This is a genomic window from Frankia sp. CpI1-P, assembly GCF_001421075.1.
GTDB classification, from domain to species: domain Bacteria; phylum Actinomycetota; class Actinomycetes; order Frankiales; family Frankiaceae; genus Frankia; species Frankia torreyi.
Genome location: NZ_LJJX01000013.1, coordinates 57672 through 115342 on the forward strand (window position 1 = coordinate 57672; position 57671 = coordinate 115342).

The window sequence follows — 57671 nt, forward strand, 5'->3', positions numbered from 1 at the left end:
TCTGCCACAACGGCTGCCCGCTGGGGAACATCATCCCCGAGTGGAACGACCTGACCCGGCGCGGGGACTGGCCTGACGCCATCGAGCGGCTGCACGCGACGAACAACTTCCCCGAGTTCACCGGCCGGCTGTGTCCCGCGCCGTGCGAGGCGGCCTGCGTGTTGGGCATCGGGGACGACCCGGTGACCATCAAGCAGGTCGAGGTCAGCATCATCGACCGGGCCTGGGCGGACGGCACCGTCGTGCCGGTGCCGCCGACGGTGCGCACCGGGAAGCGGGTCGCGGTCGTCGGCTCCGGGCCGGCCGGGCTCGCCGCCGCCCAGCAGCTCACCCGCGCCGGGCACGACGTCGTCGTGTACGAGCGGGCGGACCGGGTCGGCGGGCTGCTGCGCTACGGCATTCCCGAGTTCAAGATGGAGAAGAAGGTCGTCGACCAGCGGCTCGCCCAGATGGAGGCCGAGGGCACCTCGTTCGTGACCTCCTGCAACGTCGGGGTCGACATCTCCGCCGACGAGCTGCGTTCCTCCTACGAGGCGGTCGTGCTGGCGGGTGGCTCGACGGTCGGTCGCGACCTGCCGGTCCCCGGCCGGGAGCTCGGCGGCATCCACCTCGCCATGGAGTTCCTGGTGCCGGCGAACCGGGTCGCCCAGGGTGACCTGGCGACCTCGCCGATCTCGGCGAAGGGCAAGCGGGTCGTCATCATCGGCGGCGGCGACACCGGCGCGGACTGCCTGGGCACCTCACATCGCCAGGGCGCGGCGTCGGTGCACCAGCTCGAGATCATGCCGCGACCGCCGGAGCTACGGGCGCCGGCCAACCCGTGGCCGTCCTACCCGATCGTCTACCGGGTCTCCAGCGCGCACGAGGAGGGCGGCGAGCGGGTGTTCGCCGTCAACACCGAGCGGTTCCTCGGCGACGACGAGGGNAACGTGCGGGCGCTGCGCATGCACGAGGTCCGCTTCGTCGCCGGGAAGTTCGAGAAGGTCGAGGGCACTGACGTCGAGCTGCCCTGCGAGCTGGTGCTGCTGGCCATGGGCTTCACCGGCCCGGAGAAGCCCGGCCTGCTGACCGATCTCGGCGTCGAGCTCGACCCCCGGGNCAACGTCGCCCGCGACGCCGGCTGGTCGTCGTCGGTGCCCGGCGTGTTCGTCGCCGGGGACATGGGCCGAGGCCAGTCGCTGATCGTCTGGGCGATCTCGGAGGGGCGCGCGGCGGCCGCCGCGGTCGACCGCTACCTCATGGGCCGCACCGACCTGCCCGAGCCGATCACCCCGACCCGTCGCTGACGGTGACGGCTGCCTCCCGCGGGGGGCGGCCGTCGCGGCCGGTCCCGGCCGACATCATCGGTGCGGCCGCGTAGGCCGGAGGTTCGCAGCGGGTGACATTTCGCTGTGATGTGCCTTGCTCCGTGCCGGATCTGCCCTGATTGACCGAGATCTGCTGGGGGCATCGGCGCTGGTGGCGGTACCGTCCTGTCATATGAGGCTCGTGCTGCTCGGCCCCCCGGGCTCCGGCAAGGGAACGCAGGGCGCGCGCATCAGCGCCCGCCACGGCATCCCCGCGATCTCCACCGGCCAGCTCTTCGACCGGCAGATCGCCGCGGGCACGCAGCTGGGCCGCCGCGCCGAGCGGTATGTCCGCGCCGGCGAGCTCGTGCCTGACGAGATCGTCCTGGACATGGTCGCCGAACGGCTCGACGGCAGCGTGGACTGCGCCGTCGGCTTCCTGCTCGACGGCTTCCCCCGCACCTACCCGCAGGCGGAGGCGCTGGACCGGATGCTCGCCGCGAGCTGCGGCCCCCTCGACGCGGTCGTCGACCTCGACGTCGACATCGACGAGGTGCTCGACCGCATCCGTCGCCGCGCGCACACCGAGGATCGCGTCGACGACGCCGACGACACCGCTCGCCGCCGGCTGAAGGTCTTCGCGGAGGAGACCGCGCCGCTGCGCCGCTACTACGGTCGCAGCGGCCTGCTACGCACCGTCGACGGCGCGGGCACTCCCGACGAGGTTGCCGCCCGCATCGAGCGCGTGCTGGAGGACACCGCCCACCCCGAGCTGCACCACCCCGGCTGACCGCTCCGGCGGGGGAGCTCCGATGAGCCCCCGGTTGCTGCCGCCCGCGATGACCGCGTCGGCGCGCGATATCTTGAACGCGGTGAGCCAGGGCGCGGATGAGCGGGAGCCGTCGGTACGGGCCGGGCGGGGCACGGGCGTCGCCGGGCCCTCGAACACGGGCCGCCGTCGCGCCGCGCACGTCGGTCTCGTCGCCCTCGTCGTGTTCTGCGGGCTGCCGCTGGTGGTCATCCTCACCGCGGCGCGGACCGTGCTGAACCCGGCCTTCTACTCCCAGTCGCTGGCCCGGGCGCACGCCTACGACCGCATCTACACCGAGGTCCTGCCCGACCCGGCGGTCGACACCCTGCTCGCCGGGCTGCCGATCGACAGCTCACTGGTCACCGCGAACCTGCGCACGGTGCTGCCGCCGGCGACGGTGCAGGAGATGACCGACGAGCAGATCACCCGGATCGTCGACTACCTGCGCGCCCGTACCGGCGACGTCGAGCTCGCGGTCGACCTGCGGCCGATCTTCGGGAACATCTCCGGCCTTGCCAACCGCTACATCGCCGGCGAGCTCGGCACCGGCACCAGCTACCGGGCCGCCTCCGTGCAGGACTTCACCCACGGCGTGCTGACCGCGCTGGACGACATCGCGGCGGGCCGCCCCCCGGCATCGCTGCCCAGCATCGAGCTGACCCCGCAGGACACCGACCGGATCCTGCCGCTCGTGCTCGACCGGGTGGACCCGGCGACCCGCGCGCGCGTCGGCCCCGAGCTGCGGGCGATGCTGCGCTCCGGTGACGTCGCCGGAGCGCTGGCGCTGATCGGACCGCAGGTCTTCCAGGGCGACGAGCGGGCCACCGCCCGGCTGCAGGCGTCGCTGCACGGCTCCACCCTCGACCTCGGCCTGCGCCTGTCGGACCTGCGCGACTCCCCGGCGATCACCGCGATCGACCGCCTGCACGACGTCGCCGCCACCCTGACCTGGGCGACCGCGCTACTCAGCCTGATCATGGCGGGCGCGCTGGCCGGCATCGTCGTGCTGGCCGGGCGGCGGGGGGTGTCGCGGGTCCGCGCGGCGGCCGGGGCGATGATCGCGGCCGGGCTCGGCGCGGCCCTGCTCGGGGCGGTGCTGCGCCTGACCCTGCCCAATCCGCTGACCTCGCTCGCCGGGCCGCGCTCGCCGCTGCCCCCCGGGGCGAGCAGGGTGCTCGTCGACTTCTCCCGGTACGCCTACGGGACGGTGGAGGGCGACTACCTGCGGGTCGTGGCCTGGACGCTCGTCGTCGGCCTCGCCGCCGCCGGACTGTCGTTGCTGGTCGCGGTGTCGGCCCGGTGGAGCCGGACCGGTCGCCGCCGCCGGGTCGCCACCGCGTTCGTCCTGGCCGTGCCCGTGATGGTCACCGTGACCTGGACCGCGTTCCCCGGCGCCGCCGCCGAGCCGCGCGAGCTGTGCGAGAGCAGCCCGTCGCTGTGCGACCGGCGTTACGACCAGGTGACCTACCTCGCGACCCACAACGCGATGGCGAACAGCGAGGACCGGTTCCTCGGTCCGTCCCAGGACCCGACGATCGTCCATCAGCTCGACTCCGGGGTGCGGACGTTGCTGCTCGACGTCCATCACTGGACGCCACCCGCGCAGGTCGAGACGTACCTGGCCACCCTGCCGCCGGCGACCCGCGCGGCGCTGGCACCGCTGAGCCGGGGCGCCGTGTCGACGCGGCCCGGCGTCTGGCTGTGCCACAACCTGTGTCAGCTCGGTTCGCTGGACTTCGTCGCGGAGCTCGGCCGGGTGCGGGACTGGATGGCCCGCAACCCGACCGAGGTGGTGACGTTGATCATCCAGGACGACGACGTCCCGGCCAGCGAGATCGCCGGCGGGGTCGCGGCGGCGGGGCTCGCCGGAATGGTCGCGACGCCGCCCGACGATCCCCACGGACGCTGGCCGACCCTGCGCACCATGATCGATTCGGGTCGGCGGCTGGTGGTCTTCACCGAGCGCCAGGACCTGCCGGGCACCTTCCTGCGCGGCTTCTACCGGTACGCCGCCGACACGCCGTTCGACGCGAAGCGGCCCGAGGACCTGCGCGACTGTGTGCGCAACCGGGGCGCGGCCGGCGCGGGGCTGCTGCTGATGAACCACTGGCTCACCGATGCCGCGCCCAGCCGGCGGGCCGCGCTGACCTCCAACGCCGCCGACACCATCGTCGGCAGAGCCGAGCGCTGCCGCGCGCAGCAGGGGCGGACGCCGACGTTCGTCGCGGTCGACTTCTCGACGATCGGCACGGCGCAGACCGCGGTGGACCGCCTCAATCGTCTCCCCGCTTCGGCCGCCTCCGCCGCCGGGGGCTGATACGGCGGCGGCGGTGATGGTGGGAGCATGGATCGGCCATCGTGCGTTGCAACCAGCGAGAAGACGCCTTCGTCGACCCACACCCGCGCAAGGGAGCTCAGGTGCCCATCTGGAACCAGCTTCGGCAGTCCGCCCAGACGATGCAGGGCCAGCTCGCCGCGAAGAAGAACGACCTGAAGAGCGGAGCCTTCCGCGATGCCAGTATGGCGATCTGCGCGCTGGTCGCGGCGGCGGACGGGACGATCGATCCGGCCGAGCGTCAGCGGGTCGCGTCGTTGATCATTTCCAACGACGTGCTCAACAACTTTCCGGCCGACGACCTCCAGCGACGCTTCAACGACTACGTCGGCAAGCTCCAGGCGGACTTCGAGTTCGGCAAGGTGTCCGTCCTGCAGGACATCGGCAAGACGAAGAAGAAGCCCGCCGAGGCGCGCGCCGTCATCCAGATCGGGATCGTCATCGGCGGGGCGGACGGCACGTTCGACAAGAGCGAGCAGGCCGTCGTGCGCGAGGCGTGCTACGCGGTCGGGATCAGCCCCGAGGAGTTCGATCTGTAGATCCGCTCCGGGGTGCGGCGGTCGCCGCGCGCCTATCTCGTCACACTTCCTCCCCTGCTCGCCGGCGGAGTTGGATGCTCGGGCACATCGCCCGAACGCGCTGACCTGCAAGTCAGCGGGTTGCCCGGGGAGCCGGCAGGCGGGCGCGGATGGCGGCGCCCACGTCCGCCCGGGTGCATCCCTGACGTGACGGCGCGTGACGAGGAGGATGCGTGGGTCCAGCCGATGCCCTGCTGGCGGCCGGGGCGGGTCTGCTGGCGGGAGCGGTCAACGCCGTCGCCGGCGGGGGTACGCTGATCGCCTTTCCGGCCCTGCTCACCACCGGGCTGCCGGCGCTGACCGCGAACATCACCTCCTCGGTGGGCCTGCTCACCGGCTATGCCGGCGGTGCGCTGGGCTATCGCCGCGAGCTCGCCGACCAGGTTGACCGGCTGCGGGCGCTCGGACCGCCCGCGATGCTCGGCGGGATCGTCGGCGCGGTCGTGCTGCTGGCCACCCCGTCGGACAGCTTTCGGGCCCTGGTCCCGTACCTCGTTCTGGTGTCCTGTCTGCTGCTGGCGGCGCAGACCCGGCTGGCCGCTGTCGTGGCGCGGCGGCGGGCCGCGGCCGCCCCGGCCACGACCGCCCCGCCGGTCCCGGCTGCCTCGGCGGCGGGAATCGGCGGGTCAGGGAACACGGTCACCTGGCCCACCCGGATCGGGATCTTCGTGGCCGGCGTGTACGGCTCCTATTTCGGCGCCGGGCTCGGGGTGCTGCTGCTCGGCGTGCTGGGGATCCTGCTCGTCGACGACCTCCAACGCACCAACGCGCTCAAGACGCTGCTCGCCTTCGGCGTGAACGCCGTGGGAGTCGCGGTCTTCCTCATCACCGCGAAGGTCGCCTGGGGATTCGCGGGCATCCTCGTCGTCGCCTCGCTGCTTGGCGGCCTGCTCGGCGCCCGGATCGCCCGGCGGCTGCGCCCGGCTCTCCTGCGTGCGGCGGTGATCACGCTGGGGGTCGGCGTGGCGATCGTGCTTATCATCCGGAACTGATCAGCGCCACGCNGGCCATCTCACCGCGGGCCATCTCACGGCCGGCCATCTCATCACGGGGCAACCGGCCGGACAACGTCCCGACCCGCGTCGGATAATCTTGCCGGTCCGCTCCTCGAATGACTCTCACGTCACTGTCACAATGGCAGCCCGACGAGCCGGGCCCGGCGGAGCCGTATTCGGCGCCCCCGCATAATCTGTGTACGCAGTGTTCCCGAGGAACGCTCACGTAACGGCAATCCTGTGCGGATGGCGCAACATTATCGCGCCGCTGAGCGTCTATCAGCGGGGCTGCTGCCAGGCGTGATCCGCGCGGGGTCGGTGGGTCCTGTCGCGCCAGGGGGTGGCGCGGTTTTGCGGTACGCCAGCGCGGTCGGTCTGAGTGCCGACGCGACGCGCGTGGCTGGTCCGCTGGGAGGGGTCTTGTGTTCGACGATGAACCGATTGCAGTCGGGCGGGCCGGCGCGGCGCGGCCGGGGGCGCCACGGGTGAGCGGCCGAGGCCCGAGCGGCCCGTCGGCCGGGGTCGCGCGCTGGTCGGACCGGGCGCTGGCGCTGTGCGCCCTCGCCGGGCTGATCGCCGCGGCTTCCGTGCCGCGCACCTGGGCGCGCGCGACCCTGTCGGACCGCGGCTCGGCGCTGCTCGTGGTCTCCAGATCGGGCTGGCAGTTGCGTCCGGCCGGGCCGCTGGTGGTCGCGTTCGGCCTGCTCACGGCCCTGGTCTGCGTGCTGGCGCACCGCCGCGGCCGGGCCGCGCTCGGTGCGCTGCTGGCCCTGCTCGGCGCCGCCGTCACGGGTCTCGCGCTGAGCCGGCTGCACGCCGCCGACCCGCTCGTGCACACGATCGGCCGACTGCGCATCGGTACGTTCCAGACCGACGAGCCGGTCGCGGCGGGCACCGCCGGCGCGGGTCTGTGGGTCGCGGCCGTCGCTGGCATCGTGGTGGTGCTGGCGGCCGCGGGCTGGCTGCAGCTCACCCGCCGGGCCGCGGCGGCGGCTCAGGCGTCGACGGCCGGCGGATGGGCAGGCTCCGTCGGAGCGACGCAGGCCGGCTTCGCCCCTGTCTCCGGGCCCGCGTCCGCAGAGGTGTCCGCCGAGGTGTCCGGTGTGGGTCCGGCGGCTCCCGGTGGGATCCCGGGCGGCAACGGTGCCGCGGAACGCGGGGTCGACCATGGCCTATGACTATGCGTCGTTCTCGACGCTCGCCGGACCGCTCCTGGAGCCCCCCGCCAGCGGGGAGTACCACGTCGCCTACCGCAAGATCATGGTGGGGCGCGCGCTCTACCAGGTGTTGCCGCAGCTCATCGCTACTGTGGGCCTGTCGTCGCTGTTCTTCGTCTGGCTGATCCAGCCGGAGCACTATCCGCACGCGAAGTACCTGCCGACCGCCGTGCAGGTCGGCAATGCCGTGATGTTCTGGCTGATCGTGGTCACGGAGGGTATTCGACTGCTGAACTCGATCACCCTGTGCTGGTCGGCGTACATCATGNGCAATCCGGTGCCCGTGCGACCGCCGCGGGGTCTGCGCGTCGCCTTCACGACGACGATCGTGNCGGNGAAGGAGCCCCTCGACGTCGTCCGGGACACCCTCATCGCGGCCCGCAACATCCGCCATGACTCGACGATCGACGTCTGGCTGCTCGATGAAGGCGACGACCCGGCCGTGCGCGCGATGTGCGCCGAGATCGGGGTCAACCACTTTTCCCGCAAGGGTGNGGAGCGCTGGAACACCGCTCGCGGCCGGTTCCGGGCGAAGACCAAGCACGGTAACCACAACTCCTGGCTCGACGCGCACGGCGACACCTACGACGTGGTGCTCTCCGTCGACCCGGACCATATTCCGTTGCCGAACTTCGCGGAACGCATGCTCGGCTATTTCCGGGATCCGAACGTCGCGTTCGTCGTCGGCCCGCAGGTCTACGGAAACTTCCGTCATTACCTGACCCGCGGGGCCGAGGCGCAGAACTACATGTTCCATTCCGTCGTCCAGCGGGCGGCAAACCGGTTCGCCGCCGGGATGTTCGTGGGCACGAACCATGCCTACCGGGTCGAGACCTGGCGGCAGATCGGCGGCTTTCAGGACTCGATCACCGAGGATCTCGCGACGTCCTTCGCCGTCCACGGCGCCCGCAACCCGCAGACGAACCACCGCTGGACCTCGGTCTACACCCCGGACGTCATCGCCGTGGGCGAGGGCCCGGCCACCTGGACGGACTTCTTCAGCCAGCAGCTGCGCTGGGCGCGCGGTGCCAACGAGGTCCTCGTCACCGAGGCCGCCGGTCGGATGCGCAAGCTTGCCTGGGGCCCGCGGCTGCACTACGCCACGCTCATGCTGCACTACCCGACGGTCGCTCTGACCTGGATCCTCGGCATGATCCTCACCACGACGTACATGGCGCTCGGCTCCACCGGGGTGGTCCTGCACGTCTCGGCGTGGCTGGCGCTCTACATCGACGTGTTCGCCGCCCGACTGCTGCTCTACTTCTGGCTGCGCCGGTTCAACACCAGCCCGCACGAGGAGGCGGGCAGCGCCGGGATGTCCGGCATCTTCGTGTCGGTGCTGTGCACGCCGTTCTACTCGACCGCGCTGGTCGGGGCCGTCTTCCGGCGCAAGCTCGGCTTCGTCGTGACGCCGAAGGGCGACCAGGCGAGCCCGGACCGGCTGCTGACCTTCCGCAAGCACCTGTTCTGGGCGGCCTGGTCGGCCGGGTCGATCGCGGCCGCCGCCTCGCTCGGCCACCTGTACCCGGCGAACATGGTCTGGGTCTCGCTGTCGCTGGTGATCTGCCTGCTGCCGATCGGGTTGTGGAGCCTCGAACCGATCCTCGCACCGCGCCGTGCGGCGGCGCCGAACCCGCTGCCCGCCGCGCACGTGCCGGCGCCGCGCCGCGCGCCGCAGACCGTCGGGTCGGCCCGGTCCGCGCCCGTCCGCGCGGCCGCGGCCGGGTACCCGTCGGCCCTCGATCCGATCACCGAGGAGGTGCCGGCCGCCGTCGTCGCGGCGTTCGCCGACCCGGCGACGGAGCACGTGCCGATCCCCGCGGGGCTGGCCGGCGCCGGCGCGGCGGGCATCGGCAACGAGACCCTGACGATCGTCGGGTCGAAGGCCGCGGCCGCCGCGCCGGCGAGGGCGGCCGGCCGGGCGGGCGATTCCACGGGCGTGGACGGTCCCACCATCCTGCTGTCCGCCCCCGCGGCGGCCGCCGCCGCGGCCCGGGTGGCGGCCGGTGCCGGTGCCGGTGCCGGTGGCGTCGGCCTGGGCGGCAGCGGCGGCGCCAGCGCTCGCGCCGGCGGCGTCGATCAGGACACCGTCATCACCCGCACGCTGCCCGCTGCTCCCGAGGAGCGGGCGCCGCGGGGCCAAGACCGGCCCGTGGACGGGCGCGAGCGGCGCCGAGAGCGCCGGGCGGCCGAACTGCCCGCCGACCTGCCCGCCTACGCCGACGACGAGCCCGTCTACGCCGAGCAGGAGACCATGCTGACCCCGCGCAAGGAGCTGGCCGGGGTGTCCGCCGCGGGCGAGCTGCCCGCCTACGTCGAGGACGTCACGATGAGGCTCACCCCGCGCCGCCGCCGCGTCACCCTGGACGGCACGCTTGAGGAGCTGGGCTGATGGCCGACCGTCCAAGGCGGTCCGGATCGTCGCCGGATCCCGACCCGCCGACCGTCTCCGACCTGCACGCGCTCGGCGCACCGGCGCCGGCCGACGATCCGCGGATGGCCCCCGTCGTCGCCCGGCCGACGACCTCCCGGCGGCGTCGGCGGCTCCTGCAGGCGACGATCATCGTGCTCGTCGTCCTCGCCGGCAACTTCCCGTACATGGACTCCTGGGCGTCCGACCGATACGACGAGTGGCGCTCCCATCAGCCCGCGTACATGCGGGACAACGGGCGCTGGGACATCGTCGCGGACAGCGGCTCGCGGTCCATCCATGCCGCACTGCTGCGCACCGGCAAGGTTCTGTTGATGGCCGGCTCCGGCAACGACAAGAACAACTTCGACGCCAAGCGGTTCGAGACCATCCTGTGGGATCCGACGGCGAACAGCTTCCAGAAGATCTACACGCCGTGGGACGTCTTCTGCGCCGGTCACGCGTTCCTGCCCAACGGCGACCTGCTCATCGCCGGCGGGACGAAGGCCTACGAGGTGCTGGCCCAGGACGCCCCCGACGGCAAGAAAAAGGAATACGAGGGGCTGAAGGACTCCTACGTGTTCGATCCGATCAGCCNGCGGTACGTCAAGACCGGATTCCTGCAGCATGCCCGCTGGTACCCGACGCTGGTCACGCTCGCCAACGGTGCCGTCGTCGCCGTCTCCGGACTCAACGAGAACGGCGACATCGACCCGGGCAACACCGAGTCCTTCGACATCGCGAGCTCGGCCTGGATCGANCATCCGGAGCTGGTCAAGGAATTCCCGACCTACCCGTCGCTGCTGCTCACCGCGGACGGGCGGCTGTTCTTCTCCGGCGCCAACGCCGGCTACGGGCCGGCGTCGCTGGAGGCGCGCCAGTCGGGGCTGTGGAACCTGACGAACAACCAGTTCCAGGCCGTTCCCGGGCTGCCGCTGCCTGAGGTCAACGAGACGGCCGGCACCGTGCTGCTCGCCCCGGCGCAGGACCAGAAGGTGATGTTCATCGGCGGTGGGGGCGTCGGCGACACCCAGGTGGCGACCGATCGCACCGCCATCGTCGACCTGTCCGCGCCGCAACCTGCCTGGCAGCGCGGTCCGGACCTCAGCTCGCCGAAGCGGTACCCGGGCGCCGTGCTGCTTCCCGACGACACCGTGCTGGTCTCCGGCGGGTCGCGGCGCTACCGGGCGAAGGACACCCTCACCGCCGAGATCTACGACCCGGCGACGAAGGCGTTCCGCCCGGTGGCCGACCCGCACGTCGGCCGCGACTACCACTCCGAGTACCTGCTGCTGCCCGACGGCCGGGTCGCGGTCTTCGGCTCCAACCCGCTCAGCGACGACAACACGTTCGACACCCGCGTCGAGGTCTACTCGCCGCCCTACCTGTACGCCGGGGAGCGTCCGGTGATCAGTGGTGCCCCGGGCACGATCACCCGGGGCACCACGATCACGCTGCGTGCCTCGCAGAAGATCGGCAAGGTCCGGCTGATGCGGCCCGGCGCCTACACCCACGTGACCGACACCGAGCAACGGTCGGTGGCGTTGCCGATCACGGCACAGGCGGACGGTACGGTCACCGTGAGCGTGCCGGACAATCCGAACGTTCTGCCGGGTGACTGGTACATGCTCTTCGTCGACAACGGTGCGAACGTGCCGTCGGTCGCGACCTGGGTGCACGTGACCCCCTGACGGCCGCCGCCGCGGCCGGTGGCGCCGGTCAGCCGGTCGGTCGGCAGGTCGGCCGGTCGGTCGGCCAGTCGGTCAGCCGGTCGCGGCGCGGTTGCGGCGGGGTCGCGGCCGGCGGGGGAGTGGGCCCCGCGGCGACCGCCCCACGCCGAGGTCGGCGAGGCCACCGTCGAGAGGAGTGCCTTCGTGCCGACGTCCAGGTCCCGGGCCGCCGTTCCCATGCCGCCGGGCGGCGACCGTGTGTGGCCGGGCTGGCCGCGACGGGCCCCTGCCCCGCGCGGCCAGGGAGTGCGGGGGTGGCGCCCGTGCGCCTGCGGCCGTCCCCGCGGGGTCGCGGCCGTCTTCGCACTGGTCGCGGCGCTGGTCGTCACGCTGGTCGGGTGCGGCCCGGGCGGCGGCGGGAAGTCGGCCGGCGGGGCCGGCGGTGCCGTGGGCGTGGGCGCTGTCACGACCGCGGTGCCCGCCCCGGATCCGACCCGCTGCCCCGCGGGCGGCGGCGCCGGGACGGGTCCCTCCCTCGCCGCTTCCTCCCTCCCCGCCGACGGGGCCGTCGCCCGGGGCCGCGCGCCCCGCGGCCCGTTTCTCGTCGACCTGGCCAGCCAGGCGGCGCAGCAGGCGCAGGCCCATCCGGCCGACGCCGCGGCCATCGCCCCGCTGGTCCAGACCTCGTCCGCCTTCTCGGTCGGCGACTGGATCACCGACGTCGTCGGCGAGGTCCACCGCCGGGCCGCCGCGGCTGCGACGGCCGGAGCCACCGCGGTGTTCATGGTTTACGCCATCCCGCACCGGGACGTGGGAGCCGGTTTCTCCGCCGGCGGGCTGCCCGACGCCGTCGCCTACCGCCAGTTCACCCGCCAGGTCGCCGCGGGCATCGGCGGCGCGGCGGCGGTCATCGTGCTCGAACCCGATGCGCTCGGGCAGATCGACCAGCTCGACGCCGCGCAGGCGGCCGAACGCTACGCGCTGCTGCGCGACGCGGTCGACGTGTATGGCACGCTGCCGGCGACCAGCGTCTACCTGGACGGCGCGAACTGCGGCTGGATCGCCCCGGCGGTCATGGCCGGGCGGTTGGCGCAGGCCGGGATCGCGCACGCCCGCGGCTTCGCCGTCAACGTGGCGAACTATTACCGCACCGAGGACGAGGCCGCTCGCGCCGAGGTCCTCTCCCGCTTCGTCGGAGGGGCGCACTACGTCGTCGACACCTCCCGCAACGGCCGCGGCCCGGCGGTCGGGCTGACGAACGCGTGGTGCAATCCGCCCGGACGCGGCCTCGGCGAGAAACCCACGACCAGCACGGGATATCCGCATGCGGACGCGTTCCTCTGGGTGAAGACGCCCGGCGCGAGCGACGGGGAATGCGGCCGTGGCGATCCGGCAGCGGGCACGTGGTGGCCGGAACAGGCCGCGGAGCTCGTGCGCAACGCCGCGGGCTGAACGCCGGCCGGTTATGCGCTCCCCCCGGACGGGGGAGGGAAGTCTCCCGGTACGGAAGATTGCCCGATACCCGCCGGAGTGTCGCCATTGTGGCCGTCGATATGCTCTTTTCCGACATCGGGGCACTGCGCGTCAACACCGCGCGGTCGCGTGCATTCGGAGGTCGCGTGTCGGACGCCTCGGGTCACCGCCGTCATCGTCGTCCCACCCCGTCGGCGGGGCGGGACGCGGCGGCCGCGGGCGCCCCACGGGGCCATCGTGGCCGGTTCTTCGCGCTGCTCTGGCCGTTGGCGGCGCTCATGGTGTGCGCCGGCTTCGGGCTCGAACAGCTCGTCATCGAGCCGGCCTACGGGTCCTCGGGCGGATCGAGCACGGTCGCCGCGCAGCCGGGCGTCGTCACCCTCACCCCTGCCCCGGCGCCGCCGGATCCGACGCCGGCCTCGCCGGGCACGGTCCAGGTGGCGAAGGCCGGCGTGGCACTCGCGCCGGCGGCCCATGCTACCCGGCCGGTGGCGTCGGCCAGCACGGCGGTCGCGGTGGGCGGGCTCACCGCCGCGGGCACCGGGGGTTCCGGCGCGCCGGCCGACGCCGCAGCGTTGCCGGCGGTCGTCGGTGCGACGGCCGGCGACCCGTTCGCCGCCGCGACCCTCTACGTCGATCCCGCCGGCGACGCGGCCCAGGCGGTGCGCACGCTGCGCCAGACCGATCCCGCCGGGGCACAGACGCTGTCCCGGCTGGCCGGCCGCTCCCACGCCGACTGGTTCGGCGACCCGGATCCCGCCACCGTGCGCACCCGCGTCGCCGACCGGGTTCGGGTGGTGCGGGCGGCCGGCGCGCTGCCCGTGCTCGTCGCCTACGCGATCCCGCAGCGCGACTGCGGCGGCGGCCAGTCGGCGGGCGGGGTCGCCGGCGAGTCCGCCTACCGGGCGTGGATCGCCGCCTTCGCCGCCGGCATCGGCTCCGGTCCCGCCGCGGTCATCCTGGAGCCGGACGCCCTGGCCCAGATCGACTGCCTGGCACCGGCCGCCGCCACCGCCCGGTACGCGATGCTCGGCTACGCCGTCGACCAGCTCGCCGCGGTCGGGGCCGAGGTCTACCTCGACGCCGGCAACGCATCCTGGCATTCGGCCGCCGACACCGCCGCCCGGCTGCGGCAGGCCGGCGTCGCCCGCGCCCGGGGCTTCGCCCTCAACGTGTCGAACTTCGACGAGACCGCCGACGAGACGGCCTACGGCGATGCGGTTGTCGCCGCCCTCGGCGGCACCGCCCACTACGTCGTCGACACCTCTCGCAACGGTCGGGGGCCGGCCGCCGACAACGCCTGGTGCAACCCGCCCGGCCGAGGCCTGGGCGTGGCCCCCACCGACCGGACGGGCAATCCGCGAGCCGACGCCTACCTGTGGATCAAGGTGCCCGGGGAGTCGGACGGCGCGTGCAACGGCGGTCCGGCCGCCGGCGGATGGTGGCTCGACTACGCCATGGGCCTGGCGAGCAGGGCCGCGTGACGACGCGCGGCGGGCCGTCGGGGCGGGGCCGCGCGGCGGTGCTGCTCGGCTGCCTCGTCGCGCTGCTCGGCCTGCTCGCCGCCTGCGGGCCCGCAGGCGGCTCGGGGTCGACGGCCGGGGGACCGGTACACCTCGACGACGTCGGCGGGGCCACCGGGGTGCGGGGCGTGCGCCTCGACCCCCCGGTGCGCCTGCCCGGCGTGACCCTCACCGACACCACCGGCCGGCCGTGGACCCTGCCGGCGGCCGCCGATGGCCGGCTCACCCTGCTGTTCTTCGGCTACAGCTCCTGCCCGGACGTCTGCCCCACGACGGTCGCCGACCTCGCCGCCGCGGTGGGTCTGCTCACCCCCGCGCAGCGCGCCCGNGTCCGGGTGGTCGTCGCGACAACCGACCCGGCCCGAGACACGGGTCCGGTCCTGCGCCACTGGCTCGACCAGTTCGACCGATCGTTCGTCGGCCTGACCGGGCCGGCCACGGCGGTGACCCGACTCGCCGACACGGCCGGCGTCACCTTCAGCACGCCGACGCCGGCCGCGGATGGCACGATCGTGGTGCCGCACGGCAGCCAGGTCACGGCGATCGGCCCGGACGGCGTCGCCCGCGTCGGCTACCTCGCCGGCACCGCCGTCGCCGACTACGCCCACGACATCCCGCTGCTGCTCGCGGGAGAGAGCTGAGCGCGGGGCCCGACCGCCCGGCGCCACGCGACGGTGGCGAGGGGAGCGGCCCGGATGCCGGACAGCACGCAGCCGGATACTTCTCGGCGGTCGGGNGCTTCCTGGCGGTCGGGTGCTTCCCGGCGGCGTGTTCTGCCGAGGTCGGGGACGTCGCCGTGGTCACCGGGGCGCCGGCCGCGACTGGCAGGGGCGCTCGTGGTGCTGGTCCTGGTGCCCGCGCTGGTCGGCTGCGGGTCGGGCGGCCGGACGCCGACCGGTGGCCCGGCCGACCGGCCACGCTATTTCGGCCCGGTGGCCCCGCCGGCGGGAGAGGGGTTCTACCGCCCGCCCGTGCCGCTGCCCGCCGGCCGTGCCGGGGATGTTCTGTGGTCGCGTCCCGTGCCGGCGGCGGGGCCGTTCGCCACGGCCGGGGCGCGGGTGGTCCAGGTGCTGTACCTGTCCAGCGGGGCGCTCGGTAGGCCGATCGCGGTCAGCGGCACCGTGCTCGTCCCCGTCCACCCGGCCGGCGACGCGCCGATCCTCGGCTACGCGCCCGGCACCCAGGGGCTCGGCGACGACTGCGCGGCGTCGAAGGGACTCGCCGTGGGCGTCAACCTCGCCGTCGGGGCGATCACTGAGGCGCTGGGCCGGGGGTGGATCGTCGCCGTGCCCGACTACGAGGGGCTCGGCACCCCGGGCGAGCACACCTACGTCGTCGGGCCGGCCGAGGGGCACGCCCTGCTCGACATCGTGCGGGCCACCCCGCGGGTCGCGGGGCTCACCGGCGCGGCGCATCGGCGGGTCGGGCTGACCGGCTACTCGCAGGGCGGGGGAGCCGCGGTGTGGGCGGCGCAGCTCGCCCCCGCCTACGCGCCGGACCTGGACCTACGCGGGGTCGCCGCCGGTGGCGTGCCGGCCGACCTGGGGGCTGTCGGGCGCGCCCTGGACGGAAAGGGGGCCGCCGGGCTCGGTCTGGCGGCCGCGGTCGGCCTCGACGCGGCCTATCCGGACCTGCGGCTGAACGCGCTGCTGACCCCGTCCGGCCGCAGCGTGTTCGCCGCCGTTCGCACCGCCTGCTCGCTGGCCCTGGTCACCGGGTTCGCCGGCAGGCGGATCGCCGACCTGACGACCACCGATCCGATGACGCTGCCGCGCTGGCGGGCGCGGCTGGCCGAGAACACCCTGGGACGGGTGGCGCCCCGCATTCCGCTCTACCTCTACCACGCCACGTCGGACAGTCTGGTCGCCTTCGGCCAGGCGGCGCGCCTGCGGACGGAGTACTGCACCCGGCGGGTCGCGGTGACCTGGGCTCCCTTCCCCGGCGACCACATCGACGGGGTGGGGCGCACGCAGGATGCGCTGCGGTTCCTCGCCGACCGCTTCGCCGGCCTCCCGACGCACGGGAACTGCTGACCCGCACACCGCCGCGCCGCGCCAGTTGCCGGATGCCATTCCCCGACCATTTCTTCGAATAGGGAGGCGGCGAATACGGGAAATGGTTGTCNCTGTTCGGGGGATTCGTGATCTGCTCGCCGTCCACCGCCGCGACGGTTATCCACAGCTTTCATGTTGCCTCTGGCTGGCGGGTCGATTCTGTTGGATTCTCGGTTCATGACCTTTTCCCGCTCGGCCTCGACCCCGCCGACCCGACCCGTCGTCCGCCGCTACCCCGGTCTCGACCCCGCCGTCGCGCTGGCCCGCCGGCAGGGCGGGGTGATCACGTTCCGGCAGGCGATGTCCGTCGGCCTGACTCGCGGTCAGCTCCGCCAGCTCGTCCAGTCCGATCAGTGGAGCCACCCCGTCCGCGGTGCCTTCGTCGTCCCGGTCGTCCCCCTGAACGAGGACGTCGCCGGGCCCGGCGACGAGCGGCGGGGCTCGGGCTGGGCGCCGGAGCCGGCGCCGTTCGCCGACGAGCCTCCTGCGGTCGCCGAGGATGGATGGCACTGCGGGCACCTCGCCGCTCGTGGCGGCCCGCTCCTCCCGGTGCTCCCCGGTGGTGCGGTCCCCGCCGCCGCGGTCCCCGGTGGCGCGGCCCCCGCTGGCGTCTGCCCGGGGGTGTTCGCGCCGCCTCCCTTTCCCCTGTCGGCGCGCGTGCGGGCGGCACTCGTCGGCCGTCCGCACGCGGTCGTCTGCAACATCACCGCCGCCCGGCTGCTCGGGTTTCCCGGTGGGGAGCCGGAGAATCCGGCCGAGCCCGTGCACCTGCTGCTGCCGCCCCGGCTCACGCGGGCGCAGCCGCGGGGAATCCGGCTGCATTTCACCGAGCTCGGCGCCGGCGAACAGGTCGACCTGGCCGGGATTCCCGTCACCTCGCCGGCGCGCACCCTCGCCGATCTCGTGCTCGCGGCGCCCAGCCGGGAGGCCGCCGTCACCGAGATGGACGCCGCCCTGCACAGCGGGGTCGTGCCGAACCTGCGTGCGGCCCGCGAGGCGGCGGCCGGGCGGCGGGGCTTCCGGCCGACGCAGGACTGGTGGGATCTGGCCGACGGGCGGGCGGAGTCGGCGCTCGAGACCCGGCTGCGGCTGCTGCTCGCCGACGCGGGGCTCGCGCCGCCCCAGTTGCAGTGGCCGGTCCAGGACAGCGGCGGCCAGGCGATCGCGAAGCTCGACCTCGCCTGGCCGGAGCACCGGCTCGACGTGGAGGCCGACACGTACACCACGGCGAGCTCCGCCGAGGCGTTCCACCTGGAGCGGCTGCGCGGCAACCTGCTCGCCGCCCGGCGGTGGGCGGTGCTGCGGTTCAGCGCGCTGGACGTCGCCTGGTACCCGGAGCGGATCGTCGCCGCCGTCGACCGGTTCCTCGCCTCCCCCACGGCGTGGGACGAGGCGGAACGGCAGGCCTCGTGAGTATTGCCACCATCCGGACAAAGGCGTGCAAGGACTTGTGACAGGAAGTACATTCCAAGCCGCCCGGGCGTCCCACGCCTACGATCCGGAACATGAGCGTTCCATCGGCCGGGCTGTCGCTGGCCGCAGACTTTCCGGAGGCCACCCGCGCCGAGTGGCAGCAGCTCGTCCTGGNCGTCCTGCGCAAGTCCGGCGTGGCGACCNAGTCGAGTGCCGCCGGCGAAGTCGAGGAGCTGCTGGCCACGCGGACCTATGACGGCCCGCTGATCCGACCGCTCTACACCGCCGACGACCTGCCCGCCGGCGGGGTGGGCCTGCCGGGCCTCGCGCCGTTCGTGCGGGGTGGTCGGCCCCAGGGCGCGGGCCCCACTGGCTGGGACGTCCGCGCCCTGCACGCCGGTCCCGACGCGAAGGCCGCCGCCGATGCCGTTCTCACCGACCTGGAGAACGGCGTCACGTCGCTGTGGCTGCGCCTCGGCTCCGGCGGGCTGCCGATCGGCGCCCTGGCCACGGTGCTCGGCGAGGTCTACCTCGACCTCGCCCCCGTCGTTCTCGACGCGGGCGCGCAGACCCGGTCGGCGGCCGAGGAGCTCTTCCGCCTCGCCGCCGCCCGCGGCGTGCCCGGCTCGCAGCTCGCCGGCAGCCTCGGCGCCGATCCGATCGGCCTGGCCGCGCGGGCGGGTCTGCCGGCGGACGGGCCGGCGGGGCTGACCGAGGCGGCGGCCCTCGCGGCGCGCTGCGTGGCCGAGTTTCCCGGCGTGCGGGCCCTCGTCGTCGACGCCCAGCCCTACCACCGCGCCGGCGGCAGCGACGCCGAGGAGCTCGGTGCGTCGCTGGCCACCGGGGTCGCCTACCTGCGCGCGCTCACCGACGCGGGGCTGAGTCTGCCCGAGGCCCTCGGGCAGCTCGAGTTCCGTTACGCGGTCACCGCCGACCAGTTCTCCTCCATCGCGAAGCTGCGGGCCGCGCGCCGGCTGTGGTCCCGGGTCGCACAGGTGTGTGGGGCCGAGCCGGCCGAGCGCGCCCAGCACCAGCACGCGGTCACCTCGGCGGCGATGATGACGCGGCGCGATCCCTGGGTGAACATGCTGCGCACCACCCTGGCCTGCTTCGGCGCCGGCGTCGGCGGTGCGGACGCGGTGACGGTTCTGCCGTTCGACACCCGCCTCGGCGTGCCCGACGACTTCTCCCGGCGGATCGCCCGCAACACCCAGACCCTCCTGCAGGAGGAGTCGAGCCTGATCCGGGTGATCGATCCGGCCGGTGGTTCGTGGTTCGTGGAGTCGCTCACCGCCGAGCTCGCCGAGGCTGCCTGGGCCTGGTTCACCGAGATCGAGCGGGCCGGCGGGATCGTCGCCGCCCTGCGCTCCGGTCTCGTCGCCGAGCGGATCGCGGCCACCTGGGCCAGGCGCGCCGAGGCGATCGCCCACCGGCGCGATCCCCTCACCGGCGTCAGCGAGTTCCCCAACCTGGCCGAGAGCCTGCCCGAGCGCGTTCCGGCCCCGGCCGAGGAGCGTCCCACCATCGACGGGACGCCCGGCCTGCCCGAGATCCACTACGACGCCGACTTCGAGGCGCTGCGGTCGCGTGCCGACACCCACGCCGAGGCGGCCGCCCGCCCGGTGGTGTTCCTGGCCACCCTCGGCAGTGCCGCGGCGTCGACCGCCCGCGCCACGTTCGCCGCGAACCTGTTCCAGGCGGGCGGGTTCGAGACCCCGACGTCCGGCCCGGGTACCGACCCGGCCGCGATCGCGGCGGCCTTCGCCGCCTCCGGCGCCGCGGTGGCCTGCCTCTGCTCGGGCGACAAGGTGTACGCCGAGCACGCCGCCGCAGTGGCCCGGGCGCTGCGCGACGCGGGCGCCCGCCAGGTGTGGCTCGCCGGTCAGCCGGGCTCGCGCGCCCAGGCCGACGCCGAGGCGGGCATCGACGGGTACGTCTTCACAGGATGCAATGCGGTCGCCGTGCTCCAGGCGACGCAGGCCGAGGCGGGAGTGCGCTGATGTCCGTGGACAGCTCGAACCGGCCCTCCGCCGCCATCCCGGACTTCTCCCAGGTGGAGCTCGGCGGCCCGCCGGCCGGCGCGGACACGCCCGAGGCCGCGTGGCGCACCGCGCTGGAGGCGGCGACCGGCAAGGACGTCGACGCCCTGACCTGGGACACCCCCGAGGGCATCGCGGTCAAGCCGCTCTACACTGCCACCGACACCGCCGGGCTCGACTTCCTGCGCACCTACCCGGGGATCGCGCCGTTCCTGCGCGGCCCCTATCCGGCGATGTACGTCACCCAGCCGTGGACGATCCGTCAGTACGCCGGGTTCTCCACCGCCGCGGCGTCCAACGCCTTCTACCGGCGCAACCTCGCCGCCGGCCAGAAGGGCCTGTCGGTCGCCTTCGACCTGCCGACCCACCGCGGCTACGACTCGGACCACCCGCGGGTCACCGGGGACGTCGGGATGGCCGGGGTGGNCATCGACTCCATCCTCGACATGCGCCAGCTCTTCGACGGCATCCCGCTGGACCGGATGAGCGTGTCGATGACCATGAACGGCGCGGTGCTGCCGGTGCTCGCGCTCTACATCGTGGCGGCCGAGGAGCAGGGGGTGGCTCCGGAGCAGCTCGCCGGGACCATCCAGAACGACATCCTCAAAGAATTCATGGTCCGCAACACCTACATCTACCCGCCGCAGCCGTCGATGCAGATCATCTCGGACATCTTCTCGTACACCTCGCAGAAGATGCCGAAGTTTAACTCGATCTCCATCTCCGGCTACCACATGCAGGAGGCCGGCGCGACGGCCGACCTGGAGCTCGCCTACACCCTCGCCGACGGCGTCGAGTACATCCGCNCCGGCCTGGGCGCAGGGTTGGCGATCGACGCATTCGCCCCGCGGCTGTCGTTCTTCTGGGCGATCGGGATNAACTTCTTCATGGAGGTCGCCAAGCTGCGCGCGGCCCGGCTGCTGTGGGCGCGGCTGGTCAACCAGTTCTCGCCGACGAGCTCGAAGTCACTGTCGCTGCGCACCCACTCGCAGACGTCCGGCTGGTCGCTGACCGCCCAGGACGTGTTCAACAACGTGGTGCGGACCTGCGTCGAGGCGATGGCCGCCACCCAGGGTCACACCCAGTCGCTGCACACCAACGCCCTCGACGAGGCGCTGGCGCTGCCCACCGATTTCTCCGCCCGCATCGCCCGCAACACCCAGCTGCTGCTGCAGCAGGAGTCCGGCACCACCCGGGTCATCGACCCGTGGGGTGGCAGCCACTACGTCGAGCGGCTCACCTACGACCTGGCCCGCAAGGCGTGGGGTCACATCAGCGAGGTCGAGGCGTCCGGCGGCATGGCGCAGGCCATCGACGCCGGCATCCCCAAGATGCGCATCGAGGAGGCCGCGGCGCGTACCCAGGCGCGCATCGACGCCGGCCGCCAGCCGCTCATCGGCGTGAACAAGTACCGGGTGGCCGCCGACGAGGCGATCGAGGTCCTCAAGGTTGACAACTCGGCGGTGCGTACCGAACAGATCGACAAGCTGCGCCGCCTGCGCGCCGAGCGTGACCCGGCCGCGGTCGAGGTGGCGCTGCACGCGCTCACCGCGGCCGCGGACGCCGCCCGCGACGGCCGTCGCGGTCCCGGCCTGGAGCAGAACCTGCTGGCGCTGGCCGTCGACGCGGCCCGCGCCAAGGCGACGGTCGGCGAGATCTCGGACGCGTTGGAGAAGGTCTACGGGCGCCATTCCGGCCAGATCCGTACCATCTCCGGGGTGTACCGGGACGAGGCGGGACCCGCCGGGAACGTCGCCGCCGCCCGCGAGGCCGCCGCCGAGTTCGAGCGCCAGGAGGGCCGCCGGCCGCGCATCCTCGTCGCGAAGATGGGCCAGGACGGCCACGACCGCGGCCAGAAGGTCATCGCCAGCGCCTTCGCCGACATCGGCTTCGACGTCGACGTCGGCCCGCTGTTCCAGACGCCCGCCGAGGTCGCCCGTCAGGCGATCGAGGCGGACGTCCAGATCGTCGGAGTGTCCTCGCTGGCCGCCGGGCACCTCACCCTGGTGCCCGCGCTGCGCGAGGAGCTCGCCGCGCTGGACCGGTCCGACATCCTCATCGTGGTCGGCGGGGTCATCCCCCCGGGCGACTTCGACGAGCTGCGGGCCGCCGGGGCGGCGGCGATCTTCCCGCCGGGTACGGTCATCGCCGACGCGGCGCTGGAGCTGCTCGCCACCCTGTCGGCGCAGCTCGGCCACTCCGCCGCCTGAACCGGTCGAGCTGTGGCATCTCTGGCAACGGCACCGCCGGCTATGGCCTGGCCGGCACCGGCGCCGCCGGCTATGGCGTCGCTGACGTCGTGACCCGGCGCATCGATCTGACCGAGTACGCGGACGGCGTGCTGGCCTCGTCGCGGACCTGGATCGCGCGGGCCATCACGCTGGTCGAGTCCAGCCGGCCCGACCACCGGGAGCTCGCCCAGCAGTTGCTGGTGACCCTGCTCCCGCACGCCGGCAAGGCGCGCCGCGTCGGCATCACCGGGGTGCCGGGCGTGGGCAAGTCGACGTTCATCGACGCGCTGGGCACCATCCTGACCGGGCGAGGCCACCAGGTGGCGGTGCTCGCCGTCGACCCGTCGTCGACGCGGACGGGCGGCAGCATCCTCGGCGACAAGACCCGGATGGCCGCGCTGTCGGTGGACCCCGCGGCCTTCATCCGACCGTCGCCGACCGCGGGCACCCTCGGCGGGGTCGCGAAGGCCACCCGGGAGGCGATGGTGGTCATGGAGGCGGCCGGCTACGACGTCGTCATGGTCGAGACGGTCGGCGTCGGCCAGTCGGAGACGACGGTGGCCGACATGGTCGACACCTTCCTGTTCCTGACCCTGGCCCGCACCGGCGACCAGCTTCAGGGGATCAAGAAGGGCGTGCTGGAACTCGCCGACGTCATCGCGGTGAACAAGGCCGACGGCCCGCACGAGCTCGACGCCCGCCGCGCCGCCCGCGAGCTGGCCGGGGCGCTGCGGATGCTGCAGGGCTCCTCGGGGCCGCGCGACTGGAACACCCCGGTGCTCACCTGCAGCGCCGCCGAGCGCACCGGCCTCGACACCGTCTGGGCGCAGGTGGTCAAGCATCAGGACACCCTCGACGCCTCCGGCGAGCTCGCCGCCCGCCGCCGGCGCCAGCAGGTGGACTGGACCTGGGCGATGGTCCACGACCGGCTGCTCGCCGAGCTGCGGGCGCACCCGCGCGTGCGGGAGATCGCCCCCGACCTCGAACGTCGCGTCCGCGACGGCACNCTCACCCCCGCCCTCGCCGCCGACGCGATCCTCGCCGCCTTCGGCGACCCTGCACCACCCTCCGGCACCGGGCGATAACTCCCACGCCGCCCCGCGGTTCGCTTTGGCTCCAGTTCCTCGCTGTCTTGCACCGGACACGAAGATTGCCTGGTCAAGCGTCTACGATGATCGCACCATCTAGAGGGGCGAGAGCTCCGGCGGTCGGGGGCGGTCCAGGAGCCCCGGGGTGCCTCGGTGATCGTGTGGTTTTCGGGAGTCGCGGTGAGTTATCAGCTCGGTATCGATGTCGGATCCGCGAACACGATCGTTGCGGTCACGGACGGCGGCTGGCCCCGCGTGCTCGAACTCGGCGGGCAGCGGCGGCTGCCGTCGGTGGTGTTCGCGCCACCGGGCGGCGGTCTGCAGTTCGCCCGCGCGGCGGCCCGGCGCGCCCAGGCCGATCCGGCCCGGTCGGCGACCGATCTGCTACGCCGGCTCGGCGACGGCGGCCCGATCCTGCTCGGCGGCGCCGCCTACAGCCGCGAGGGTCTGCTTGGCCGGCTGGTCGCCCATCTCGTCGGCCTGGCCGTTGATCAGCTCGGCGGGCTCCCGGACCAGGTGGTGGTGACCTTCCCGACGTTCTGGTCCCCGGGCCGGCGGGAGACCTTCACCGACGCGATCACCCAGCTCTCCGGGCTGGAGCTGCCGGTCGTGGCCCTGCCCGCGGCCGACGCGATGGGGACGCTGCTCGCCCGCAGCTCGGTGACCCAGACGGTCGACCTCGTCGGCTGGTACGACCTCGGCGCGGGCTTCCTTGACGCCGCGGTCCTGTCCTTCTCGCCGTTCGGGTTCCAGCTCGTCGGCGCGCCGGCGGGGCTGCGTCACGGCGCCGGCCTCGATCTCGACGAGCTGCTGGTGGACCGGGTGCTGGCCGTGGCCGGCATCGCGCCCGCGCACCTCGACCGGGCCGACGCCGCCACCCGTGTCGCGCTCGCCCGCCTGCGCCGCGAGGCCGCGCAGGCCAAGGAGGTCCTCGCCGAGGAGGACGAGGTCGACCTGGCGGTGGAGCTGCCCGGCATCGACGCCTCGGTCACGCTGACCCGCGGCGAGCTGGAGACGCTCGCCGGCCCGACCGTCGACGACACCGTCGAGACCTTCCGGCGGGCGTTGCGCTCGGTGCCGGCGGACCCCGCCGACCTTTCTCGCATCCTGATGTCCGGTGGGGTGGCGCATCTGCCGCTGGTGGCGCGCCGGCTGCGTGCCGCCTTCCCGGAAATCGGCCGGATCGAGCACCGCGCGGACGCGGACGTGGCGATGGGCGCGGCACTGATCGCCGCCGACCTCGCCGATCGTTCCGCCCGGGCCGGTGGGGCGGTGTTCGGTGCCGTGGGAGCGGCGGGCGCCGGGGCCATCGAGGAGCCGTACGACGTCACCGCGGTCATCCGCCCGCCGGACGCCTCCAGCCTCACGTCGCTGCCGCCGTTCCTCTCCGGGGGCGGGACGCCGCCGCCGGGGGCCGGTGCCGGCGGGGCAGCCGGCGAGGGCGGGGCGGCGGTCGCCGCCGGATCGTCGGACGGCGGGACTCCGGGCCCCTACGGGGCGGCGGGCGGTTCACCCGGTTTCGGCGAGGCCACCGTGCTCACACCGGACGCCGGTCGCGGTCATGGCGCCGCCGGCCTGCCGGGTGGGGGCGGCGGTGGTGCGCTCGGCCAGCCGGGCGCGGCCCCCGGTGCCTATGCCGCGGCCGCGAGCGCCGACGAGACCGGACTGCTCCCCGCGGACGCAGCGGGTGCGCCCGTGGGCGCCGCCGCGGACGCCGGGGGGTCGCATCGCGCCACGCAGGGAGGCGGCGGCGGGATCTTCGGGTCCCGTCGGGTCATGGTGGCCGCGGCGATCATCGCCGTCCTGTTCGTCGCCATCGGGACGACCGCCGGAGTCGTGCTCACGGGGCGCGACTCGGGTTCGGGCGGGGACTCCGTGGCCGCCGTCGGGGGAGCCTTCCCGACCACGGATCCGATTCCACCGTCGTCCAGTCCCACCTCCGAGCCGCCGGCCGCCACGAACCTCGTGCGGGTCGCGGGCTCCTCCGAGGTCGCCCCCATCACCGAGACCGCCTACAACGAGTTCCGCCAGACCCAGCGCAACGTCACCGTCAACATCGAGGCGACCAGCACCGAGGACGGTTTCGCGGCCCTGTGCAGCGGCAAGGCCGAACTCGCCGACGCCTCCTTCGAGCTCACCCCGGGAATCGTCAAGGATCCCGGATGCGCGAAGCAGGTCGTCGGGTTCGAGGTCGCGCACCACACCCTGCCGATCGTGGTCAATCCACAGAACACCTGGCTGCACTGCCTCAGCCTCAAGCAGGTCAAGCAGATCTGGGGCGCCGACTCGTCGGTGACCCGCTGGAGCCAGATCGACAGCTCGTTCCCGGACGAACCGATCGCGTTCGTCGGCCCGCCCCACGACTCGGTGCAGGCGGAGGTCTTCAACGCGACCATCAGTGACGCCAGTGACCGCTNCCGCGCCTACCGGCAGGTGGACCTGAGCGGGGTCGCCAACGACGTCGCCGGCGACCGGTCGGCCATCGGTTTCCTGGATTACCCCACCTACGAGACGTTCGGCGCCAGGCTGCGCGGAGTGGAGATCAACAACGGCGAGGGGTGCGTCGCGCCGACCGCGGTGGCCGTCGGCACCGGGCTTTACCTGCCGCTGTGCAAGCCGCTGTTCGTCTACGCCCGCACCGACGCGCTGCGTCGGCCGGCGACCGCCGCCTTCCTGCGCTACTTCCTGGAGAATGGTCGCAAGATCGCCTTCGACGCGCACTACGTGCCGCGCAGCGACGACACGGTCGGGGAGAACGTCGCCAGGCTGGAGAAGCTGACGACGGGGGTGGGACCGGTACCCGCCTGACCAGGCGACCGGCCCGCAGCGTGTGCGGGCCGGTTGATCTGCGTGGCAGGGTGGGGGACGCCGGCCGGGCGGTCGCACGGTGCGGCGAGCCTGCCGGCTCTCAGGTCACGGACTCTCAGATCACGGACTCTCAGGCGACGGAGTGGGTGACGGTGCAGGTGTAGGTGCCGACGATCACGTTCGTGGGAACGGCCACGGTGAGTGTCGGTTCCCACGAGACGGTGCTCGTGTCGAGATCCATCGTGGTGGCGGAGAAGGCGGTGCGGGAGGNGGCCAGCGTCACGGCACTCGTCGCGGTGGGCTGGCCGGGGCTGACCAGGGATGGCAGGCCGGTCGTGGCGGTGGCGGGGCCGGACCAGTAGATCAGCGACGCCCGGGGGATCGTCTCGTCGGACGCGCCGGTCCCGGTCGTGCAGTTCGTCGAGGTCACGGTGGCCGTCCAGGCGCCGACCAGAGCGGTGCTGGTGACGGTCGTCGTCGCCAGTTGGACGCTGAGCGGGTCGTCGCCGATCGCGTGCGAACCGAGGTTCGCCGTAGCGGGAGCGGTGATGGTCAGCGTCGCCTGGGCCGGACTGNCGGACCAGGTGACCAGCAGGATCACGAGGACCGTGAATGCCGAAAGCCTGCCTGTAGTCCGCCCGAGGCCGGGGAGGTTGCACCNCATCTCGACGACTCCTGACCGCATCCGCAGCACGATGCTGGCCTTGCTACCACGACGCACGAGGGTGGGTCTGGACCTCGGGGCCGGACGGGACGAGTCCNGCGGGGGCGGGGGCGAGCGGTGGCCGGGGAAGGCCGTCGAGACACGCGACTGTTGCTGTGTGTGTTCGTTCGCTACCCAGGGTGATAGCTTTCGCTGCGTGCCCGGCGGATCACATCTCTCGATACCGCAGCANGGGCGCTCCGGCCTCACACAGGGGAGTAGTTACGTTGCGTAAGTCATCGCTGTTTCTTCTGAGCGCAGCCGCCGCGGCGGCCGCCCTTCTCGGCTCAGCGCTACCGGCCAATGCCGCGACCGCCGACACCGTGGTGACCCTGACCCTCACCGGAGGGGCCGTGAACATCACGGCTCCGGCCACCGCTACCCTGACCGGCGCGATCGGGACGACGCCCGTGTCGGGTCCCCTCGGGCTCGTCACGGTCACCGACACCGAGGGCACCGAAGCGCCCTCCTGGGTGGCCAGCGTGTCCACCACCAACTTCAACGCGCCGGTGGGTTCCGGCATCGCCCCGATTCCCGTCGCGAACATCCACTACTCGCCGGGCACGGTCACCCGCGTGAACAACACGGGAACCGCAAACGACGCCAACTTCACCGGCGAATTCGTCGCGGTCCCGACGGTGACGGCCACCGGCGGCCCCGGCATCAACTCGGCGTCATGGAACCCGACGCTGACGGTGGACATCCCGCCCACCGCCGTCGCCGGTACCAACTACACCGCCACGATCACCCACTCCACGGTGCCGTGATCGGGGCTACGGGATGAACAGAGGCACCCTCTTCGGTGCCCTCGCGGTGGTGGCCGGGATGCTCATCCCGGCCACCACCGTTCCTGCCGTGTCGGCCGCGCCCCGCAACGGGACCGTCAACTCCGACGGGACGTTCGGGATCAGGCTGGTCGAGGTCACCGCGTCGCTGTGGAAGGATCCCCGGGCCAGGCAGTACATCGTCGATCACCTCAACCCGGGCACCACGATGCGCCGCCAGGTGGAGGTCGTGAACAACACCGACGCCCCGATGCGGATCGAGCTGTACCCGGGGGCCGCGAGCCTCGGTGAAAGCTCGTTCCACTTCGCCGAGGGGCGCAAGCCCAACGAGCTGACCACCTGGGTCAGCCTGGACCGGAGCGCGATCGAGGTCGGCGCGCACTCCCGGGAGAAGGCCGTGGTGACTGTCGCCGTACCCCGGGACGCCTCGCCGGGCGAGCACTACGGCGTGCTCTGGGCGCAGGCGGGCAGCGCGGCGCCGAAGGGCAGCGGCTTCCAGATGGTCAACCGGGTCGGGATCCGGATGTACCTGGACATCGGCCCCGGCGGCCCGCCCGCCGCCGGCTTCACCATCGCCGCACTCACCGCGAGCCGTCTGCTCGACGGGCGACTGGCAGTCGGTACCGAGATCCACAACACCGGTGGTCGGGCGTTGGACATGTCCGGCGAGCTGANGTTGACCAAGGGTCCGGGCGGCCTGCAGGCCGGACCGTTCCGGGCGAACCTCGGAACGACGATCGCCCCTGGGGAGGTCAGCCCGGTCTCGTTCGCACTCGACGGGCAGATGCCGGCGGGCCCGTGGACCGCGACGGTGACACTGCACAGCGGGCTGGTCGAGCGGACCGCCACGGCGGTGATCCGTTTCCCTGACCGTCGCGGCGCCTCCGAACGGGTCCGAGTGAGTGGCGCCTCCACCCGCCGGGTCGCGGTCACGTCCGCGATCGTCACCGGCGGGTCGCTGTTCGGCGTCGGAATGCTGGTCATGCTCGCGCGCCGGTGGCGCCGACGCCGGTCGGCCTCCTGATCCGCGGTCGGCAGGTGATCAGCTCGCGCAGGCGTCGGACCAGGGGACGCCGGGGACGAATCGGCTCCACTCCGCCCGGCTCGGTGCCGCCCCCGGCTTCGCGCAGGCGCCCTGCCGCAGCCGCTGCGGGTCCAGCGTCCCGAGCAGGATCGTGCCCCTGTCGGTGGTCAGCGCGACGCTCCCCGCGGCGGTCGCGCTCATCGCCCGCACCGGCGAGTCCACGGTGCCCATGGGGATGAGCGCGGGCGCGGAAACGGCGAGATTCGAGTACGCGACGCTGCCTGCGCTGTCCGCGCTCAGCAACTGGTCGCCGGCGGCGAAGGCGACGGTGGTCACGGGCGCGGCGTGGCCGGGCAGGCGCTTCGCGACTCGCGGATGGTTCGGGTCGGCGACGTCGGACACCTGCAGGTTCTGGTCGTCGCCCCCGGTGGCCAGCAGCGTGCCGCCCGGGCTGAACGCCACCGTGTTGACGGCGCCGGTGTGGCCCGGCACCGAGCCCATCTGCGTGGGGTGGCGCGGGTCGCGCACGTTCCAGAGCTGGACGGTGCCGCCCACCCCGGCGATGGCGAGCACGGCCCCGTCGGGGCGCAGCGCCACCCCCGTCACCGGTCCGGACCGCCCGATCAGCAGTTGCAGGGAGGTGGGCCGGGCGGGGTCGGTGATGTCCCACAGCCCGACCGACCAGTCGACGCCGGCCGTGGCGAGCAGATGAGCCTTGGCGGACAGGGCCAGGCGGTGCACCGGAGTCGACTGGGTGCCGAGCGCGCCGAGCGGACGCGGCCTCGCCGGGTCGCTGACGTCCCACAGCCGACCGGCGTCGGTGGCCCCGCCGGTCGCCAGCGTCCGGCCGCCGTTGTCGAAGATCACCCCGCTGGCGTGGTCGTCGGCCGAGCCCTGCGCGGCGACGGTCGGCCGGCCGGCGTCGTCGAGGCGCCACAGGTGTAGCCGGCCGGCGTCGTCGGTGCCGGCGAGTGTCGTGCCATCCGGGCTGAGCGCGAGGTCGGAGTACGCCGACGCGCCGGCGGGCACCCGTGTCGCGGTCGACTGCGCGAACGAGGCGATCAGCGCGTCCCGGGCCGCGGTGGTCGGGGCGAGCGTGTAGGCCGCGAGGCTGAGCCGCGCGGCGAGCTGCGGATCCTGGGCGCGACGTGCGGCGGCGTCGGTGGCCAGCCGCGTCGACGCGGCCGCTCGCTCGGCCGGGCTCGCGGCGCCCGGCCCGCCGCCGCCGCCCAGGACGATGACCGGAATCGCCACCGCGGCGGCGAGCAGGACCACCAGGGCGCCGGCGAGCACAAGCGCGCGGGGTCGGCGCCGGCGCCGGGTAGGCGGCGCGCTGTCCGGCGGACCACCCGGCGTCGTGGCTGCGCTGCCCGGTCCCTGTGCCGGCAGCGAGACGGATCCGCCTGGTGGGACGGATCCGCCTGGCGGAAGGGACGGCGTCGCCGGCTCACCCGCACCGGTACGCCCCGCCGGGCCAGGGGAGCCGACCCGAGGTGGTGCCGAGCCCGGCGACCCGCCGGGCGGTGGGGTCCGAGGTGAGACCGGGGGCGGGAAGGCCAGCGGCGCCGGCGACATCTGGGTCGCCGGCATCGCCGCGGCCGGTGGACCACCGCCGGCCGCGTACGGCGGCACCGCCGTGCCGGGGCGGCCGCCCCACGAGGCGGTCGCGGAGACCGTGGCCTCCCCGCCCGGTCCCGTGGCGGGCGGAACCGATCCGCCGGACGCGGGTGCCCCCACCGAGCCGGTGAACCCTGCCCCCGCGATGCGCCCCGTAGCGCCTCCGGGACCCGCTGTGCCGGGTGGTGGCGCTGCCGGGCTCGGGGCTGCGGCGCCACGGCCACGCCGACCCCATCGCCGGGGCTGGGCGGCGGAGTTCTCGGCGGGCTCGTCCGGCGTTGCCTCCGGCGCCGGTCGAGCGGGCAGCGCCCCACCGCCGATCAGTGCCGTGCGCAGCTCCTCCGCGCTCGGGCGCGCCTCGGGGTTCTTCGCCATCGCGACCTCGATGAGGCCACGCAGTTCCCCGCTGACGCCGTCGAGCCGAGGCGGCTCGTTGATGATCCGGTAGAGGATCGCCTCCATCCGGCCGGTGCCGAACGGCGGCTGGCCGGTGGCGGCGAAGACCATGACCGCACCCCAGGAGAAGACGTCGACCGCCGAGGTGATCGGCGCGTCGAGAATCTGCTCGGGCGACATGTAGCCGGGCGTCCCGATGGCCTGGCGCACGTTCCGGCTGAGCTCGGTGTCGGCATTGAACTCGCGGGCCAGCCCGAAGTCGATCACCTTCGGGCCGACCGGGGACAGCAGCACGTTGCCGGGGGTGAGGTCCCGGTGCACGATCCCGGCGGCGTGGATGGCACTCAGCGCGGTGGTGACGCTGACGGCGAGCTGCTCGAGGTCGGCGGGCCGCATCGGCCCCCGGACCGAGACGTGCCGGGACAGCGTCGGGCCCTCGACGAACTCGGTCACGAGATACGGCTGCGGGCCGTGGGGGTCGGCGTCGAGCACGGCCGCTGTGGTGAACCGGCGCACCCGGCGCGCGCTTTCGGCCTCCCGGGCGAACCGGGCACGGAACTCGGGGCGCTGTGCGAGTTCCGGCCGGATCACCTTGATGGCCACCGCGGTGCCGTCGGGGGCCCGGCCGAGGAACACCGTGCCCATCCCACCCTGGCCGAGTCGGCCGATCACCTGGTAGGTGCCGAGGCGGCGGGGATCCTCGGGCTGCAGCGGGCGCGCCGTGTTCCCGGACAACGGTGGTGGTGTCGTCCCCGTCACCGTGCCCCACTCCCGCGGGGCCGCCTCGGCCCCGCATGCCCCGCCCCGCAATCACGGCACGCCGACCTCAGCGTCCGTCTGACTCCATGTTCATACCAGGTGATGATGTAGTGCAGTGTCTCCGGATCAGACCAACATTGACGTGTTCGCGACCGGTGAGCCGCCCTCTGGACGGCTACGCCGGTTTCACGGCCGGAACGCCGGCCGTCAGGTTCTGCACGATGGCGATGTTGTCACGCACCGTGGCGTCGTCGCGGGCGATGTAGTGCGCCTGGGACGTGATCTCCTTCTGGTTCTGCAGGTAGTACCGCAGGAAGGCGGCCACCGCCGGCTTGCGCAGCGATGCCTTGTTCGCGTACAGGTACAGCGGCTTGCACAGCGGCATGTACATGCCGGTGCCGGCGGTGAGCGCGTTCGGCTCGACGCAACCGCGGCCGGAGTCGAGCTTGATGGCGCGCACCGCCCGGTTCGTCGTCAGGAAGTTCGAGTAATCCATGAAGGNGATGGCACCGCGGTCGCCGTCGACCCGGGCTGGGATCTCGTCGAGTTCCCGGGTCTCGTAGGCACGGGTGTTCGTCGAGCTGCCGGTCATGCTGGCGAGGAACACCTTGGCGTGGACGGTCGACGCCGCGGGGCCGATGGGGGACAGCGGAACGTTCGGGAAGCTCGGATCGACCTGGTTCCAGTTGGTCACCGTTGAGTCCCGCGCCCAGATGCGGCCGACCTGGGCCGTGGTCAGGCACTGCGCCCAGGTGTTCTGCCTGCTCACCACGATCGGCAGCAGGTGGTGGGCGATCTCGAAGCCGGCGACCCGGGTCCCGCAGGCCTTGTCGGGCAGCGCGTAGGAGGCCCCGACGATGTCTGCCTGGCCGGCGCAGACCTTCTGGAAGCCGTCGTCCGTGTCGGTGCTGCCGACGCGGACGGTGACGCCCTTCGCCGACTCGCGGAACAGGCTGTACGCCGTTCCGGTGATCGCGGCCACCTCCGCCGAACCCGTCGTGATCACTGCATTGGGATCGACGGCGCCGCCGCCGGCGCCTGCTCCGCCGGCGCCCGCCCCGCCCGCGATCCCGGCCGCCCGTTCGGCCGCGCGCATCGTGTCGGCGGGTAGCTGGGGATGCTGATCAACCGTCGAGCGGGGCGGTGCGGCAGCGGTCACCGAGGTGCCGTCGCCCCCGCCGGTCAGAACCAGGCCGAGAGTGACGCTTCCGGCGATGAACACGACCAGCGCCAGCACGCCCGCCAGGAGCCGGCGCCTCGGCCGACCGCCCGCCGACCAGCGCCGACGTCCGCCGGCCGCGGACGCCTGGGCGCCCTCACCCGACGCCGCGGCCGCGATCCCGCGCGGGCCGGCCGGCGCCGTCGGGGTGCCGGAACCCGCCCGGGCGCCCTGCGCGGCCGGATCCGGCGAACCCGGATCGCCCGCGGCCCCGGCCGCGGCCGCGGCCGCGGCACCCATCAAGGCACCCCCGGCCGCCGACGCACCCCCGGGCATCGACCCGTGGGACGCGCCGCCGGCGGCCCGCCGGTCGGCCGGACCCGACGACTCCGCCCTCGGTGGCGGGGTGTGCCCGACGACGGGCGGCACGCTTGGCGGCGGGGTTGTCGCGAAGGCGGCCGGGCCGAGCAGGACCGTCTCCGAGCTCGCCGGCTCGGCCACGGCGTCGCGCGCGGCGAGCAGCGCCGCCCCGAGGGCGAACTCGCCGTCGTGGCGGATCTCCAGCCGGCCCACGTCCGGAAAGTGCTCGCCGAGCAACCGGCTGACCAGTGGGATTCGTGCACCCGGACCGTAGACCGCGAGCAGGCCGAGCGCGCCGGTGTCGCTCGCCGCGGCGCGCACCGCCCGGGCCAGCACGCGGATCGAGTCATCGAGCAACGGCCGGACGAGCGACTCGTAGTCGTCCCGGCTGACCTGAACGACGGTGGTCGTGTCGCCGGTGGGCACGGCGACGTCGGCGAACGTCTCCTCGGTCAGGACCTCCCGGGCCTCGGCGCAGGCCGCGCCGAGGCGGGCGCCGTCGGCCGACGCCCGCGGGCCGCCGCGCAGACGCTCGCCCGCGTCGCCGACCAGCCCGGCGACGTGGGCGTAGAGCAGGTCGTCAAGCATCGAGGTCGACACGTCGGCGAGCCCGACCGGGGAACCTACGGGCACGTAGCCGCCGGCCGTCGCGGTGAACACCGCCGCCTCGAACCAGTGCGACCCGAGCTGGTAGGTCGCNGCGCCGCGCCCGTCGGCCACGGGAGTGGTCTGCGAGAACAGGGCGGCCATCGCCTCCGTGGAGCTGCGGGCGACGACCGGAGTGGTGGTCTCCAGGCGGGCGATCGCGTCCGCGAGCCCCTCCTGCCGGCGCGCCGGCCAGGTCGCCGGGCTGGTCACGACGACCAGCTCCGGCGGTTCACCGCGCTGGGCGGTGGCTGTGCGGATCATCGCGTCGAGGAAGCGGGCGAGCAGTGCCGAGGCGGTGTAGCCGATCCCGCCGACGAGGATCGGCGTCGAGTCGCCGAGCCAGTGCACGAAGCCGTCGGCGGTCCGCTCCGGCTGGCTGGCTCGCAGCCGGACGGCTGAGCGCCCGACGCGCACCGAGCCGTCGGCGGCGAGATGGAGCACGGTCGGGATCTGCGGTTCGCCCTCGACGGCGATGGCGGACGGCCAGCCGTTCTCCGCGATGGCGGCCGTGGTGACGTCGACGCCGGGACTGATGCCGAGCTGGTATCGCACGCGTTCCCCCGAGGTGCCCGTTCTGCTTACCCCGGCACAATCCCCCGTCTGCGCCGAAGCGTGGCACGATCATAACCGTCCACACTCGGCGGATCGCCGGTAGCGGGGGATTGATCGCTCTACGATACGAATCGGATGCCGGGCCGCACCCGGCGCGCCCTGACCCGGGAGGCCGCGTGCTCCGCCGTGCCNCGAAGTTCGAGGTGACGCTGAACCCGACCGCGCAGTCCCTGCTTGCCCCGATGTCCGCCGAGCCTCGCCAGTTCCTGCTGGACCGGGCCCTGGACGAGTTCGTCGCCGATCTCGGCGCGCTGGACGAGGCGGCCGAAGCCATGGTGCCGGGCGCCGCCCGCCCGCGCATCGACACCGCCATCGACGCGGCCTCGCCCGCGGTGGTCGACGGCACCCTGCTCGTCTCCGGCCAGGAGGTGATGCAGACCTGGGAGGCGCCGCTGATGCGGGCCCTCGCGCAGGCGGTCACGAGGCCGGGGGGAGTGGTGCTGGAGATCGGTTTCGGTCTCGGGCTGTCCGCCGGATTCGTGCAGGAGATCGGGCCCGCCCACCACGTCATCGTGGAGGCGAACCCGCAGACCGCCGCGGTCGCCGAGCAGTGGGCGCGAGCCGACGGCCGGCGTGGCGTGGAGATCGTCATCGGGCGCTGGCAGGACGTGCTCGCCGGGCTCGGCCGGTTCGACGGCNTCCTGTTCGACACCTATCCCATGGACGAGACCGAGGTCGACGAGTACGTCATGCGTGACGCGACCTTCGCCGAGCACTTCTTCGCGCCGGCCGCGGCGGCCCTGACCGACGGCGGCGCGTTCACCTACTACTCCAACGAGATCGACTCGGTCTCCCGGCGACACCAGCGCGCGCTGTTGCGCCACTTCCGCACGTTCGCGGTCGAGATCGTCGACGGCCTGCGCCCACCCGCGGACTGCAGCTACTGGTGGGCGCCCTCGATGGCCGTCATCGTGGCCCGTGGCTCACGGCGGTCCTGACCTGCGGCGGGGTCCTGACCTGCGGCGGTCCTGACCCGCCCGCGGAGCCTCCCATCAGGCGGGCTGGTGCTCGGGCCGGTGACCGCCGCGGACCGCGTCGTCGCGGATCTTGCCAACCAGTTCCTCGAGGATGTCCTCCAGCGCGACGAGTCCCAGCACCGAGCCCTGGGCGTCGGTGACCCGGGCGAGATGGGCGCCCGACTGCTGCATCGTCGCGAGGNCCGTGCGCAGGCTGTCCTCGGCGCCGACATGCGCCAGCGGCCGGATCCACTTCGCCGCCACCGGGCTCGACCGCCGTTCCGGGCGGGTCTCCAACACGTCCTTCAGATGCAGGTAGCCGGTCATCTCGTCGCCGCCGTCCTGCACGGGGAAACGGGTGAACCCGGTGCGCGCGGCGAGCCGCTCGACCTGCCGCGGAGTGATCGTCGGCGGGACCGTGACCAGCCCGTCCGGCGCGAGCAGCACGGCGCGCGCCGTGCGCTCCTCGAACGACAGGGCTCCCGTCAGCAGCTCGTGCTCGTCCTCGGCGAGCAGGCCCTCCCGGTGCGACTCCTCGATGAGGCCGGCCACCTCGTCGCGGGTGAAGACGCTGGCCACCTCGTCCTTAGGCTCGACGCCGACGACGCGCAGCGACATGCCCGCCACCGCGTTCAGCAGCATGATCACCGGCTTGCCCAGCCGGACGACGCCGACCAGCAGCGGAGCCAGCAGCAGCACGGCCCGATCCGGCATGGCGAGCGCGATGTTCTTGGGCACCATCTCCCCGACGACCACGTGCAGGAAGGTCACCAGGGCCAGCGCGATCGCGAAGGACACCGGGTGCAGCAGCGCCGAGGGCAGCCCGGCCGCCTCGAAGGGGCCGTGCATCAGGTCCGCGATCGCCGGCTCGCCGAGCGCGCCCAGNCCGAGGGTGCAGACGGTGACGCCGAGCTGCGCGCCGGCGAGCATCAGTGACACGTTCTCCATCGCGCCGAGGGTGATCCTCGCCAGCCGGGAACCGGCCTGCGCCATCGGCTCGATGCTCGTCCGCCGGGCGGAGATCAGCGCGAACTCGGCGCCGACGAACAGCGCGTTGAGCACCAGCAGCAGGATCGTGGCGGCGATCGCCAGCAGGCCGCTCATCGTTGCGCCGCCCGCCCGAGCGCCTCGGGCGCGCCGCCCGCGGCCGGCTGGCGTGATCCGTCGCCGTGCGTCCGGGAGCCGGACCCGCCGCCACGCTCGCGCGGGCCGGTGGACCGCTCGCGGTGCCCCCCTGACCGATCGCGATCCCGCGTCCCCGTGGGCCGGTGCGTCGCAGCCGGGTCGTCCGCCATGGTGACCCCTCGCGGGGCCACCGGCTCCAGCCGGATCCGGTCCACCCGCCGGCCGTCCATCCGCTCGACGGTGTAGCGGACCCCCTCGACGGCCGCCGCGTCCCCCGCCCGGGGGATGCGGCCCAGCGCGCGGGCCACCAGACCGCCGAGCGTCTGGTACGTGTCGTCGGTCGGGATCGCGATCCCGGTGACGTTGCTCGCCTCCTCCGGACGAAGCAGGCCGGACAACAGCCAGCTACCGTCGTGACGGCGCAGGGCCCGGGGGGAGACCCGATCGTGTTCGTCGACGACGTCGCCGACGATCTCCTCGATCAGATCCTCGGCGGTGACCAGACCGTCCGTGCCGCCGAACTCGTCGACGACGATGGCCATCTGCAGCCCGCCGGCCCGCAGCGTCTCCAGCAGCGGNTCCAGCAGGAGTGTGGAGGGGACCGTGACCGGCGCGACCATGACGTCACGCACCGGTGTGTCCTCCCGGTCGTCCTCGGGGACGCCGACCGCGTTCTTGATGTGGATCACTCCCACGACGTCGTCGCTGTCCGCGCCGAGCACCGGGAACCGGGAGTGGCCGGTTCGCCGAGTGAGGGTGATGACCTCACTGATCGGCTCATCGGCGTGCACCGTGCGCATCCGCATCCGTGGGGTCATCACGTCCTCGGCGGTCCGGTCACCGAACAGCAACGAGCGCTGCACCAGCGTCGCCGTCTCCTGCGACAGGGTGCCGTGCTCGGCGGACCGCCCCACCAGCGAGAACAGTTCCTGGGCGGAGCGGGCCGAGGCCAGCTCCTCCTGCGGAGAGATGCCAAGCCGGCGCAGCACGGCGTTCGCGGTCGCGTTCAGGAAGCGGATCAGCAGCCCGGTGGCCCGGGTGAACATCCGCTGCGGCCCCTGCACCGCCTTGGCCGTACCAAGCGGATGAGCCAGCGCCAGGTTCTTGGGGACGAGTTCGCCGAACACCATCGTCACGGCGGTGGCGAGCACCATCGCGACCACCACGGACAAGGCGCCGGCCAGCCCGTCGGAGGCACCGAGCGAGGTCAGCGGCCCGCGCAGCAGCTCGGNGATGGCGGGCTCGGTCAGGAAACCGATCGCCAGGTTCGTGACCGTGATCCCGAGCTGGGCGCCGGACAGTTGGGTGGACAGCCCGCGCAGGGCGGCGAGCACACCCCGGGCACCCCGCTCGCCCCGGTCGGCGGCCCGCTGCACCGACGGCCGGTCGGCGGTGACGAGAGCGAACTCTGCGGCCACGAAGACCCCGCAGATGGCGACGAGCGCCAGGCCCAGCACCAGCAGAAGCGCCTCGATCATCGGTCGACCCCCGCGGGCGCTTCTCCACGCGTGGGNCGGCCGGAACTACATCCGGCGTCGTCGGAGTCCTTCATGATCCCTTCCGGTCGGTCCGGGTCGGCCCGGTGCGCTGGCCTTACCCGCGTCACGCGGGTTCAACGCGCCGGGCAGCCCGTCCGTTTCACGATGACCTGTCGTCGCCGGACGGTCCAGACCTCAGGGGGCGTTCGGTAGTAGATCACTGTGTGGTCCCGGGGACCGCGTGTCGACCAAGACCCCATCGCTCGGCCACGATCCGCCACGACCGTCGCCGGGTCCACGGGCGGTCGGCCACGAACGGCGGACTGGAAAGGCCGGTCGCGGGCCCGGGTGATTGCCAGGATGGGAGGAAGTGGCTCGGGTCCGACACGCACGAATTCCTCGAGTGTCACGGAGGGTGACAGCGGGAAGAAGGTGGGTGTCGTCGCCGGGTGCTGCCACCCAGCCGTCGGACTAGGAGGTCGCCATGCATCGGCTTCAGACACGGTCCGTGNCGATACCCGTCCGGCCCGATCGGGCGCCCGCGCTCCCAGCCGACCGCATGGCATCCCGGCCTCCCCGCCCGGGGGAACCAGGTTCGCGGCCGACGCCGGCGCCCGCGTCGCGGGCGGCGCTCCTCGTGGCGGCGGTGACCCTGCTGCTGGCCGCCGGCTGCGCTGGGAGCTCCGCGGGCGGGAAGGCCCCCGCCACGGTGACCGCGCCTCGCGGTGGTCCGCCAGCCGGATGGTCGCCTGCCCTGACGACGCCTGCCCTGACGACGCCTGCCCCGACGATGCCCGCCCCGACGACGCCGGGCACGCGCGGGCCGGCTGCCCAGACCGCGGCTGAGCTGGGCGCTGCGGGGACGACCGGTGCCGGCGCGGCGGCCTCGGCGTCGAGGACGCCGGCCGGGAGTGTCACCGCGCCGGCTGGCGGGCTGTGCCCCACCGCCCGGCTGGCGGTGCGCTCCGCTGACGGTGAGGGCGCGGCCGGCAGCACGTACGAACACCTGGTGCTGACCAACGCCGGCACCACGTCCTGCGTGCTGCGCGGCTTCCCCGGCGTCTCCTACCTCGACGCCGCGGGCCGTCAGGTCGGCGCGGCCGCGGTTCGGTCGGGTCCGGCGGGCCAGGTCGTCCGGCTGGCCCCCGGCGCCTCGGCCAGAGCGACCCTGCGCACCGTGCATCCCGGCATCCAGGAGGGCTGCGACGAGCCGGCGCAGAGGACACCCGTCGCCGCCTTGCGGATCTTCCCTCCGGCGAACACGACGGCCCTGCGGCTGGCGCTGTCCGATGTCTCGGCGTGCAGCAGTCCGGCCGTGCAGCAGTTGTCGGTGACCGCCTTCACCCGCTGACGCGTCATCGGCTGACCGCCGCCGCACCCACCGAGGGCGGTGGTCAGCCGGCGGCCGGGTCGGCCGCTCCCACGGTGCTCAGGGCGATGTCGACATAACGCCTGCTGATCTCCGTCGGCGTGAGTGGCCCGTCCGGGTGGTACCAGCCGGTGATCGAACGCAGCATGCCGAGCAGCGCTCGGGAGGTGTCCGCGGGGCTGGTCATCCGGAACACCCCACTGCTGTTGCCGTCGACGAGGATGTCGAGCAGCAGGGTCTCGAGCTCCTTGCGCTTGGCAGCGTAACCGCGGCGGTTGGCCGGCTCCAGGTAACGCAGCTCGGAGTCGAGGACGGCCATCCGCACCCGGTGCGCCATGAAGAGCGTCATCGACTCGACGAACGCGACGAAGCGGGCACGGGCGGGCGCGCTCTCGCCCACCTCGGCGAGCGCGGCGCGGGCCCGGCCGAGCGCATCCTCGATCCCCAGGTCCAACAGCGCCACGAGGATGCCCTGCTTGTTGGCGTAGTGGTAGTAGAGCGCGGGCACGGTGACGCCGGCACGGCGCGCGATGTCCCGCACCGTCGTGCCGTGGTAGCCGTGCTCGTAGAGGGCCTCCATCGCGCCCTGCAGGATCGGGGTGAGCTGGGGCGGGGCGAACTCGCGCCAGTTCGCCGCCGCCAGCACGGGTCCTGCCGTCACGATGGGCCTCCCGGGTGTGGCTGGTCCTGACCAGTGTGGACCGGCCGTCCCACACGCGGATCCGGACCGTGCGCAGGGTGACCGAACCGCCGCGAGCCCGCGTCCTCGGGGCGGATCGATCGACGAGCCGGTGCCGTCGACGGGCCAAGCCGCCGACGGCACCGCGTCACCAGGTCGGCCGGAGCCGCTCCGGACGTCCGAGCCGCTCCGGACGTCCGAGCCGCTCCGGACGTTAGAGCCGTTCGGACGCCCGAGCCGTTTCGGACGTCCGAGCCGTTTCGGACGTCAGAGTCGCTCGATGATGGTGGCGTTGGCCATGCCGCCGCCCTCGCACATCGTCTGCAGGCCGTAGCGGCCGCCGGTCGCCTCCAGGTAGTTGACCATGGTGGTGAGCAGGCGGGTACCCGACCCGCCCAGGGCGTGGCCGAGCGCGATCGCCCCGCCGCGCGGGTTGAGCTTGGCCGGGTCGGCCCCGGTGTCGCGGGCCCAGGCCAGGGGCACCGGCGCGAATGCCTCGTTCACCTCGAAGGCGTCGATGTCGTCGATGGACAGCCCGGACCGCTGGAGGGCCTTGCGGGTCGCCGGGATGGGGGCGGTCAGCATGAGCAGCGGGTCGTCGCCGGCCAGGGCGAAGGTGTGGAACCGGGCCCGCGGCCGCAGGCCGAGCTCGTTGGCCTTCGTCTCGCTCATGATCAGCACTGCGGAGGCGCCGTCGGTCAGCGGCGACGAGTTACCCGGCGTGATGCTCCACGTGATCTCCGGGAAGCGGGCCGCCCACTCCTCGGTGTAGAAGGAGGGCTTGAGCTGCTGCAGGCCCTCGAAGGTGGTCGTGGGTCGGACGGTCTGGTCGGCAAGGTGCTGGGTCTTTGTGCCGTCCGGCAGGGTGATCTCCACCGGGACGATCTCGTTCGCGAAGTCGCCGGCCGCCGCCGAGGCCGCGGCGAGCTGGTGCGAGCGGGCGGAGAAGGCGTCCAGGTCCTCGCGGTTGAGCTTCCAGCGCGCGGCGATCAGTTCGGCACCGATGCCCTGGTTGGCCAGGCCCTCCGGGTAGCGGGCGCGGAAACCCGGGCCGTTGGGGTCCTGGCCGATGACCGCGGAACCCATCGGCACCCGGCTCATCGACTCCACCCCACCGGCGATGACGACGTCGTACGCCCCCGCGATGACGCCCTGCGCGGCGAAGTGGGCGGCCTGCTGGCTTGACCCGCACTGGCGGTCGATGGTCGTGGCGGGCACCGACTCGGGGAAGCCCGCGGACAGCAACGCGGTGCGACCGATGTTCAGCGACTGTTCGCCGACCTGGCCGACACAGCCCGCGATCACGTCGTCGACCAGCGCGGGGTCGAGGTCGTTGCGCGTGACCAGCGCCTTGAGCACGGTGGCCAGCAGCTCCACCGGGTGGGTCTCGGACAGCGCCCCCCCGGGCTTGCCGCGACCCGACGCCGTCCGGACCGCATCGACGATGACTGCGTTTTCCATGGGATCTCCCTCGTCACCAGCGAGGCGGACCGATCCGCCGCGCTGNCCGTGTCGCCCACCCGATGTCCAGCGCTCGCTTGGTTGTCTAGCGCTCGCTAAGTAGACCCTGCCATGGTCCGCTCCGAGGTGCGCGGTCCTGCCGCCCTGGCCAGGATCGCACCGGGCGGGTCGTGCCGGGTTCCGCCTGGCGATCGTTCGAGTCGACGCTACGAGCCTGCTCTTGATGGGTCAACAAGCAGATTGGAGTGACAATTCCATATCTGCCGGCGTGGCGCGAGCGACCGGTCCGCCGCCGGGCCGGGCTGGGCGACCGTGAGCACTGCGTGAGCGTTCAGCGGACCAGCCGCGGCGGACGGTCACCGGTGGCGGCGCCGGGGAACACGTCTCCGCCGGCGGGGATGGCGGTCGAGCCGGGTGGGTCGCCCGTGACACAGGGCGGCTGGGGATGCGCGCGTTCCACGGCGGTGAGGCGGTCGGCGATCCACCCGCGCAGGCCGGCGATGTCCACGTCGTGCGGCGGGTGCTCGGCGTAGGGCGCCAGGTTGTCCGACGCGCGAACCAGCACGGCCACGCCACCTCGGACGTTGCCGCGGGCAAGATGAGTCATTCCCACGGCCAGTTGGGTCAGCCCGCGCCACAGACCGCGTTCGTCGTCCGCGGCGGCCTTCCAGGCAGCCTCGAGCGCCTCGTGCGCCTGAAAGGGGCGGCCGGTGTCGAGCAGATGCTGGGCGGCGGCGAGCGCGGCGCCCGGGGGCAGCGGGTTCGGCAGGCTCAGGGGCGCCACGCCCGCCGCTCCGTGCGGTAGGGGCCGGCCGAGAGCGTCGCGGGGGCGCTCGGCGGGTCGGGTCGACGGCGGTTGCGGTTCGGCACCGCCGCGTTCGCCCGCGGCCGCGCCTGGTCCATCCGGGCGGGGCCCCTGGTGCGTGGGCCCGGTGGACTCTGCCTTGGCGGGCACCGGCCCGAGGTCTCGTGGTCTGGTCATCCCCGTCAGTGTGACCAGGCGGTGGGACTCTGTCGCCCGCGATGGTTCCGGGTGGCGCTCACCACTCGTCCGACTGGTGCCGGTGCGGCCGTGGCCCGTCTCGGCGGGAGAGCCGGGACGGGCCACGGGAGGAGTCGTGCTGGTTACGGGTGGGGGTGCGAGGCGCGAAGGATCAGGCGCTCAGCCTCAGCGGCCGGCGGCGGCGCGCAGCGCGTCGGCGCGGTCCGTGCGCTCCCAGGCGAAGTCGGGCAGCGGTCGGCCGAAGTGACCGTAGGCCGCGGTCTGGCGGTAGATCGGCCGCAGCAGGTCGAGGTCGCGGATGATCGCCGCGGGCCGCAGGTCGAAGACCTCGGTGACGGCCCGAGTGATCTCGGCCACCGGCACCGTCTCGGTGCCGAAGGTCTCGACGAACAGGCCCACCGGCTCGGCCTTTCCGATCGCGTAGGCGACCTGCAGCTCCGCCCGGCGGGCCAGGCCCGCCGCGACGACGTTCTTGGCTACCCAGCGCAGCGCGTAGGCGGCCGACCGGTCGACCTTGGACGGGTCCTTGCCGGAGAAGGCGCCGCCGCCGTGGCGGGCGTACCCGCCGTAGGTGTCGATGATGATCTTTCGGCCGGTCAGGCCGGCGTCACCGATCGGCCCGCCGATCTCGAACCGGCCGGTCGGGTTGACGAGCAGCCGGTAGCCGTCCACCTCCAGCCCGAGGTTCTCCTCGGCCAGCCGCTTGAGCTCCGGCGCGATGACCTGATCGCGGATGTCCGGGATGAGGCGGGTCGCGAGGTCGACGTCCGCCGCGTGGTGCGCGGAGACGACGATGGTGTCCAGTCGCACGGGCCGGTCGTCTTCGTCGTACTCGATCGTCACCTGGGTCTTGCCGTCCGGGCGCAGGTAGGGCAGCACGCCCTCGTGACGAACCTGGGACAGCCGCTGAGCGAGCCGGTGGGCCAGGGTGATCGGCAGTGGGAGCAGGTCGGGCGTCTCGTCGCTGGCGTAGCCGAACATGATTCCCTGGTCGCCGGCGCCCTGCTGGGCGAGCGCGTCCTCGCCGCCCTCGACCCGGGCCTCGTAGGCCTGGTCGACGCCCTGGGCGATGTCGGGGGACTGCGCACCGATCGAGACCAGAACGCCGACGGTGGCCCCGTCGAAGCCCGTCGCGGCGTCGTAGCCGATCTCGGTGAGGGTGCGCCGCACCACCGAGGTCACGTCCACGTGGGCAGAGCTGGTGACCTCGCCGGCCACGTGGACGTGCCCCGTGGTCAGCAGCGTCTCGACCGCGACCCGGGAGCTCGGGTCGGCGGCCAGGTAGGCGTCGAGCAGGGCATCGCTGATCTGATCGGCCAGCTTGTCGGGATGACCCTCGGTTACGGACTCCGACGTGAACAGGCGGCGGGACATGCGGGACCTCGTTTCGATGNATCGCGGGAAGAAAGGAGCTGGCCGTGGCTGAGTCGGGCCCGATGGACTGCGGGGCCCGCCACGGGGAGATCGGTGGAGCGTGGCCGGGCCGCTTCGGCCGATCAGCGGCCGGCCCGACCATGTGGATGAACGGACAGCCCGGCGAACCTCGTCCGGGTAGGGCATCCGGCTGGCCCCGGGGACGGTGGGGCGCGGGGGCCGGACGGATCGCGCCCGCGAGAGGACGCTCATGTGAAGCTGGGCTGGCCGAGGGAGTCGCGCGGCGAGGGTGACCGGCCCCGCGCGGCGACGGCGGGGCATCCGGACACCGACGGACCTCAGGAACGCGCTGAGTGCACCGCCCGGGGCGGGGAGACCCCCGCGCGGCTCAGCGCGCGGTACAGATGGCGGAGCTCACGAGGGCGAAGTCGACGTGACCACGCGTGACGAGGACGGCCGAGCACTGCACGCGGTGATCTCATCACGGGCGCCGCAGCGGCGTCAACCGTGCCTGGCCGTGGGCGTGCCTTGTCTCACCGAGGCCGCCATGCCAGAGTGGGATCATGCCGAGCCCGGACGACCCGACGTCCCGGGTCCCGGCCGGCCGGCGGTGACGATGCGCCGCCGGGTCCCGCTCGTGCGCCGGCGGGCGGTCGATCTCATGCGGGTCGCCAGCCGTCTCTGTAACTGACCCGTCGCTGGTTCATGGCGCCGCGCCGCCATCCAGCCGCGATCGGGCGCCCGGCTCTGAGCGGGCCGGCGTCCGTCGCACTCCTACTTACTGTCATGTGGCGTCCCGCCTCGTGGGTCGGTCGTCCCCGTCGGGACCGGGTCGCCGTGCGGAGGTGGCGTGCTCATGTCCCAGGCCGATCGTGTGTCCCAGACCGATCGTGTGCCCTTGTCCGTACTCGATCTGTCGCCCCGGTCGGAGGGCGCGTCCGCGGGTGACGCGTTGCGTAACACCCTCGACCTCGCCCGTCGCACCGAGGAGCTCGGCTTCCACCGATACTGGCTCGCCGAGCATCATCTGGTGCCCGGTGTTGTCTCCTCGGCACCGGCGGTCGTCATCGCGCTCGTGGCCGATGCCACGACCCGGATCCGGGTCGGCTCGGGAGCGGTTCAGATGGGTCATCACACGGCGGTGACCGTCGCCGAGGAGTTCGGGACCCTCGCCCAGATCCATCCGGGCCGGATCGACCTCGGGCTGGGGCGTCCCGCCGTCGACCGGCTGTTCGCCCCGGCGGACGGCGACGGCCCACCATCCGGGTCGGACCAGCCGGCCGCCGTGTCTGGTGGGCCCGTGTCTGGTGGGGCCGTGTCTGGTAGGGCGGTGTCTGGTGGGGCCGCGCCTGGCCGCGCGGCGACCGTCGTCGACGGGCTGTTGGTGCCGGCGCCGCCCCGGATGCGGCTGAACGCCGACCGGCTGCGCCGCCAGTTCGCACTCGTCGGCTACCGGCCGGGCGCGGGGGACGAGTACGGCCAGCAGGTCCGCGACATCCAGGCGTTCCTGCGGGGCGACTACCGGACCGCCGAGGGCGAGCACCTGACGGTGCCGGCTGCTGAGGGTGCCGACCTGCAGATCTGGGTCCTCGGTTCCAGCCCGGGCGCGAGCGCCCGGACGGCCGGNGAGCTGGGACTGCCGTTCGTCGCGAACTACCACGTCTCGCCGTCCTCGGTGCTCGAGGCGGTGCAGGCCTACCGGGACGCCTTCGTCCCGTCGGAGTCGTTCGACCGGCCCTACGTGATGGTCTCGGCGGACGTGGTGGTCGGCCCGGACGAGGACACGGCCGCCGAGCTCGCCTCGCCCTACGGACTGTGGGTGCTGAGCATCCGGTCCGGGCAGGGGGCCCGTCCCTTCCCGAGCCCGGCGCAGGCGGCGGCCTACCCGTGGACCGCGGAGGAACGCACCCTCGTCGCGGACCGGGTCGAGACCCAGTTCGTCGGCGGCCCCGCCACTGTCGCGCGCAAGCTGGAGACGTTGCGGAAGGTGACCGGGGCTGACGAGTTGATTATTACGACGATCGCGCACGATCATGCGGACCGGGTGCGCTCGTATGAGCTCCTCGCCGGCGTGTGGCAGTGATCGTCCGGGGAGCCGCCGGCCGGGGGTCCGGGGTCGNCATCGCTTTGNGTCGTTCCTGACTGCTGGTTAACGTGGACCTCGTCGCGTGGCACCGCTGGCGGTGATCGCAGCCGGTGGATGTCCGGCCCACGCGGGTGACGGAGGAGGCATCGTGTCCGGCGACTGGTCTGGGAGCGTGGTGGCGCCGCGTCCTCGGCCGGGCGGCGGGATGCACGAGCTCACGCACCGTCGGCACATCGACACCTGCCGGGTCAACGCGGCCGCCTGTACCCGCTGACGTCCCCAGCCTCCCTGACCTTCCCGCGCCCCGGGTTCGCCGGCGCCGCCCGCCCCTCGGGCCGCACCGTCGCCGGACCAGAGCCCGGACCCGATCCGTGAACCGGCGGCGGGAGGTCGTCGACACCGGCAGGAACGGCGTTGGTCATGACCGATCCCCTTGCATCATCCGAACACCCGGATCCGCCGGGCCGGCCCGATCCCGCGGGCCAGCCCGAGCCCACGGGACGCCCGGCGGNCGGTCGGGCCGCGGGATCCGTGCGGCTCGCCTCACCGCGGGGGCTCGCGGCGACCAGCTTCACGCTGCGCGAGGCGCACGTCCTCGACGCGACCGGCCGTTTCGGCGAGCCGCTTGACGTGGCGGTGCGCGACGGCGTCGTGCGGGCCCTCGGACCGCGGCTCGCTGTCGACCCGGACGCCGTCGACGTCGACGCCCGCGGGCTGTGGCTGATGCCCGGCGTCGTCGACTGCCACGCGCATGTGACCCAGTCGACCTACGACCAGTTCGAGCTGGTGACGGCCCCGCTCTCCGCGCGATACCTGCAGACGGCCGACGCGCTGCGGGCATCGTTGCAGGCTGGCGTCACCTATCTGCGCGACGCCGGCGGCGCCGATGCCGGTGTCCGCGACGCGCTGGTGGCGGGCAGTGTGCCGGGTCCGCGGCTCGCGGTCTGCATCGTCGCGCTGAGCCGTTCCGGGCGCCATGGGGACGGCGGCATCCTCGGCCCCGGGCTGGAGTCCGCCGACGACGTCCTCGGACCCGACTATCCGGGCCGGCCGCCGCACTCGGTGGTCGGGGCCGGTGGCCTGCCCGCTGCGGTGCGTGGCGTCCTGCGCGCCGGCGCCGACTGGGTGATGATCTACGCCAGCGGCGGGGTGATGTCCGCGCGCCCGGGCAGTCCGGACTTCCAGTTCGGCCGCTCGGAACTGACCGCCGCGGTCGCTGAGGCGGCCCGCTACGGCCGTCCGGTGATGATGCACGCCCTGGGCGAGCGGGCGGTCGAGGCGGCGGTCGCCGCCGGCGCACGTTCCGTCGAGCACGGCCTCGGGCTGAGCGAGCGGGCGGCTGCGGCGATGGCCGCCCGCGGGGTCACGCTGGTGCCGACCCTGACGCCCTACCGTGACCTGGCCGCGCTGGCGACCACCGGCCTGCTGCCGGGCTGGGCGGTGGATCGGGCCGAGGCGACCGCGGCCTCGCTCACCGAGACGATCGCCGTGGCCCGCGCGGCGGGGGTTCCCATCGCGCTGGGCAGCGATGCCCGCCATCGCACCCGCCACGGTGCCAACCTTGCCGAGATCAGCCAGTTGCGACGGGCGGGGCTCACCGCCCCCGAGGCGTTGCTCGCGGCGACCGCCACCGGGGCGAGGCTGTGCGGGGTGGGGGATCGGCTGGGGCGGATCGCCGTCGGCTACACGTTCGACGCGATCCTGCTCGACGAGGATCCGGCGGAGCTGAGGATCTTCGAACGCCCGGACGCGGTCAGCGGCGTGTTCCTCGGTGGCCGCCCGGTACTGGCACATCCGCGGCTGCCCGCCTCGATGACGGCCTCGGCTGCGCCGCCCGTGCGCCCGGTGCCGGACGGCGCAGACCGCGCCGCCGCCGGCCCGCGGGTGCTCCCGTCGGGGCCCGCCACCGGCTGACCGGGGTGCGACGGCGCGCCGGGACCGTGTGTGCCAGTCACCTGCACCGGAAAGCCAACCGGCCTTCTTCGGACGTAGTTCCCTGTCAAGTTTCCGACTATTTCCGAAGTATTCGGCGGAGGCTGTCCGCCGAGATGCGGATCCGCTTTCGAAAGCTATCGTCGGAGGAGCCCGGCCAGGCAGAAACAGCCGTCTGCCACGGGCTTCCCGGTATGGCGGATGAGCCGTCGCCCGCACCTCGGAGGTGTCCGATGCAGCACGCCGAAATGATCAACGAGAACATNCGGAAAGCTATCGAGGAGTGTATGTCATGCTCTGCGCTGTGTGAGGAGACAATCTCCTACTGCATGGACATGCCCGGCACGATGATGGACGCTGCGGACATGCGGCTCATGATGGACTGCGCGGCGGTCACCAGGACCTGCGCCGACTTGATGTGTCGGATGTCGCCGTTCCACGCCGAGATGTGTGCCATGTGTGCACGGGTCTGTCGTGCCTGCGCCGAGATGTGTGAAAAGATGCCGCGCGACGCCCAGCTCGCCCGCCTTGCCCGGGCCTGCCGGTCCTGCCTGGACAGCTNCAACGCGATGGCGGGTGCCGCTGCCTGACCTGCCCGCGGGTCCGTCGCCGGCCTGTGGCGTCCTCGCGCCGCGTCGCCCTCACCGTTCCCGCTGAGCCTGTGTGACTTCCGTGTTCTCGCATGGCTGTGGTGGACGCGCCGCCCCTGCGTCTCGGATGTCCATCTCGGAGGTCGGAGTCCGTCTCGAGCACGCGACGTGGCGGACTCCGGCGACCCGGCGGTGTCGGTCGTGGTCCCCGGGGCACCTGCGCCCATGTGCTCCAGGCCGGTCTCGCCGCCGGCGGGAGCCGTTTTCGAGCATCACCCCGTCGTCCTCCGGGGCCCAGGCGGAAGCGCTGGGCCCCGGAGGCGGCCGACGGAAACATTCCGGTAGTCAGCATTAAGTATGTTGACATCCGATCGGAGCGCCGCCAGAATCCGACCATGCCTCATCCGGCGCGACGGCCGACCGCTCTGGTCATCCGTGGCCACATCGACTTCCTGCGTGTCGCTTCCGCGGTCTGTCCGGTCCGGGTGCCTCGCTAATCCATCCTTGCCGGCGCGCCGTCAGCGTTTCCCGGCGCCTCACCAGTGCTTCNCCGTCGCGCCATCGCCGCTGCCTCCACAGCCGCGCGGCCTGGCTGCGCCGGTCGGGCTTCCGCAGCCTCGCACGCGCTATTTTCGCCGTGCTGGAGCGCGCCGCCATCCGCGTCCGGACGGCTCTGATCGGAGCATGTTGTGTCCATTCCCCTCTCGTCGCCTCCCTCCCATCCGCGTCCGCGTGGCTACGTCGGCGGTCCTGGTTCCCGCTACTGGCCGAGCAGCGATCCGACCCGGCGTGCGGGGGCGAACGTGGTCCTCCTTCCCGGCCGTGGGGAATCCGCCGAAATTTTCGAGCACCTTGCCTTTCGGCTGGCACTCGACGGCTACCAGGTGACGTTTCTCGACCATGGGAGGGACAGCGTCCTCGCCCTGGGAGAGGCGCGCGAACCGGGACTTCCGTTCGTTCTACTCGGCTCGGACAGCGGCGCCCTACGTGCGCTGGTCGGGGCCGCGTCGCCCGCCGTTCGCCCGGACGCGCTCATCCTGGTGGACCTGCCGCTGCTGCACCGCGCGGTCGCCGGAGAGCCGCCGGACCAGCCGATCCCACGGTCGCTTCCGGACCTGCCCATCCTGCTGCTGCATGGCGAGGATGACCGGGTGACTCCGTTTCCGCTTGTTCGTATGGCGACGCGGACCGCCCGCGGGGCCAGGCTCGCGTCCCTGCCCGGTGGCCGGGGCGTGCTGTCCGGCCCGGGCCGCCGCGCCGCCGGCGCGCACATCCTGCTCTTCCTGGAGAACCTGCGGACGCGGCGGCCGGCCCCCGCGCCGCGGTCCGCCTCGCCAGCCTGACCGCACCGCACGCGTCCTGACTCGCCGGGCGGCGCGCCGGTTCCCGCGTCGCCCGGTGGCCCCTCGCCCTCTCGTGGCCCCTCGCCCTCTCGTGGCCCCTCGCCCTCTCGTGGCCCCTTGCCGTCCGGTTCGTCGGGTCGTCTCGCCGCCCGTTCACCGCCGAGGTCGTTCGTTTGTCGCCCCGCCGCCGTGAGTCTTGAATCCGGCGCTGCCGGTCCGGCGTCGGCGTGGGTTCCGGTGCTGCCACCGCGGTGCGTCCCACGCGGCGGGTGGTGCTGCGTGGGGTCCTTCCGGCCCTCGGTCCCGGCCTCCTCCTCCGATCGCGTCCCATCTTGCCCGGGGCAGACCGGGGCGTACCTCCGACATCCGATGATCCTTTTCATCGTCCGAAGGTTCGGTTGATGTCCGAGTGTTGCGGTCTCGCAGCACTATGCACGCACGGTGACGGACGCGCGCCGAAATTCGTGCATAACTAGTACTTGTCACTACGGTACGTAGTTCGCTACGGTTGCCGGGCACTAGTTGCTCCGGGCCGACGCCGAGTTNTGCCCACGGTCCGGGGTCCCTCCAAGACAGCTTGGGCAGAAGCGGGGGAACCAGGTTCCTCCGGGTGGCCCCGTCACGGCCGCCCTCGGGGTTAAGTCGCCTCCACGGAGACGACCGGGCTCCCCGGCCCGAACCCGACAGCTAACCTCGCAGGCGTACGGGAAGGATTCGACGTTGCCTGTGTATCGGGAACGCTCGGCTGCGGTCTCGATGACCGCCCTGGCGACCTGCGCTTTCTATGACGCGCCCTCGCCACGATGGGCGCCGTTCTCGCCCTGACGCAGCCGCGGGAACGTGCCATCGGCCGGTGCTAGCGGGCCGAACATGCGCGCGCATGGCATTACCGGCCCGCCTGACGGACCGCACGGGTCGCCGTCGGCGGTCGGCCGCGATCCCCGGACCGCCCGCATCGGGCGGCCAGGCGTGATGCGGCCGTCGCGCTGATCGGGCTGGAACTCTCACCAATCTCGGAGCTCGCCCCCGCCGTTTCTTTGCGCCGTTTGGCCGGGTGCAGCTTCGAAACCAGATAGTCCGTGCTGCCCTTATCTGGTGAGTGAGAACCGCTCCCCTCCGTTGAGCGGAAGCCATCACCGATTCCACACCTGTGTTCGACGACACCGAAATGAGATGTCAAAGAATGGCTAAGGGAAAGCATCGGAAGCGTTCCACCCGGCACCGTGGCGCCGTCATCGCCGCCGCCGGCGTGATCGGTGCCGGAGCCAGCATGCTCGCCACCGCGAGCCCGGCGAGCGCCGCCACCGGCTCCGTCTCGGACGTGACGATCGCCAGCGCGGCGGCGAATGCGGGCCTCGCCGGCTGCCGCGGCGTCCCGCTGTCCACCTGGGTGGCGGTCGCTCTCGCCGAGTCCGGCGGCAACACCTTCGCCCACGCCACGGTCGGTGAGGACTCCCGCGGACTCTGGCAGATCAACATGCGTGCGCACGCCGGCTGGGTGGGCAGCCGCAACCTCTACGACCCCGCCACCAACGCCTGGGCGGCGAAGCGAGTCTGCGACAGCCAGGGCCCCGCGGCCTGGACCACGTACGCCCGCGGCATGCACAACCGGTTCCTGGGGCGTGGCCAGGCCGCGGCGGCCGCCGTCTCCGGCGGCGTGAGCGTCCGCACCGTCTCCTACGCCGCGCCCGCGGCGCCCGCGCCCGCGGCGCCCGCGCCCGCGTCGGCGTTCCCGACCGGGTATCCGTCGCTCGCCACCGGCATCGGCTACCGGCAGGACGTCCAGCAGGTTCAGCGGAAGNTGGCCAACCTCGGTTACCCGATCCAGGTCGACGGCCAGTTTGGCTACCAGACGAACCACATGGTCAAGGACTACCAGCTCAAGCACGGTCTGCTGGTGGATGGCGTCGTCGGGCCCCAGACCCGCGCCAGCCTCGGCATCTGAGGAATCGCAGGGCGGCCGCGGCGCCGCCGGGTGACGCTCCCGAGCCTCACCCGGCGGCGCTGTCGTGTGTGGCAGCCGGGCGTCGTCGCATCCCGCGGCGAGGACGCATCCCGCCGCGAGGACGCATCTCGCCGGGGGAGAGGACTATCCGCCGGTCGAACGGGGTATTCCCTGCACCGGCCCAGACGGGGCCGCCGGTCCCCGGGCGAGGTGTGGAACGGGGCCCGATCAGCGAGGATCTCCGACCGACGAGGATCATCATGGTCGACGAGCTCGGAACCGTTGCGGGCCCGATCGCCCGTCCCGGCGTCCGGACTCCCGGCGAACCAGGTCACGGCTCCCGGTGGTCCGGCTCCGCGGCGGCGGCGGCGCCCGGGCCCGGGTCCGGTGTCGTGTTTGCCGTGCTGGGCCCGCTTGAGGTCTGGCGTGGGCCGGGGGAGCGCGTCCGCATCGACCAGCGCAAGAAGCGGGCGCTGCTGCTCACGCTGCTTCTGCACGCCGGACGGTGGACCTCGGTGGAAGAGATGTGTCTGGCGCTCTGGCAGGACGATGCGCCCAGGTCTGCCCTCGGCAACATCAAGACCTACCTGTCCGAACTGCGGCACACGCTGCCCACGCCGGTCGGGGATCCGGCCGTGCCGGCGTCGATCAGGGCGGTGGGCCCGCGGGCCGCGGTCCTTCGCCGACCGGCCGGCCCCGGACGCATCGAGAGTCGCCCAGGGGAGTATCGCCTGATCGTCGCCCCCGACGAGATCGACGTCGTCCGCTTCGAGCAGGCAGTCGAACGCGGCCGGGTCGCGGCCCGCGCCGACGCGCCTGCCCAGGCCGCCGAGCTGCTGGAGCAGGCGCTCGGATGGTGGCGCGGAAGCGCGTTCGACGAGTTGCCGGCCGAGGTCGGTGGCGCCGAGAGCCTCCGCTTGGAGGAGGCCCGGTGGTCGGCCCGCGAGGCGCTGATAGACGCGCGCCTCGCACTCGGTGAGCACGACCAGGTGCTTCCGGCGTTGCGCGCGCTCGCCGTGGAGTACCCGACCCGCGAGCGTCTCTGGGCGCAGCTCCTCGTCGCCCTGGAGCGCAGCGGTCGCCGGGCCGAGGCGCTGCGTGAGTACCGCGGCCTGTACCGGCGGATGGTCACCGAGCTCGGGATCGAACCCGGTGCGGAGCTGCGCCGGGTCCATCAGGAGGTTCTGGACCCGGAGCGCGGCTGGCCGCGGTCCTCCTCGGAGCCGACGGGCATGCCGGCACCGCTGAACCGCCACTGAACGTCCCGCGGGAATCCCCTTGGGCGTGGGACCGCTCCGTCCGGTCCGCTGATCTGCGGTAGCGCTCGCAGGAGCGGGGCCGGCCCATCCGCCGGGAGGCGGGACACCTTTTGGATGCCGACCGTCGCGCGGCGGACTTTGCCTTCTGCCCGCCACGCGGAGGAACGCGAACAGGGAGGGCACCCATGACGGCGACCTGTCCCAGCGCCTGGCGGCGGCCGGTTGATCTGCGGCAGCGGCCCCGGGCCGGGAGCGCGATCGCGCCGGTGGCGGATTCGATGCTGGCGGGCTTCTCCACTGAGCCCCTGGGGCTGTGGTGACCACGCCCATCACGGCTCGGCGGCCGGGCCACGACGCCCGGCTCGCGTCACCCCGGCCGAGCTGCTGGTTTGTCGCCCTGTCGGACCGGGATCCGGTGGTGCTGCCTGCCGCGGTCCGTCGGGTGCTGCGATACCCCTCGGGGCGGCCGTGGCTCGTCGGCGACTGGCCGGACGACGCGATGGTCAGCGCGGCGACCCATCGTGCCCGGATAGCACTGGTCGGCCGAGTCGAGGCGAATTCCAGCCAGCTCCTACGCCTGCTGATGGCCGCCCGGGATGTGCATTCCCTCGACGTCGCGCGCGCCGTGGCCGGGGACTNCCACGTCATCGCCGAGATCAACGGGCAGTGCAGGCTCCAGGGCAGCCCGACCGGCACGCGGCGGATCTTCACCGCGTTGTCCGGGGGGCAGCACGTCGCCGCGGACCGCGCCGACGTCCTGGCCGAGCTGGCCGGCAGTGAGCTGGACCGCACGGCGCTGGCCCTGTCGCTGCTTGATCCATTCCCGCCATATCCGCTTGACGACCTCGTCCCGTGGGAGTCGGTCGAGACCGTGCCACCCGACCACTACCTGTTCCTGGATCGTGATGGACGGGTCGAGCGGATGCGCTGGTGGCGGCAGCCGGCGTCGGTGCGTTCGCGGGCCGAGGGCGCGCCGATCCTGCGAGCGGCCCTCGCCGAGGCGGTGTCCGTGCGGGTGGCAGCGGGACGCACCGTCAGCGCCGACCTGTCCGGCGGGCTGGCTTCGACCGCCGTGTGCTGCCTGGCGGCCCGCGGCCCCGCCGACATCGTCGCGGTCACCCGGATCGCCCAGGACCCCGATGGCAACGATGCACGCTGGTCAGCCGACGCGGCGGTCTCGCTGCCTGGTGTCGCTCGGGAGATTCTGCCCGCAAGCGAGCTCCCGCTTGTCTTCGACGGCATCGCCTCCGCCGATGAGGCGCTCGACCGTCCCTTCGTCGGCCTCGTGGATCGGGCGAGGATGCGGGCGGGCCTCGACCGCGTCGCTCTCTACGGTCCTCGCCTGCACCTGACCGGCTTCGGCGGTGAGCAGGTCGCGCAGGGGGCGCCGAACTACCTGTCTCGACTGGCTCGCCGACGGCCCTGGACCACGTTGCAGCACCTGCGCGGCTTCCGTGCCCGGGNGGGCTGGCCGTGGGCCGCGAGCCTGCGGATGATGCGCCGTCGGGACTACCGCGACTGCCTGTTCGACCTGGCCCGGGCCCTCGACCAGGCTCCGCTCGGGGGAGGCCCCGCGCGGCCCGAGTCCCCCCATGCGGCGGCGGCCCTGGACTGGACGCTGCCGCCGATCGTCCCGGGCTGGCTGACCCGCGCCGCCCTGAGGCTCATCGCCGAGGCCGTCGCCGACGTGGCTCGCCGAGACGCCCCCCTGGCGCCGACGCGGGACGGACACGCCGACCTGTTCGCGATCCGGGCCGCCGCGTCCGCCTTCCGGCTGTTCGATCAGATGGCCAGCCCGGTCGGCCCGCCGCTGAGCGCGCCGTTTCTCGACGACCGGGTCGTCCGCGCCGCGCTCGCCGTCCGGGCGGAGGAGCGCGCCTCTCCCTGGGAAAACGAGCCGCTGCTCAAGGAGGCGATGCGGCAGGTGGTACCGGCGAACTGCCTGCTTCAAAAGATCTCTGGCGGCGCCGACGCCGAGCAGGGCCGGGGGTTGCCTGCGAATCGTGGCGTTCTGGTCGGGCTGTGCGAGGACTCGCCGCTGGCCGACCTCGGACTCATCGAGCCGGAGGCGCTCCGGGAGGCGTGCCGGCAAGGGGCCGCGACGGACCGCCGGCTCCAGGCCCTCCGACCGACCTTCGCGGCCGACGCGTGGCTACGTACCCTCGCCGGCCGCTGCGGCTGAGCGCAGGCGGGTCGCGGGCGCCCCGGCGCCGGCACGGATGGCCTGGGAGATCTGCCGAAGATCGACGGACCAGCGGGAGTGGACATGGTGATGTTGCGATCCGACGTGGTGCGGGCGCCGACCGAGTACGGTGCCGTGCTTCTGCACACCGAAGACGGGCGGTACTGGACGCTCAACCCCTCGGGTGATCTGGTTCTCCGCGTCCTGTTGGACGGGGGAGACGTCGCCGCCGCCGTGCGGGAGCTGTGCACGACCGTAGAGGTCGATCCGCAGGTCGCGCGCCGCGATGTCGAGGGTCTGCTGGCCCAGCTCGCCGACGTCGGCCTGATCGAGCCGGAGTCCGAGGCTCGCTGGTCGCCCGAGGTCGAGGCGGGATGCCCCGGCAACGATGCGGGCAGGCCGGAGGCACGGCGGTGACGGCGCCGATGGTGGTCGAACGATCGGAGATCGCACTGCGCCCCGGGCGTCGACTGGGGGCGATGGCCGCGGTCGGGGCGGCACGGCTGCTCGCTACTCAGTCGCCGGCACGCATCCGTCGGGTGCTGGGCCGGCTTGGCGAGGGCGCTCGGCCGGCGGACTACGCCAGCGCGCTCGCCGCACGCCAGGCGGTGATGGCCGTGAGCCTCACCTGTCGGGAGGAACGAGGCTGCGTTCCCCGTTCGATCGCCACCACCCTGCTGTGCCGGATGACAGGCAGCGTGCCGACCTGGTGCGTCGGGGTGCGAACCGTCGCGCCGTTCGCCGCGCATGCGTGGGTCGAAGCGGACGGTGTGATCGTCGGTGAGTCGGTGCCGCCCGGATACCTGCGTGCGCTGCTCGCCGTCGGGCCGGGGACCGAACCGTGGTGAGGGGGCTGGCCGAGCTCTGGGCGTTGTTGCGTGGGCACGGACGGCCCGTGGTGATCGCCACGGTGCTGACCGTGATCGGTACCGGCGTCGGAGTGCTCCAACCACTGCTCGTGATGAGGGTGATCGACGCCGCGCAGGCCGGTGGTATCCCGTTGTGGCTGGTCGGGTCGCTTCTGGGTCTGTTCGTCTGCCAGGCGATCATTGACACCGTCGGGCACTACCTGCTGGAACGAGCCGGTCAGGGGATCCTGCTCGGCCTGCGCCGACGGCTGATCGNCCATCTGCTGGCGCTGCGGGTGCAGATCTTCGACACCCGTCGGATCGGGGACCTCATCTCGCGGGCGAACACGGACACCACTGTGGTTCGGGAGGCGGTGGCCTACAGCTTCACCTCGCTCGTCACCAGCCTGATCGGGGTGGCCGGCGCCGTCGCCCTGATGGTGTGGCTTAATCCGTGGCTGTTCCTGCTCGTCCTCGCAGTGGTCGCGGTGGCCGGGGTGGTGGTCCTCGGTGCGCTGTCTCGCATCCGAGCGGTGTCCGAGCGTGGGCAGGCGAGCGTGGGAGGCATGACCGCGGACCTGGAACGGGCCTTGGTCGCGATCCGTACCGTGCGGGCGAACCGGGCCGAGGCCCGCGAGGCCGAGCGAATAGGCGATCACGCCTCCGCCGCTTACCAGGCAGGTATCCGCATGGCAAAGCTGGACTCGATCATTGCGCCCGCCATGCAACTGGCCGTGCAGGGCAGCGTCCTGGCCGTCCTGCTGGCCGGTGGGGTGCTGGTGGCTCGGGGCTCGGTCTCGCTCGGCAGCCTCGTCGCCTTCCTCCTCTACGCGACCTACCTGGTCATGCCGTTGTCTCAGCTCATCGAATCCGCCGCCACGATCCAGCGCGGGCTCGGGGCGCTCGCGCGGGTCAACGCCGTGTTCGCACTGCCGCGGGAGGACGACGACACCGTGTTGCGCGGTCCGCTGCGCACGATCGCGACCGCCTGGCCCGCCGGGTTGACACCGCCCGCCGTGGCCCTGCTCGCGCAGGGGGCGTCGGGGCAGGCTCAGGTCACGTGCTGCCCCTCGCCGGAGCAGGCGGCCGGAGCGGCTGGAGGGTCTGGAACGGCTGGAGGGGCTGGAGGGGAACGGCCCGCGGTGGCCGCAGCGCGGGGGACGGTGGGTGAGGGCGACCGGGCGGCGGCGATCGAGCTGCGAGAGGTGCATTTTGCCTACACCACGACGCCGGTGCTGCGTGGAGTGTCGTTCCAGGTGCCCCGGCGGGGCCACGTCGCGCTGGTCGGAGCCTCGGGAGCTGGCAAGTCGACCGTTCTCGAACTCGTGGAGCGGTTCTACGATCCGGACGAGGGGCAGATCCTTTTCGCGGGCCGAAATGTCCGTTCCATCTCCCGCAGCAGTGCCCGGACCTGGGTGAACCTGGTTGANCAGAACACGCCGGTGCTGCACGGCACCCTGCGGGACAACATCGTTTACGCGATGCCGGACGCGGCCGAGGACGAGATTGCGCAGGTGGTGGCGACGGCTGGATTGAGGGACCTCGTCAACCGGCTGCCTGATGGGCTGCACACCGCGGTAGGCGATCACGGCGTGCTGCTCTCCGGCGGCGAGCGGCAGCGGGTGGCGATCGCCCGTGCGCTGCTGCCGAACCCCGCCGTACTGCTGTTGGACGAGCCGACCTCGCAGCTCGATGCCGTCAACGAGCGTGTGCTGACCCAGGCGATGCGCCGGATCGCCGCCGAGCGCGCCCTGCTCGTCATCGCGCACCGCATCTCGACGGTCCGGGCGGCCGACCGCATCATCGTGCTGGACGAGGGCCGGGTGATCGCGGAGGGCACCCACGACGAGCTGATGGCGACCAGTGCGTTCTATCGGGGGCTCGCCACAGCCCCGCCGGCGCGGCCTGCGGGAGCGGCGGGAGACCGGACCGCGCGCGACGAGCAGCGGCGGCCGCCGGCAGGTCCGTTCGGACCGCCGCCGACGGAAGGCGGTGACAGCCACCCGGGGTCACTCAGTCCGCTGGGGCGCCGTCGGGCAGGGCGTCG

General features: G+C 73.3%; 31 protein-coding genes, 29 pseudogenes and 1 riboswitch (2 of these 61 cut by a window edge). Of the genes and pseudogenes, 46 read left to right on the forward strand and 14 right to left on the reverse strand.

Annotated elements, in window-relative coordinates; genetic code table 11:
- The 29 genes and pseudogenes from FF86_RS11225 to FF86_RS11315 all read left to right on the forward strand — a co-directional run.
- Positions 1 to 925: part of a glutamate synthase subunit beta coding region (locus FF86_RS11225; protein ID WP_242418564.1), annotated on the forward strand (this coding region is incomplete at its 3' end). The annotated region extends 157 nt beyond the left edge of the window; the window shows 925 of its 1082 annotated nt.
- A gap of 1 nt (position 926) precedes the next feature.
- Positions 927 to 1098: pseudogene (gltD, locus tag FF86_RS46085) on the forward strand (glutamate synthase); the annotation flags it as partial.
- A 1-nt stretch (position 1099) separates the two neighbouring features.
- A pseudogene (gene gltD / locus FF86_RS46090) lies at positions 1100 to 1286 on the forward strand (glutamate synthase); the annotation flags it as partial.
- A 193-nt stretch (positions 1287 to 1479) separates the two neighbouring features.
- Complete coding sequence (locus FF86_RS11230) at positions 1480 to 2076, forward strand: adenylate kinase (protein ID WP_044884478.1); 597 nt, start codon at positions 1480 to 1482, stop codon at positions 2074 to 2076.
- Positions 2077 to 2098: 22 nt separating this feature from the next.
- Entirely contained in the window at positions 2099 to 4414 is a 2316-nt protein-coding gene (locus FF86_RS11235) for a hypothetical protein (RefSeq protein WP_236705409.1), read from the forward strand.
- Positions 4415 to 4515: 101 nt separating this feature from the next.
- Complete coding sequence (locus FF86_RS11240) at positions 4516 to 4971, forward strand: tellurite resistance TerB family protein (protein WP_044884479.1); 456 nt, start codon at positions 4516 to 4518, stop codon at positions 4969 to 4971.
- A gap of 212 nt (positions 4972 to 5183) precedes the next feature.
- The gene (locus FF86_RS11245; RefSeq protein ID WP_044884480.1) at positions 5184 to 6002 is read left to right on the forward strand and encodes a sulfite exporter TauE/SafE family protein; all 819 of its coding nucleotides are present in this window, start codon (positions 5184 to 5186) and stop codon (positions 6000 to 6002) included.
- A gap of 488 nt (positions 6003 to 6490) precedes the next feature.
- Positions 6491 to 7183, forward strand: a complete 693-nt coding sequence (locus FF86_RS11250; protein WP_242418565.1) for a hypothetical protein — start codon at positions 6491 to 6493, stop codon at positions 7181 to 7183.
- Positions 7173 to 7490: pseudogene (locus FF86_RS46095) on the forward strand (glycosyl transferase); the annotation flags it as partial. The gene FF86_RS11250 and the pseudogene FF86_RS46095, both read left to right, overlap by 11 nt.
- Before the next feature lie 68 nt (positions 7491 to 7558).
- Positions 7559 to 7716 (forward strand): annotated as a pseudogene (locus tag FF86_RS62165) (hypothetical protein); the annotation flags it as partial.
- 1 nt (position 7717) lies between these two features.
- A pseudogene (locus FF86_RS11255) lies at positions 7718 to 9614 on the forward strand (glycosyltransferase family 2 protein); the annotation flags it as partial.
- A gap of 104 nt (positions 9615 to 9718) precedes the next feature.
- Positions 9719 to 10229, forward strand: a pseudogene (locus tag FF86_RS65825) (galactose oxidase); the annotation flags it as partial.
- A 1-nt stretch (position 10230) separates the two neighbouring features.
- Positions 10231 to 10392 (forward strand): annotated as a pseudogene (locus FF86_RS65830) (galactose oxidase); the annotation flags it as partial.
- Position 10393: 1 nt separating this feature from the next.
- Positions 10394 to 11323, forward strand: a pseudogene (locus FF86_RS46105) (galactose oxidase-like domain-containing protein); the annotation flags it as partial.
- 183 nt (positions 11324 to 11506) lie between these two features.
- Positions 11507 to 12754: a glycoside hydrolase family 6 protein gene (locus FF86_RS11265; RefSeq protein WP_044884533.1), complete on the forward strand. Its 1248-nt coding sequence runs from the start codon at positions 11507 to 11509 to the stop codon at positions 12752 to 12754.
- Between the two features lie 167 nt (positions 12755 to 12921).
- Positions 12922 to 14259, forward strand: coding sequence for a glycoside hydrolase family 6 protein (locus tag FF86_RS11270; RefSeq protein WP_236705406.1), 1338 nt, complete (start codon positions 12922 to 12924; stop codon positions 14257 to 14259).
- A partial coding sequence (locus tag FF86_RS46110) for an SCO family protein (protein WP_242418566.1) occupies positions 14214 to 14626 on the forward strand: 413 nt, incomplete at its 3' end. The genes FF86_RS11270 and FF86_RS46110, both read left to right, overlap by 46 nt.
- Before the next feature lies 1 nt (position 14627).
- Positions 14628 to 14939 (forward strand): annotated as a pseudogene (locus FF86_RS46115) (SCO family protein); the annotation flags it as partial.
- A gap of 195 nt (positions 14940 to 15134) precedes the next feature.
- Entirely contained in the window at positions 15135 to 16331 is a 1197-nt protein-coding gene (locus tag FF86_RS11280; RefSeq protein WP_242418567.1) for a lipase family protein, read from the forward strand.
- A 198-nt stretch (positions 16332 to 16529) separates the two neighbouring features.
- Complete coding sequence (locus FF86_RS11285; protein ID WP_044884484.1) at positions 16530 to 17765, forward strand: type IV toxin-antitoxin system AbiEi family antitoxin domain-containing protein; 1236 nt, start codon at positions 16530 to 16532, stop codon at positions 17763 to 17765.
- A gap of 204 nt (positions 17766 to 17969) precedes the next feature.
- Positions 17970 to 19765, forward strand: a pseudogene (locus tag FF86_RS11290) (methylmalonyl-CoA mutase subunit beta); the annotation flags it as partial.
- A partial coding sequence (locus FF86_RS46120) for a methylmalonyl-CoA mutase family protein (protein ID WP_242418568.1) occupies positions 19765 to 20230 on the forward strand: 466 nt, incomplete at its 3' end. The pseudogene FF86_RS11290 and the gene FF86_RS46120, both read left to right, overlap by 1 nt.
- Position 20231: 1 nt before the next feature.
- Positions 20232 to 20610 (forward strand): annotated as a pseudogene (locus FF86_RS46125) (methylmalonyl-CoA mutase family protein); the annotation flags it as partial.
- Between the two features lies 1 nt (position 20611).
- Positions 20612 to 20681 (forward strand): annotated as a pseudogene (locus tag FF86_RS46130) (hypothetical protein); the annotation flags it as partial.
- A gap of 1 nt (position 20682) precedes the next feature.
- Positions 20683 to 22014, forward strand: a pseudogene (locus tag FF86_RS46135) (methylmalonyl-CoA mutase family protein); the annotation flags it as partial.
- 89 nt (positions 22015 to 22103) lie between these two features.
- Positions 22104 to 23041 (forward strand): methylmalonyl Co-A mutase-associated GTPase MeaB (gene meaB / locus FF86_RS11300; RefSeq protein WP_242418569.1); only part of this gene is annotated, 938 nt, incomplete at its 3' end.
- A gap of 376 nt (positions 23042 to 23417) precedes the next feature.
- Positions 23418 to 25539: Hsp70 family protein (locus tag FF86_RS11305; RefSeq protein WP_313954320.1), on the forward strand; the 2122-nt coding region annotated here is incomplete at its 3' end.
- A 1-nt stretch (position 25540) separates the two neighbouring features.
- Positions 25541 to 25931: pseudogene (locus tag FF86_RS46140) on the forward strand (molecular chaperone DnaK); the annotation flags it as partial.
- A 930-nt stretch (positions 25932 to 26861) separates the two neighbouring features.
- Positions 26862 to 27401 carry a hypothetical protein gene (locus tag FF86_RS11315; protein WP_055406172.1) on the forward strand — a complete coding sequence of 180 codons (540 nt, stop codon included), beginning with the start codon at positions 26862 to 26864 and terminating at the stop codon, positions 27399 to 27401.
- A 1060-nt stretch (positions 27402 to 28461) separates the two neighbouring features.
- On the opposite strand, the gene FF86_RS11325 is transcribed toward FF86_RS11315, so the two are convergent.
- The 4 genes and pseudogenes from FF86_RS11325 to FF86_RS46150 all read right to left on the reverse strand — a co-directional run.
- Positions 28462 to 31215: a WD40 repeat domain-containing serine/threonine protein kinase gene (locus tag FF86_RS11325; protein WP_044884490.1), complete on the reverse strand. Its 2754-nt coding sequence runs from the start codon at positions 31213 to 31215 to the stop codon at positions 28462 to 28464.
- A gap of 175 nt (positions 31216 to 31390) precedes the next feature.
- A pseudogene (locus FF86_RS46145) lies at positions 31391 to 31716 on the reverse strand (phosphate ABC transporter substrate-binding protein); the annotation flags it as partial.
- A gap of 1 nt (position 31717) precedes the next feature.
- Positions 31718 to 33433: pseudogene (locus FF86_RS11330) on the reverse strand (substrate-binding domain-containing protein); the annotation flags it as partial.
- A 1-nt stretch (position 33434) separates the two neighbouring features.
- Positions 33435 to 33643, reverse strand: a pseudogene (locus FF86_RS46150) (hypothetical protein); the annotation flags it as partial.
- Positions 33644 to 34633: 990 nt separating this feature from the next.
- Between FF86_RS46150 and FF86_RS46155 the strand changes: the two are divergent.
- Positions 34634 to 34932 (forward strand): annotated as a pseudogene (locus FF86_RS46155) (class I SAM-dependent methyltransferase); the annotation flags it as partial.
- A 54-nt stretch (positions 34933 to 34986) separates the two neighbouring features.
- On the opposite strand, the pseudogene FF86_RS65835 reads toward FF86_RS46155, so the two are convergent.
- The 6 genes and pseudogenes from FF86_RS65835 to FF86_RS46180 form a co-directional block, all read right to left on the reverse strand.
- Positions 34987 to 35152 (reverse strand): annotated as a pseudogene (locus FF86_RS65835) (hypothetical protein); the annotation flags it as partial.
- A 1-nt stretch (position 35153) separates the two neighbouring features.
- Positions 35154 to 35835 (reverse strand): annotated as a pseudogene (locus FF86_RS46160) (CNNM domain-containing protein); the annotation flags it as partial.
- Between the two features lies 1 nt (position 35836).
- Positions 35837 to 36054 (reverse strand): annotated as a pseudogene (locus FF86_RS46165) (CNNM domain-containing protein); the annotation flags it as partial.
- Positions 36051 to 36653: transporter associated domain-containing protein (locus tag FF86_RS46170; RefSeq protein ID WP_304438130.1), on the reverse strand; the 603-nt coding region annotated here is incomplete at its 5' end. The gene FF86_RS46170 and the pseudogene FF86_RS46165, both read right to left, overlap by 4 nt.
- A 1-nt stretch (position 36654) precedes the next feature.
- Positions 36655 to 37306: pseudogene (locus FF86_RS46175) on the reverse strand (CNNM domain-containing protein); the annotation flags it as partial.
- Position 37307: 1 nt separating this feature from the next.
- Positions 37308 to 37553: pseudogene (locus FF86_RS46180) on the reverse strand (CNNM domain-containing protein); the annotation flags it as partial.
- A 637-nt stretch (positions 37554 to 38190) separates the two neighbouring features.
- On the opposite strand from FF86_RS46180, the gene FF86_RS11350 reads away from it, so the two are divergent.
- Entirely contained in the window at positions 38191 to 38904 is a 714-nt protein-coding gene (locus tag FF86_RS11350; protein WP_044884495.1) for a DUF4232 domain-containing protein, read from the forward strand.
- Between the two features lie 43 nt (positions 38905 to 38947).
- On the opposite strand, the gene FF86_RS11355 is transcribed toward FF86_RS11350, so the two are convergent.
- The 4 genes from FF86_RS11355 to metK form a co-directional block, all read right to left on the reverse strand.
- Complete coding sequence (locus FF86_RS11355; protein ID WP_044884496.1) at positions 38948 to 39583, reverse strand: TetR/AcrR family transcriptional regulator; 636 nt, start codon at positions 39581 to 39583, stop codon at positions 38948 to 38950.
- Positions 39584 to 39868: 285 nt separating this feature from the next.
- Positions 39869 to 41062: an acetyl-CoA C-acyltransferase gene (locus FF86_RS11360; RefSeq protein WP_044884497.1), complete on the reverse strand. Its 1194-nt coding sequence runs from the start codon at positions 41060 to 41062 to the stop codon at positions 39869 to 39871.
- Between the two features lie 331 nt (positions 41063 to 41393).
- Positions 41394 to 41846 (reverse strand): DUF309 domain-containing protein, encoded by a 453-nt coding sequence (locus FF86_RS11365; protein ID WP_044884498.1) that lies wholly within the window; start codon positions 41844 to 41846, stop codon positions 41394 to 41396.
- Between the two features lie 384 nt (positions 41847 to 42230).
- Positions 42231 to 43439 carry a methionine adenosyltransferase gene (gene metK / locus FF86_RS11370; RefSeq protein WP_044884499.1) on the reverse strand — a complete coding sequence of 403 codons (1209 nt, stop codon included), beginning with the start codon at positions 43437 to 43439 and terminating at the stop codon, positions 42231 to 42233.
- Between the two features lie 856 nt (positions 43440 to 44295).
- On the opposite strand from metK, the gene FF86_RS46185 reads away from it, so the two are divergent.
- From FF86_RS46185 to FF86_RS46220, 15 genes and pseudogenes are all read left to right on the forward strand, one after another.
- Positions 44296 to 45065 (forward strand): LLM class flavin-dependent oxidoreductase (locus FF86_RS46185; RefSeq protein ID WP_242418571.1); only part of this gene is annotated, 770 nt, incomplete at its 3' end.
- A gap of 1 nt (position 45066) precedes the next feature.
- Positions 45067 to 45522 (forward strand): annotated as a pseudogene (locus FF86_RS46190) (LLM class flavin-dependent oxidoreductase); the annotation flags it as partial.
- A 726-nt stretch (positions 45523 to 46248) separates the two neighbouring features.
- A complete protein-coding gene (locus FF86_RS11380; RefSeq protein WP_242418594.1) occupies positions 46249 to 47439 on the forward strand; it encodes an amidohydrolase family protein in 1191 nt (396 codons plus the stop codon).
- A 1297-nt stretch (positions 47440 to 48736) separates the two neighbouring features.
- Positions 48737 to 49390: an alpha/beta hydrolase gene (locus FF86_RS11390; protein ID WP_044884503.1), complete on the forward strand. Its 654-nt coding sequence runs from the start codon at positions 48737 to 48739 to the stop codon at positions 49388 to 49390.
- A gap of 526 nt (positions 49391 to 49916) precedes the next feature.
- A riboswitch (cyclic di-AMP (ydaO/yuaA leader) is annotated at positions 49917 to 50106 on the forward strand.
- A gap of 467 nt (positions 50107 to 50573) precedes the next feature.
- The coding region (locus FF86_RS11395; RefSeq protein WP_242418572.1) for a transglycosylase SLT domain-containing protein at positions 50574 to 51191 on the forward strand (618 nt) is incomplete at its 3' end.
- A gap of 1 nt (position 51192) precedes the next feature.
- A pseudogene (locus FF86_RS46195) lies at positions 51193 to 51335 on the forward strand (peptidoglycan-binding protein); the annotation flags it as partial.
- Between the two features lie 260 nt (positions 51336 to 51595).
- Positions 51596 to 52594, forward strand: a complete 999-nt coding sequence (locus FF86_RS11400) for an AfsR/SARP family transcriptional regulator (RefSeq protein WP_242418573.1) — start codon at positions 51596 to 51598, stop codon at positions 52592 to 52594.
- Between the two features lie 185 nt (positions 52595 to 52779).
- Positions 52780 to 52914: a hypothetical protein gene (locus FF86_RS62175; protein ID WP_255355756.1), complete on the forward strand. Its 135-nt coding sequence runs from the start codon at positions 52780 to 52782 to the stop codon at positions 52912 to 52914.
- 602 nt (positions 52915 to 53516) lie between these two features.
- A partial coding sequence (locus tag FF86_RS46200) for an asparagine synthase-related protein (RefSeq protein ID WP_242418595.1) occupies positions 53517 to 54057 on the forward strand: 541 nt, incomplete at its 3' end.
- A gap of 1 nt (position 54058) precedes the next feature.
- Positions 54059 to 54776 (forward strand): annotated as a pseudogene (locus FF86_RS46205) (asparagine synthase-related protein); the annotation flags it as partial.
- Between the two features lie 90 nt (positions 54777 to 54866).
- Positions 54867 to 55193 (forward strand): lasso peptide biosynthesis PqqD family chaperone, encoded by a 327-nt coding sequence (locus tag FF86_RS11410; protein WP_242418574.1) that lies wholly within the window; start codon positions 54867 to 54869, stop codon positions 55191 to 55193.
- Positions 55190 to 55624 (forward strand): lasso peptide biosynthesis B2 protein, encoded by a 435-nt coding sequence (locus FF86_RS11415; protein ID WP_044884505.1) that lies wholly within the window; start codon positions 55190 to 55192, stop codon positions 55622 to 55624. Before FF86_RS11410 ends, FF86_RS11415 begins: the two co-directional genes overlap by 4 nt.
- Positions 55618 to 55900, forward strand: a pseudogene (locus FF86_RS46210) (ABC transporter ATP-binding protein); the annotation flags it as partial. The gene FF86_RS11415 and the pseudogene FF86_RS46210, both read left to right, overlap by 7 nt.
- A gap of 1 nt (position 55901) precedes the next feature.
- Positions 55902 to 57053, forward strand: a pseudogene (locus FF86_RS46215) (ABC transporter transmembrane domain-containing protein); the annotation flags it as partial.
- Between the two features lies 1 nt (position 57054).
- Positions 57055 to 57671, forward strand: a pseudogene (locus FF86_RS46220) (ATP-binding cassette domain-containing protein) (its annotated part continues 16 nt past the right edge of the window); the annotation flags it as partial.

Excerpts from the sequence above, each read along its gene's own strand:
- FF86_RS11230 (WP_044884478.1), top strand. The coding sequence starts at position 1,480 with ATGAGGCTCGTGCTGCTCGGCCCCCCGGGCTCCGGCAAGGGAACGCAG.
- FF86_RS11235 (WP_236705409.1), top strand. The coding sequence starts at position 2,099 with ATGAGCCCCCGGTTGCTGCCGCCCGCGATGACCGCGTCGGCGCGCGAT.
- FF86_RS11285 (WP_044884484.1), top strand. The coding sequence starts at position 16,530 with ATGACCTTTTCCCGCTCGGCCTCGACCCCGCCGACCCGACCCGTCGTC.
- FF86_RS11360 (WP_044884497.1), bottom strand. The coding sequence starts at position 41,062 with ATGGAAAACGCAGTCATCGTCGATGCGGTCCGGACGGCGTCGGGTCGC.
- metK (WP_044884499.1), bottom strand. The coding sequence starts at position 43,439 with ATGTCCCGCCGCCTGTTCACGTCGGAGTCCGTAACCGAGGGTCATCCC.
- FF86_RS11380 (WP_242418594.1), top strand. The coding sequence starts at position 46,249 with ATGCCCGGCGTCGTCGACTGCCACGCGCATGTGACCCAGTCGACCTAC.
- FF86_RS11400 (WP_242418573.1), top strand. The coding sequence starts at position 51,596 with ATGGTCGACGAGCTCGGAACCGTTGCGGGCCCGATCGCCCGTCCCGGC.
- FF86_RS62175 (WP_255355756.1), top strand. The coding sequence starts at position 52,780 with ATGACGGCGACCTGTCCCAGCGCCTGGCGGCGGCCGGTTGATCTGCGG.
- FF86_RS11410 (WP_242418574.1), top strand. The coding sequence starts at position 54,867 with ATGTTGCGATCCGACGTGGTGCGGGCGCCGACCGAGTACGGTGCCGTG.